This window comes from Brucella pseudogrignonensis (assembly GCF_002252525.1).
GTDB lineage: Bacteria > Pseudomonadota > Alphaproteobacteria > Rhizobiales > Rhizobiaceae > Brucella > Brucella pseudogrignonensis.
Genome location: NZ_NNRM01000046.1, coordinates 173,015 through 221,830, shown reverse-complemented (window position 1 = coordinate 221,830; position 48,816 = coordinate 173,015). Strand labels below are relative to the sequence as shown.

Here is a 48,816-nt window from a genome sequence, read left to right as displayed (position 1 = left end):
TCCAAGTTTTTATCCGCACCCCCACCGGGTCACTTCTCAGCGACAATCAACAGTCTCTGTTTGTATTGGAGCGCCGTCTTTGCCCGTAAGCTCGACTTTGGTCTTAACCGGCGCTTCCAGACCGTACAGCTTCACCTTGCCATTGATGGCCGATACCGCAGCACTTGGATTACCTGCCTGAATGGCCAGAGAGCGCGCCTTCTCGTACTCGTCTAATGCCTGCTGGCGAGTGTAGATCGAATGCCTTTCGGCATGTTCACGGAGTTCTTTGAGCCTTATGGCGACCTTAGGGTTATCGAGAAGCTGGCAAGCCTCAACATATATCCACTGATCCTTGGCATTCTCGCTCACATCATATGACCGGCGATAAGCTTCTGCTGCATTTCCTGTTTCAAAGAATGCGAGAGCAAATGCCTCTTGTTTTGGTGTGAGACTCACGGTTGTATTCCTGATGGGTAAAATGGGGGATTTTTTGTATGATTGGTCAGACACTTGTCAGTCTATTGCCTGTAATTACCGGCGGCATAATTGCTCTACTTGGTGGAGCTGTAGGGCCAGTCGTTACGCACTTCCTGACTTCCAAAAAAGAAAAGACGCGTGAGAGAATTGAGAAATTCGAAGAACTGTTTGAGCTTCTGAGCGATTACGAACAGTGGATCGAGGCTGAGAGGATGAGAATTGTGTGGGGCGAGAGTACTGTTAGGCGTCCTTCACCACTTCTGCGAGCTCAGGCGATCTGTGCGATTTACTTCCATGAGCTAAAACCTCATCTCGCTGACCTAGACAAAGTAGTGGGGCCTTACTTCGTTTGGATGGGCGCCGCTGGCATTCGCCGTATTGAAAAGAAACCGAATATAAATGATGGGTTCAACGACGCCTACATGCCTTATCGTCAGAAGTGGACTGAATGTGTCAAAGCTGTATCTGAGTACGCAACTCGAAAGGGTGACAAGCTTTAGGACGGTATACATCCATCAAAATGAAAATCTCTCCGCATTACCGACGTTGCGTGTGACGCCTGAACTTGTCTGGCAAATGTGTATCCCCGCATAGTTCCATGCTTACTCACCCAAGGTGACGCTGCCCTCAACCGTCTCTTAATTGTCGTCCGGCCTTGGCATCGCCATTGCAGGAAGGGCAGCAGCGGCAGGTGCAAGACTAAGCATTCGCAGGAATGTGCGTCGTCTCATATCTGACCGTCTGATTGATCTACCGGTCTTGGCCACTTGATCCGCATTATGAGGGGAAATCGAACCCCGGAGCGGACGGACGGCTTCTACAGCCTCGAATGTGGCCTTGGTCCAAGCGACCGGCTGTCTCGGATGAAGATACCCGCTCCGCGAATGAAAGCCCAATCAGGCCAGTCTGCCTTAATTGCTTTCGTTCTAATTAAAGCGCATGATGATTATCTCGACAGCAATTGAAACGGGCGCTGTCGTTTAGGGATAAAATCCAAGCCCCAACTGGAGGAGGACTATTATGTCTTCCTATTTTTACCGATCTTACTATGAGCCTGTTTATTCTCGCGTTCTGCGAGAAGCGCTCCGGCGTTCAGGCTACATAATTGATGTCAGTCCCCAAAGAAGAACGGCTGACTTGGCAGCCGCAAAACTTTTGCTTGATGACTTCCTGATCGCCAGACGCGATGAGAAACCGAGCATTTAATATCAATGAGTAGACATAATAGGCTTCTCATTCAGGTCGTCCTCTTTATCGCGTTTATGACCTTATTTTATCTAATTTTGAACGGAAACGTCTTGTCCGCAACGGAGGCGAGTGATGTCTTCCACCTGGTTGAATGCTGTTAACATAACCATGGTTTCGCGATTACTCAGAGAAGCCATGCTGCCGGGCGACTCTAAGAATTTGCGCAACAAAGCCGCACGCTATCTCACACATCGTTTTCAAGACGGTATGTTTGATGAAGGCCGATTGCGTATGGCGTTAAAACAGTTCCTCAAAAAGCAAAAATCCATGGACGTTGCAGTCGATCGATGGGATGATGAAGGCGGCGCATCGTAAACTAATCCGTCTTCTCAGATTGTTGACATGAAAAACCCCGCACTAGGCGGGGCTGTAACCCGGTGACTTAAAAACCTGCGGAAAGAACTGACGGTCCTACAGCTTTTCAAAAGGCAAAGATCAGCTTGCTAATTTACCGGCCACCTGTAGTGTCAACCTATGAAAATCTCGGCTCTGAACGCTTATCAATTCGTTCTAACTGCCGTGCACGTCAATGGAACCCTTTTAGAGCCATTTACGGCTCGCGATTTGCATCGAATTATACCAGGTTGGAGTTATACCGATTATTTCGGCTTTCTGGCCTACAACAGTGACTATAACTTACCCATAGAAGCGGCACTTTTTATCCGAGTAGATCGAGGATCTTATTCCCTCAACAGCTATTCAGCGCCGTCAGCAGATGACGTAACTTCAGAACAGCTCCTGTGATTTCATCTTGGTGTGTGCGGACAATGAAAAAGCTCCGCACGAGCACGGATGAAGAGACCAGAAGGAACAGGATCAGCCTTAATGCGGCCTTAGTTGCTTTAATGGAACATTAGGCGCATGGTGAAGATCGCAACAGCATTTGAAACGGGCGCTGTTACTCAGATACTTAGAGCGTCTGGCCCCGAACAAAGGAGGGCATCATGTCTTCCGACACCAATATTCTAATTTTTCAGCCGGATCGTACGCGCATTCTCAACAGAATTCTTGCGAACGCTAAATACGCCACTGAAAACATGAGACCACTATCAGGTCCTCTCCGTGAACGCTCAAAGATAGTCCTGAAGCATTTCAGAGCTGGGGTGATACTTGATACAGCCCCCGCATTTACTCCATCGACCGAACCATATGCAGCTTTCGCAATCCGAGGGCAGCAAAACAATCGTAATTGAACCAATAACTTTAATTGATCTCACTACGAAACTTAAAAATAGTTATAGAAAGCGATATCATGTCAAGAGGAACTATGCGCAGTAACCGAGAGATTCGGAAACCGAAGAAAGAAAAGTTAGAGACTACTCCTAACTTATCTAAGCCTTCATCCATCCCGCATCGTATCAAAGACACCGAAATCGTCAAAAAATAGAGCGTCTAGATTAAATAAGAACCGCCTATCAGTATCCCTGCTGGGCGGTATTTTGTTATTTTTATGCGCCCCTTGCTTTCAGCTCCGCCGTTCTGATTGGTATGCGAGTCGGCAGTGCTGCTATTCTGGCGCAGCGTTTAACCGATTGCGTCTTAGTTCCTCGGCACCTACTCGCTTCCGTTGAGCGTTCTCTCAAATTAAATATGATGCTTTTCAACAGTATGGAGCGCGTAGTTGGCCCAAACGCTGCGCTTAGCGTCTTCCTCGGTCGCCATTTCAGCTTCGAAATCCTGAGCGAGGGTTAAATATCCGGTCTTGTCTTCGATGTCCGCAGGCGTGTCGAAACCTTGTTCACACTCACCGCAATGGGCATAAACAGTGTTATCAGCCAGGTTTCTGACTAAGTAGAGTAAACCTTGTCTGCACAAAGGGCACTGACCTGCGTGAAAGTAACAATCCATTCCGTATCTGAACACAGGATCATGTCAGGCGAAAGAGCATTTACCAATAATCCAGTTGGTGCTTTAAGAGCGTTTGCACTGCCAGGCAGCAAAATGGGCGCTTGATCGCTTGCTATTTTCACCTGCTTATTCCCAAGTGAGGCCCAATAAGGAGATGACGATGTATCTGAAAACCGCTGTAGTTGCTGCAATAGGTCTAGTCGGGTTATCAACCGTTTCTCATGCCGCGCTTGGTCCAAATTACCAAAGGGCCAAAGAGTTGACGGCGATCATTGAAGCAGTTGCGGAGCGAGTTCCCGCTCATCCTATTACGAAAATCATTTATCAGAAGCGCGATCATTATCAGGTCATCGCTGGACCATGCTCTATTCGAGCAATGATTGTGACGACACCTCAAAAGAAGCAGATTGTCGGGGCTCGGCAGTTTGATGTGAAGCTCTTCCCGCAGCGTTGCGACAAGTAAGTTTCATTTGTTCTTGCAAAAATGGAGATCAGTTCTCATATCATACCGCCTATGAAGTAATTTCTAGCGGTTATTGGAAATGGCTCCAGAGACAGTCACAAAAATTTTAGTCGGAATATTCCTGTTCACCCTAGCATGGAGCCTATACCTGGCTTTCGTCGCGGGGGTGTGATGATCAAATAGCCGATCTTTCGCATACGACGACAACCCCACAGAAAAATTACGCTGCAGAGTGGAGTGCCGAACGGAAACATTGTAGTCGTTTAAATTAGCATATGCTGAATTACCGGGGGATTTGTCGTGTTTGAAGATCAAAAAATCGGGGTTGCTTGTCCGGTATGTGCACATAGGACCGAGAAGACAACAGCTTGGCTTAAAACAAATGATTTACTCACCTGCGGATCGTGTGGAACCGATTTTGTGATCTATAGCGAAAAGCTGTTTTCAGTAATGAAGAGAGCCAAACAGTCTTTTTCGAAATTCACAAAGACCATGCTGTGCCTCGGCAAACGATCAAGAAATATCTGATAAGCAACCTCCATAAAGTGGATCGCCATCGCCATCTCGAAATGAAACATCAGTCCCGCGCCGCAGTCGATGGAATGAACAGCAACTGCTCAATTTGCCCTTCGTCTTTCGTCGCCGAGATCGGTTAAAGAGAAATTTCCATTTGGTTCTTTCTTAACTAGGCCCAGCCTCATGAGCGAGTTGAGCGCCTCGCTTTCTGGATGAAAGCCTGGGAAGAATTTTAAATGATTGAGCAGGGAAACCTGTTCAGTGCTTAAAGATCCACAAGTCACGCGAGAATCCTTGCCTTTGTGTGGGAATAGACAGCGAATTTCACGCGGTCAGTGCTCATCATCAAGGGCTGGTTTCTGAGGCTACTGACAGATTTGTCAGTACCATTTCAGCTTGCAATCCTCCGACCTTGGAAAAGACAAGCCCGTTTTGGCGAGCCTAAACTAAAGTCAACTTGCGCATTCAACTGCTTCGTGTTTTTCCCACACCAAAAAAGGGGTGAGGAAATGCCATTCAGAGACGATGCTTATAAGGGTGTATTTAAACCCGAAGAACTTGCAACGGTTCAACAAGCATACAACCTTTGCTGCGAAATCCTTAAGCGTGATCCCAATACTCATCCCAACAGGGATATTCTAGCGCATTACGTTCTGCGTGCTTTTGAAGACAGTGATGGCGATCCTGAGCTGGCTGCCAAAAGAGCTGCAGAGATAGCAAGGATGCTTGAATAGGGCAGAACTGAGAAACGCTAATCCTAATCTGTTTCACGGCACTGTCTCACATATTATTGATGCGAGCTGTTAACCAAAGAACGCCGATGAAATTGCAAATTCCCCGGTATAGGCGTTCAATACCTTAAAGAACCGGGGGTAATCGCTATGCCATTCAGAACAGCAGGCAGCCGTGGTGCATTCTCACCATCTGACGTTGAATTGCTTCAGAGCGCATATAATGGCGCTAGAGAGCTACTTGGCCATTCTTCCGCCACAGACGAAGAGCTTGACCAGATCGCCCGCCTCATAATTCGCCTTTTTGAAAATGGTGAACGAGATCCCCATATAATTGCAAAGCGCTGCGTCGAAATCAGCAAGCTGATGCCACGAAGATGAGAATACTCTATGCCTTTTCGTTCCGATCCCTTCATAGGAACATACAATCCCGACCAACTGCGTAAACTGCAGAGAGCTTATGACGAGACTTGCAAATTGCTTGGCAGGTCTTCTTTAAGCGAAGCTGAAGCACGAAAACTGGCAAAACGAATATACGGCATCTACGACAGTGGGGTCGAAGACCCGAGTGCTATAGCCCGGGTAATCAAGCATGCCGAAAGCATATAGGTTCAGATTGGCTGACGGCTCAGCAAGATAGTCAACCCAGCGACCAGCACGATTACCCCGAGATACAGCATCTTGTAAGGTGTGGGCATCGGCAACTTAACCGCAAGGTAAGCGAACGGGCTGCAGATAGCTAATGTGAATAGTGCAACGAATGCAGTCAGCATCCAGAGGCCAAAAAAGAAAAGCGGCCATCCAGCCGCTTAAAAGTTTGCTCTTCGCCGTGTACGCAAATCACCTTGTTACAAAATATAGTATATTTCGCTTAAGCGGGCAACTACTTATCGTGTTTTGTAACCCCAATGCACAGCCAATTCCTGGAGACCATCTTTGATATAATCGCTGAAGGTTGTCTTCTGGCGCTGTGTTTTAGCGATGTCCGCTATTTCCATACCCTGACCGACGACTTTTATCATGATGTCGAAGGTTCGCTTGCCCAGAACTGGCAGGCAGTTATTCAAATGGTGCGTAGCCTCCACGACTAAATCAGGCAACGGATCGATTGCTTTACCGCCGTCGACTTGAACGCGGCTATAATCAATCGCTATAGCTCCCTTTGCTCCTGAGCGCTCCCAAAGCATCCGGAATCGTCCTGCCGCCGCCCATTGAGCATCGTTGATGTGTCCACGAGCATACAATGTTCCAACCGCGCTTTCTTTGATGTTCACAAGCGCGCTGACCTTCAACGGGTTTGATCGTGACACCCTGTGAGCGGGATTGTGATACGGATTCGGAACTTGGCTTACTTCGACCTGCGATTTCAGGCTTCCCGGTTCTTCATGCTTGCGTCTTGCCACCTTCAGGGCATCGCGCAGCCTCTTGTCATTTGATTTTCGCTGTTCTGTTATAGCAGCCATGCCTGTTTCCTCATCGCCTGGGGTTATGCTGCTGCCGAAACTGGCAGTATTGGTTCATCTGCTTCTGCGAACTTACGGCTTCGCAGCGCGTCGCAAACTTCATGGACAACCTGCCTACCAGTTAGACGGTTGTACAAATCTCCCGCCATACCCCACCTTGTGAATCCTGATCGGGGGAATTGGGTGAAGTGGCGCCCATAAATTTCTTTGAGTTCGTCGGCCCATAAATAATCGAGCAGGCCAAATGTGCCGGGGTGCCGGTACATGTCTTTGTAGCGTTCAAACTTCCAAGTGCTGGTGTCGGGATAATTCCAGAAATGCTCTCGATCAGAGTATTTGATCCACTCTTGATCTTTTACGCTGCCATCGTCGTTGAACCACTTTTCATGACAGACGATGTGCCACTGGTGGCAACGGCTCGACATGGCAAAGAACTGCTTTTTCAATCGCGTAAGTTTATCGCGCTCGCTCCCGATTTCTTGAAGCACGATTGCGTCAGGAAACACAATTGCCAGATCGCATCGACCCAACGCGCTAAACCCATCCAGCGGCGGTTCATGGAGGCCTTTCTCAGGATGCCTTTGCCTTTGAATTCTGTTTTAGCGTTCACCAAATTCGCGATTAGGAACAGAACCGCTCCCTTTCCCCTCGATAGCAATCTTGCATACTTATTGATGACTGAGCGGCACCCAGATGTAATGTATCAGTTGATCGAAGATTTGCGCAAAGATAGGGCGGAAGCTTCGCCACCTGACGAAAAAATGGCAGCTTGCCTCTAGCCTTAAGCCCCGGCCTTATCGCCTGGGGGTTTGTTTACAGTTTCGACATGACTGTATCCCTTAGAATAAAGCTATACCCAACTTTCATTTCGGCTGAAAACGCCCTTCTGTACGGTGCCGTACATTGATCAGGCGTGGATTTATGAGAAGATGCTAATGCGTAAGGACGTCTCCGCAGACAGGTCGTATGAAAAGCCTCAGCTCGGTAGTGATACCCACGAGCTGGGGCTTTTATTTCAACTCTTGACGTTGCGAGAATGAGCACTAATTTTTCATCTTTTCACAGCATCACATTCCCGGCTTGAGTGCAAAGTGACTAACCCAGCTGGTTCCCTCGGGTTGGGATTTAGCTTCTTTAGCTCTTGACGCTGAATATTTGGGCTTTAAATCGACGTTATTCACCGGATCGAAGCATTGCTCGAGTTGCACCAGTGAGTAACCCCGGTTCATGGCTGCCCGCCTGCCGGGGTTTTCTTTGCAATGATTTTTAGATTGCTCTTCGAACCTGGAAGGCAGTAGTCTGAATTCTGTTCGCTTTTTGACTAGTTCTGAGGAGCGCCAATATGTCCTTTATAATTAAGTTTAATGCAACCGTTCTCGCAGTTCAGTTTATAGTCTATCCCGCTGTTGCAGCAGTTGATTGCGCAGGGGTAGATCAGGAACTAACGAAAGAGCGAAAGACTGAGTACGCGAAAATCATTTCGGACAGCCTCAAAGAAAAGGTCAAACCCGCTAAAGTTGAAGTCGATAGTTTTATGCAGTCAGGCAAATGGACCGTGGTTTATGCCTCCACTCCTGTGGCAGATCCCGGTTATTTTTTCTTTGACAGTAACTCAGGAAAGCAAACATTTAAGGACGTGTGGGGTGGTATGGCTGATGAGGGAGACGGACCTAAACTGGTAAAGTTTGCGAAAGACCTTGGAGCCAACGAGGAAATCGCAGCTTGCTTTTCGAAGGTCGTCATGAGCGATTAGACACCTGAGCATCAAGGTGGTTCCGACGTATCGCCGGTTAGCGCCCGCCTGCGGAGGTTTCTTTAGCTTCACAAAAGTCATCAATATGAATAATAGAAGCCGCGCACCGTCACAAAGCCCCGTGCAAAACTCGGTGCGCAACCCCGGCTCTTGCTTCCGGGGTTTTCTTTTGACCGAAGCCGGATTAAAATTGAATAGCGCAGGTCATCTTCGAGACGCGACTGGCGATCTGCGCAGCCCCGGCTCGTGCTTCCTTCATTCAACACGCCGGGGCTTTTCTTTTGGCATTATTATGAGATGATTAAGCCGCACCAAAGGCCGCCCGTCATAGTTGCCGGAGGTGTGGCCCCGGATTTGACCTGCCGTCGTTCGGGGTTTTCTTTTTCACCTATAATAACTAAAAGATGCAATGTTGTGTAATGTGCGGCACGACGGCCACTCTCTATTTCAAACAGTCAACCGGCAATCGAGAGTGGCCTTTTAACCCGCCAGTAATTTGGCCGTCCGGACATCACAGAAAAACTTAGTTACCAATTCTTCAAGCAGCTGTCAGAGCTCCTGATCTGAGCGTAAAGTATTGGCGGTAATGAATATGCGCTGTGTGCGAACTGGCTGTCTTGCCAACGCTTAATTGACCGGATCGGCTACTGCTTGGGTCAGGCGTCCCATAGAGCGGCAGCTGGCACAACCATCATCTCAGGTTCATCGGGCTGGATAACTCCATCCATGAACGTAGCAGCGCGAGCCCCTTTGAGGGTAATAATTTCCTCACCTTCCGGCGCACCAGATAAAAAATAGCGGTCATCCTGTTACTCCCATCAATACAACACGGGACCGGCGAGGTTTCCGTTCGAGCAGACAAGGCGCATAGCGTAAAAGGCGTCCACGGCGTGACGATATCGTTGCGAGTAACTAGCTCCATAGCGCCGCCGCCGACACCGGATACTGTTGCGCCAAAACCGATACCGGGCGAAGATGGAGCAACGGCAGTTACGTTTGTTCCGGAGGCGACCAGAGCTTGCTCCGAATATTCCGTTGTAGCAGTGAGCCACGACGCGCCATTGTCACTTGATAGCTGAGTATTCAATGACCCACCGGCGTTAACAGGAGCCGCATCAACGAACCTGAAGATTTCGCTATAGGTCGTTCCCGGCCTGGTCTTAGCCGCTTCACGTCAGGACCGTTACCGAAGGATAAAATCCTCGGCAAAGTACGTATGATTTATCTCAGCGAAACACCGGGCGACAAAAATGAACGCTTCAAAGGTTTCCCGCGACTGAAGCAGGCTCAACTTTAGTCAGGATCGCCATTCTTTTTGTTATCGGCTTATATGGCAGACTAACAAAAGGGAGGCTTGATATGAAGGAATATCCGAAAAATACGCCACACGAACTGCGAGTTCGGCTCTCAATCGGCTCGGAGTATTACACCACCTCTATGATAATCGCCCTGCTAATTGAGAAGGGTATTTTTGGCTCTGACGATGTGCAGAAGATAATAGACAAAGCTCCTGCAGAAGTTTCAGAGTTAGTAACTCTTCGGCTGAAGCCATTTCAGAAGTGAAACAACATTCTGGCTGACCTGGTCAAAATCACCATAAACTGGCGGATTGATGTCCGCCTTTTCTTTCTTTTCCATTGTTTTCTCCATCCTTGGAAGTTTTAATCCTCTTGCAGTAGTTCCCCAGGAGGAAGCATGAGCGACAAGATAAAAGCTGAGCATCTCTATCTGAGGTTTGCTCTGTCAGAGGCTCTGAGGGTGATCGCCAAAGACCGTGGACCTGAATACGTCGATGAGATGATCGAGGCGATCTTCCAAGCCAACAATGTTCAGAAGATTATGTTGAGCGCTTTCGACAAGATGCCGCCAAACGATATCGACTTCAATGGCCGCGCTGCGGTGCTCAAAGCACTGGGAGCGGCAAAAGAACATCCTGAGCCGCTTATCTAACGGCTTCACCACAGTCGGGCGATAACTTAACCAGCGCGTATTTTCTGAACTTCGGTTTGACGCTGAGCGTTTCCAACATGCTAATCGTTAGCATGCGAGCACGCGATGTGGGTCTTGTCGCTTTCAAGGAGTGTTACTCCTTCCTTCATCCACGTGCGAGCTACTTTTTGCAAAGGCTCTGACCCTGCAAGTTTGTTGTGGATGCAGTCGCATCGGCAGCTAATCGGACGATCAGGTTATAGTTGCCATTCGTCAGCCCGATGAGATCACCCGCTTTCAGCTATAATCAGAAAACCACTGTTCCAAGGTTAATTGTATTGCCGTTAATAGCAGCGTGTGTCGAATTGTTAGGATCACCATAATAAGCCTGCAATGCAAACGTGCTTTGGCGTGTAATGAACCGTGATAAGTCCATCTCGACAGCGATCATAAATGCCTTGAGCCGAAGCCTTCTCGCCATACTTCGACATCGAAACTGATCGGTTTAGAAAAGGAAATGCAGGTTCGTACCTCAGACCGCTCGGTGATACCTGAGCCATTACTTTGCCATCCCTCACGAGCGAACCTGACGAAAGTCACGAGCTCTCCGTACTGCTCCGCCTGTATCGTAAGCCGCTATTGCAGCGCGCCTGCAGGTTGCCATCGGTATCTAAGCTAACTCCAATCGTGACATGAGCGTTCGATGTACCAGTCGTTCCCGTTATCGCTGAAGTCACAGGCGATGTCGGTGCTCATAGGGAAGGAACTCTTGGCAAGATGGTACCATTCTGATCAGGAACAAATACTTCGGGGCGCTTTTCTTCCACTATGTGAGGTTGCCCTTTTTAACAGGACCGCCATTTTCCCGGAACAGACCTCCCAAGAGTGACCCAAAAACACCATCACTCCCCCACCTGACCCGAAAATTCCTGCTAGAGGTACTTTGCCAGCAGTGCAGCCTGCAGAAGAGTGTCGATTAGCGTATTCAGAAAGCAATTAAGTGCTTTGGTACCGGTTTCTATTGCAGGCACAGGGGTACTAAACAGAGCCGACAAAAAGCCGCTAACAGACGACAGCATTGCTGCCGCCGTGACACTTAAGCGAAAGCATCGTTCTCCGATGTCTGATAAAGAAAAGCCCCGCACTAGGCGGGGCTGAGACGCAAATTGTCGAGAACTTAGCTAACTGGTCGCACACGCCAAGATTGACGTGATGCGCGATACATCAAACCTACAAGAGGTGTCTGCAGAGCCAACCACAACAAGATTGAGAAATACCCTGACCTGTTCGCTAGGAACCCGGCAGAAATAATCAAACTCAAAAGAACGGTTGATAACAGAAGAAACCGCTTACGACGATATTCAGCGCCGCAGCTTGAACATTTCATACCCTCGTTGCAGCTTTCGTTCCCACATCGTCCGCATGCCATCTCAAGTCTCCCAGAATATAACAGGGGGACATTTATCAAAAACAGAAGGGCGTGTCACGATAGCTCAGCGTCGCCGTTCTGATTATGTGCGAGGTTTGGCTATTTGCTATTGCCGCATGGTCTTCAAGATAAGTTAGTCTCATCTTGATCGACGCCTGTGAGCCTCGCATTCCGTTGAGACATTGCCTAGAAACTGTGCTGAAGTGTTTGGCGCTGCGGGAGGATTTACACCTCCTGGCAATCAGGTGGACATTTGCTCGCCTGCTTATTATTGCCCATCCGCTTTTTGAATAATTTAATTGGTTTCAGTTATGTTGTTTTTGCCTTCCCAAGTGAGACCAAACGAGGAGATGACGATGTATTTGAAAACCGCGGCAATTGGTGCAATGGGTCTATTCTGTTTATCGACCGCTTCTCATGCCGCGCTTGCTCCAAACTACCAAAGGGCAAAAGAGTTAACGGCGATCATTGCAGCAGTTGCGGAGCAAGTTCCCGCTCATCCTATTACCAAAGTAATTTATCAGAAGCGGGATCAATACCAAGTCATCGCTGGACCGTGCTCTATTCGGGCTTTGATAGTAACGGAACCTCAACAGAAGCAGATGGTTGGAGGGCGGCAGTTTGATGTGAAGCTGTTCCCGCAGCGTTGCGGCAAGTAAGTTTCATTTTTTCTTGCAAAAATGGAGACCATTTCTCATATCATACCACCTACGAAGTAGGTTCTAGCGGTTATTGGAAATGGCTCCAGAGACAGTAACAAAAATTTTGGTCGGAATCTTCCTGCTCACGCTTGCATGGAGCCTGTATTTGGCTTTCGGTTTGGGCTTGTGACCGTTACATCACTGATCTCTTAAACAGCATGAGAAACCCCACAGAAAAATACCCTGTACAGTGGTGTGCCTGTCAGAAACACTGTAGTCAGTTAGATTAGCATATGCTGAATCACCGAGGGGGTTATCGTGTATGAAGATCAAATAATCGGGGTTACTTGTCCCGTATGTTCAAATAAGACCGAGAAGACTACGACTTGGCTTAAAACAAATGATCTGCTCACCTGCGGATCGTGCGGAATCGATTTTGTGATCTATGGCGAAAGGCTGTTTTCCTGGATCAAACGTGCGCAGCAGGTGTTCTGTCGAGTAACGTTTAGTTTGATTGCGCACAAATAAAATCGGTTGTTTTCTTTTTATACTAGCAGAGCCGACGTGCCGTTCACAAGCGCAGCCTATGAAGGGATATTTACCCCTCAGGAATTTGACTCGCTCCAAAAAGAATATAACCTTTGCTGCGAGATGTTAGGTCGCCTCCCGACCTCGCAGGAAGATAAGGGAGATCTGACTCGTTACGCCAAGAGCGCATTCGACTACGGTGATGCCGACATAAAACTATCGGCAGAGCGCGCACCGAATATGGCAAGAATGCTTGGATGAAGCAGCATATTTAACGCGGCCAGAGCTCGCCAAACTAACCTCCCTGTGCCTTCAATTTATGCAGAAACACGCGCCTATAGGTCAGAAGGTTTCTGACCTTTGGAACCGTTACGTCACTGACAAAGCAGGGCACGCAATTATCGCCACGATGAAACATATTTGAAAGGCATGAAGAAAGGCTTGGGGATCGTGATGGCGAAAGTATTACGAGGGAAGACTGCAAAGCGCACATTGCGGAGCGTCACAAAAATGAATCGCGAAAGATGTTTGCAGAGGCAAGAGCGCCTGACCTGCGCCTATCGTTTCACCTTTTGCCCGCGACTACTGCGCGCGTCCAGCGATTCTCGAATTGGCGTGGCATCGTGTGGATTTGGATAGCAAACTGATCTATCTGCGCGATCCAGGTGATGCAGCCCGCTGAACAGGCAGAGCGATCGTGCCAATCAATGCAACGTCGATGGCCGTTGTGAAAGAAGCCAGAACCGGCGCGATCACTGATTACGTGGTCGAATGGGCCGGTCAGCCGGTCCATAACCTGGAGACAGGAATTGCCACATCTGCGGACAAGGCCTGCTTAGATGGAATATCGGCGCATTTTTTCCGATACACTGCCGCTGTTTGGATGATCGAAGCAGGCATACCGATGGAGAAAATGTCTCAGTTTCTGGGTCACAAAAACTCTGCCACAAGCGGTCGTATGTATACTCGATACCCGCCTTCCCATTTGCGTAAAGCTGCTGAGGCTTTGTAAGCAGGTTTATACGTAGTTCTCTCCGGTTCAAGTAAAACCTGCCAAGAAGAACACAAAATTAAGATAGGTGCGGAGAGGGCTGATATTTAGGTCTCCCTCACCCGTATTTCGAGTTTTTCCGATAGGGGATATATGATGACATTGTAAGGGTCACAGGCTCAATCCCTTTACGCCCACCATTCGAACTCCAGGTCTTAAATTTATCATTATCTTTAAGCACTTAGATGCTTTTCAGCTTTTGGCTTTTTCTCAAGCACATCATCCGGTTCAAGCTTTTCCTGGCTTGCGCGACATTTACTTATGTGCGGACACCACCCAATGTTGCGGAACAAAATTGCATCTGTTGCGTTAACGCGCCCGGAGACGTGCGTCTGAATTTATAGATTTCGGACACTCCAGATTTAGGCGGAGTGAATTTCTTTAATGTTCCATAAAGTGACGTCGGGGCGGTACTGGCGATTAAAATCGGCCACCGATCCTCATCATAACCGAGTCGATGCTCTGTGCAGCGATCTGTCCATGTTTGGTTCAGAAGCTTCCTACAGAAATTACTTGCTGGCAACCCTTGCAAGCCGCCTATTGCTGGAATCCATGCTTGAAACAAGCCACATCGAGGCTCTTCTGCCGCAATGGAACGAACGTAGGATCGAGCCTGATCTGGCCAACGATATAAATGACTTTCCCGATTGCCTGCCGCCTGAGACATTGAAGTTCAAGCGCGCGACGGAGCCGGTCGATCTGCCAACCATTATCGGGACACTCTATGCGCTGGAGGCATCCGCCATCCGGGTTCAGGATCGCGCAGAACAAGTTGCCAAACTCGGCTTCACCAAAGAGTTCGGTGCCCGGCATCTCGACCGACAGATGGCAAACTTGCGTTCATGGCAGCAAACACTTAATTTGATCGATATAACGCCCTTTGATGACGATGACGAAGAGCGCTGCAAATTTGCAGCCATCGCAGCATTCGGTGCCTTTGAGTATAATTATCAAAAGGTCTTCAACTATGTCGCCAGACAGCCCGCTTGATCAGACTGCCTGCGACCGCGAGCCAATTCATATACCCGGGTCTATTCAACCGCATGGAATGCTGCTCATAGCAGAGTTGCAGAGCGGTCTCGTCGTCGGTGGCGCCGGGCAACTGGAAGCCTATTTCGGCGTGGCATGGCCCGGCCAGAACCTCAATGAATTATTGCAATTCGATGTATTGGCGCTCGCCGCAGAAGCGCCGCGAGCCGATGAAATCATTCTGGGTAAGCTCATCATTGGAGAGGAAACCTTCGATCTTCTTGGTCATATCCTCAACGAATATCTGCTGGTCGAAATAGAACCCGCACTGCATTCATTTGTTACGCCTGAGCAGTCCCTGTCTGGTCTTGAGGCGGTGGCTTATCAGTTTGAGGCTGCACCCGACGTCAGGACGCTTTTTCAGAAAGCTGTCGTGGCATTCCGCAAACTGACCGGTTTTGACCGCGTAATGATCTATCAGTTTCTCGAAGATGCGTCCGGCGTTGTGGTAGCTGAAGATGGCAACGACAATTACCCTTCTTTTCTCAACCACCATTTTCCTGCCAGCGACATCCCCAAACAGGCGAGGGCTCTTTATCTCCGCAATCGCGTGCGCGTCATTCCAGAATCGTCTTATGTCCCGGCTCCCCTGAGATGGTACAGTGAAGAACCACAGCAGCCGCTGGATTTGAGCGATTTAGCCCTACGTAGCGTGTCACCCATTCACCTGCAATATCTGCAGAATATGGGCGTTGGCGCGAGCGCATCAGTCTCCATCATCAAGGATGGCGTGCTCTGGGGCCTCATTGCCTGCCACAATGTTGCACCGCTTTCTATGCCATTCGCAACGCGTGCATCAGCCCGTGCGCTGGCCGCCAGCCTCGCCCGACAGATGAAATCGAAGGATGAAGCAGAAAATGTCCGCGAGCGGTTGCGTCTGCGTGCGCATGAAGACCGGCTGGTCGAAGCACTCCTGATTAACGCACCACTCGAAGAACGCCTTGCCGAAACAGCCGATAATCTGCGGCAGATGATGATTGCGGATGGCTTTGCCGTGGTTTCCAATGGAAAGCTTGCGGCGCGGTCCGGTGCATCGCCCGATATTTCCGATCTGCGCATTATCCTTGATCTGGTCCACAACAGGTTCAAGGACGGGCTGTTTCATTCGCATGAAATGGGTCGTCATAAAGATCTGCCGCAACATATCATTCCGATTGCCAGCGGCATCGCCGTGTTGAAACTGCATTTGGATGAAGATGTATTTCTTATCTGGTCGCGCGCCGAAAAAGTGCAGATCGTCGAATGGGCCGGCAATCCTCATAAGGATACGTCCGGTTCTGCCTCAACACCTCTCACGCCACGCGCCTCGTTTAAAGCCTGGTCGGAAGAAGTGCATGGTCGCTCACGCTATTGGAATTTTAATAAGATCGATGCGATGCATCGCATTAGCCGCGTCATTCATGAGGCCTATCAACGCCGTCGGATCGACAAGCTGAACCGCGAATTGCAGCGTACTCTGGAACAGCAGGATAAGCTTCTGGAACAGAAAGATTTTCTGATGAAGGAAATCAATCACCGCGTTCAGAACAGTCTTCAGCTCGTTTCGACCTTCCTTGGTATGCAAATGCGGGAAACCGACGATCCGTTGATTACGCAATATTTGACGGATGCCCGCAGCCGTATTGCCGCGGTGGCACTCGTCCACCGCCGTCTTTATTCCGACAGCTATGTCGGCTCAGTTGATCTTGCCCGCTATCTAGACGAACTGTCGAACGAACTGTTTCAATCGATGGGCGAGGAATGGCGCAGCCGCCATACAAGCAGGCTCTCGCATGTGCTGATCAATGCCGACCGTGCAATCAATATCGGTCTGGTCTATTCCGAGCTTGTGACCAACGCGAATAAATATGCCTATGATGGTTCGCCGGGACCAACCTGGGTTACGCTTGATCAGCATTTCAATCAGGCGCGTCTGATCGTGGCTGATAATGGAACGGGCAAGACACGAAGCCGTGTCGGCTTTGGCAGCAAAATGCTCAATGCCATTGTGTTGGGACTTGGTGGCGAGATGGAAGAGCTCAACAACGATCCGGGTCTGAAAGTCGTGGTCACAGTCCCTATCGAGCTCTAAGTTCAGACGGCTGACATTACGCCAGCCGTCTGATTTTCATTTTTGCAGGTCAGAACTGGGTTGTGAGTCCCACCATAAAGGTGCGTCCGCGCCCTGTTTTGTCAGCCATTTCACCCGATACAGCTGGGCTATACGCCACATCCGTCAGGTTCTCGACGTTCATGAAAGCGGTTGCGTGTTTGTTGAACTTGTACGAGGCATAGAGATTGTAAAGCGTATAGGCTTCCTTCTTCTCGGTATCGCCAAATCCAACTGCGTAGCGACTGCCGCCAACATAATTCATCGTGGCACCAACCGTCAGAGCTTCATCAAATGCACGAACGCCGACATCGGCGGTAACATAGTCTTCCGGCAGAAATTTCGAGTCGCCATTGCCGATGCCTGCACCCCAGCCAACTGGCTGATCGTTGGTTGCATGGGTATAAGACAAGTTCACATAGGCAAACCGCGCATCATAACCGCCTTCGATTTCGAAGCCGCGTGAGTGGGTGGTTCCGGGCACATTGACCCAGATTGCCCGTTCATACGGATCGCCCGGCAGGCTGATGATATTGTTGACGATATAGTTTTCGATATCGTAGCGGAAGTAGTTCACCTTCAAGCGCAATGCATCGCCTGCCAGCAATACGTCATCTTTAATGACATTCGTGCCGAACTCCCATCCGCGAGACTTTTCCGGATCGAGGTAGAAGTTGGAGAACTGGCCACCACCAATGCCAGCGCCGATTGGAACCAGTGCCCAAAGCGCTTCGCGCGCCGATGGAGGCCGGAACGTGTGAGCATAGGTGACGTAGGGTTGCAACCAATCCAGCGGCTTGGCGGAGAGAGTAATCTTCGGATTTAACGCATTTTCACTTCGTGACACATCGACATTACCGCCCGTTGGTGGGCAGAAACCGACATTGGCGGTGCAAGGACTTTGGTGCCCACTCAGGGTCCAGTAGTCGTAATTTACCCCTGTGCTCAGCTCAAAGATGCCGCTCGACAAAGTAAGGTCTGTGAATGCACGCGCTTTTTGCATTCTGCCGGGAGGGTTTGCCCCACGATAATTATTGACCTTGTAATCGTCCGAAGAATAGGCCGCGCCATATTCCCATCGCGCACTGATTGCGTCGGTGATGTCAAAGCGGCTGGTGTTCGTGACATCGAAACCATAGCCATTATCACGCGTCTGGCGCTGCCGATAAGAACCGCCGGTCGTCGGATCGTAAGACATATCCGTGCGGTTATAATAAGCGTTGACCTTCAAATCGATCCAGTCACTATCCGGATTATAGGTATAGTTGGCCGTGTAAGTGGAGTTCGTTACGCCCCACTCATAGCCCGAAACCAGAAAGTGGTTCTTGTACCATCGTGCGCCGAGTTTCAGATCATGCACATCGTCTGGCTGGAAATGAAACTTCAACAAACCCGAACCCGGCTTGTTGCTCGCATCCGGCGTATTGTAAACACCGTCTCCTCGGCGGTAGTTTTCGCGATCGCTATAGCTGAAAGCACCAACAATCGACGCCGTTCCCGACCCAGGGATATTGGTCCTTGCGCCACCGGCAATCATGCCTGAAAGCCCGAAGCCGTTATTTCCGGCCTTCATGATTGTCTTGACGCCCTGATCCTGTCCTTCAAGGACCACATCTTCAAAATCAATCGTCCTGAAATTGACCGCCCCGGCAAGCGATCCCATACCATGGGCACCGTTTACAGCACCGCGCTCTGCACCCACGCCCGCTAGAAGGTTGGTATCGATATAGAGCAGTTCTCCACCGGTCGAAGCATGACCTGCGGTGTTTCTGAACATCTGCGGCACACCATCAATCATGGTATTGATGCGACCATCCGATTCAAAGCCACGAATATTAACCGCAACACCCGGCTGGCTCGATGAGATACGCGTGAAAGTGCCGGGCATGGAGCGAACGATCGCGTTTGCATCGCCACCGTATTTTTCCTGCACGATATTGCCATCGATGACGCTGACACCGCCCGGCGTCAGATAAGGCGCGTCCATGTCCACGCCTGCACTGATGATAATCGGCTGAAGCTCTACAGAGCCTGGAACCTTCTTGTCTTGTGACTTGTCGCCCGCTTCTGCACTCTGCTGTGTACCGCCCGCCGATTGCGCATAGGCAGCAGGAATGCCCGCGATGAATGCGCTATAGGCAACACCGAGTAAAAGAATGCCGTAGTGTTTTGAGTGTATTTTTTTCACTGTTTCCTCGCGAAAGTGGAAATCAGTGGCTGGCTACCTGAGAACTATCGCTTGCTGCTGATATGCGTGGTCGGCCTGCAGACGTTGCAGTTTATAGGCTGACAATTTTCAAAGGTAAAGATTTGCAATGATAACGATCACTGCAAATAAACCAGCATACGCTACCCAGAATCCATCTCCCTCGACAAATCGATGAAGCGCCGTCTTCCGACTATTTTTGTTATACATGATCTTACCCGCCGACAGGGATGCCCCCGCCGCAACCTCTAGTTAACATGATAATTAGAGTCAAGTTAAATTACTTAAATATGCTCTGCAAATTTCAGATACAAAGACTTGGCGGCATTCAGTGTAGCTTGAAAAGAAATAACATCCTGCATTGCAAAATGCATTGCGGCCCGCACCTCAATTATGAAAAGAGTGAGAAGCGCGTCCTGAAAATGAGAAACCGTTTTCAGGTAAGATGCGCGTTGAAAGAGCGCAGGAAATGATGCTTTTCAGCGCGCACGCTCAAGGATATCCTGCCGCACGTAGCGACTGTTAAGGGCCAGTGAATGAACGAGAATTTCGTGTCAGTCGATGAAGAGCAGGAACGCGCACGCGTGGCCTGGCTCTATTTCATTGGCGGCCAGACCCAGCAGGAAATCGCGCAGCGGCTCAACATTACCCGGCTAAAGGTCAACAAGATCATTGGTCAGGTTCGTGAGTCGGGTCAGATACAGGTCAAAGTCAGCCTGCCGCTTGTGGATTGTATCGAACTGGCGGAGAAGGTCGCGGCTCGCTACGGCTTAGCCGATGCCGTTGTGGTGCCGGATCTTGATGACTATCTGGAGCAGAAACGTGTGATCGGTGAAGCCGCCGGAACCATGGCAAGCGAGCTGATTGCTGGGCGGGACATGGGAGTGGGCATTGCCTCGGGACGCACTTTAAGTTTTGCGGTCAGAAATTTGCGTTCGCGTCCCAAACCTGAAAGCTGGGTCGTCAGCCTGACGGGGGGCGTGACCAGCGGCTCCTCTACCAACACATTTGAAGTTGCAACCGACTTTGCGCGGGCGCTCGGCGTGGAGTGCCATTATCTCACCGCCCCGATCTATTGCGCCAACCGCGAAAGCCGCGATGCAATTCTTTTGAGCGACGAGCTGACAGACGTTCTGGCCCGCACCGAAATTGCAGATATCGGCCTTGTCTCTTGCGGCGCACTAACATCAGAAACCTCACTCACCCACATCCGCGTGGTGAAAGATAACCTCGATGCCGTGCTGAAGCTTGGGGCGGTCGGTGAATTTCTGGGGTATTTTCTTGATGCTCAGGGGCGTCCGATTGACCATTTCCTCAATGATTCAATCATTGCCCTGCCACCGGACAAGCTCAAACTCAAACCCGCATCGGTTCTGGTCTCGGGTGGGGTGAACAAAATTCCGATTATTCGGGCCATTCTGCGCGGCGGTTATGTCAATCGTCTCGTCACCAATGAAGGCGTCGCCCGCGCATTGTTACAGGGGCCGCGCTAAACACGGCCCCCTGTGCTACTTGATTAAGCCTTAGCTTGAAGCGCTTCTGCCATGGCGCGCAGAGTTACGAATGTAGACGCTGCACCCGGATCAATATGACCGATGGAGCGCTCGCCAAGCTTGGCTGAACGGCCACGGCGCGATTCCATTGCAGCCGTCGCCTTCATACCCGCTTCCGCACCATCGCGTGCCGCAATCAGTACGTCGAGCGTGGACTTGCCAGCCTTCGCAGCTTCATTCGCAGCCTCAACCGCCGGAACCCATGCATCGATCATCGTCTTGTCACCCGGTGCCGCGCGGCCCCGATCCTGGATGCCTTGCGATGCGGCGGCTAGCCATTCAGCAATGCCCGTACCGTCAAGGTTCAGACGATTGCTGACAGCCGTACCCGCACGCAGGAATGCCGTTGCATAGAGCGGACCCGACGAGGCACCAACCGCATCCAGAAACGCCTTGGCCATGCGCTTGCAGATGGCTTCAATGGTTTCATCGCCCTGCTCGTCTTCAAGCGCATGTTGCACGGCCTTCCAGCCGATTTCCATGGTAATGCCGTGATCGCCATCGCCAATCACGCCATCGAGTTCCGAGAGCCAGTTCTTCTCGGCAATGATCTGATTGCCGACATTCATCATCATCGCCTTGAAAAGCGCAGGTGTCACATCACCCTCGGTGATGAGCTTGCGCGGCGTGTCCGTGACAGCTTCTTTGTGTTCAGCGCTGCGCTGCGCCTTGCGATGTGAAGCCGGTTCACGATCGCTTGCCTGCACGGCGCCCACCGTTAGAGCTGGCGTATGGCATGGATGATCGAGTAGCGTCTGCAACGTCGCATCAAGCTTCATCAGCGTCACCGATGCACCCGCCATTTCGAGCGACGTCGCATATTCGCCAACCCATGAGGCGTGAATCTGAACGTCCCTGCCATCCAGAATCTGCTTCACGCGGCGGAAAATCAGGTAAAGCTCGACATGCGTGGTCGCGCCAAGTCCGTTGACCAGAACAGCAACGCGATCACCAGCCTTGAGCGCCAGTTCTTCAACGACCGAGGCCATCAGTTCATCAGTCACTTCATCGGCAGGCGCAAGCTTCTGGCGGCGGATGCCCGGCTCGCCATGCAGGCCCATGCCGATTTCCATCTCATCGTCACCGATGGAGAAATTCGGCTTGCCGGTCTGGGGCAGCGAGCAAGGGCTCAATGCCACGCCCATCGAACGGGTCGCTTCATTGGCAGCCTGCGCAAGCGCTTCAACACGCGGAAGGGATTCACCCAGATCAGCTGCAGCACCAGCAACCTTGAACACGAAGAAGTCGCCAGCAATACCGCGGCGCTCCGACTTGCGATCAAGCGGTGCCGAGGCCACATCATCCGCAACCGCGACATGACGCACATCCATGCCATCCTGCGCGAGTTCTTCCGCAGCCATCGTGAAGTTGAGAACGTCGCCGGTATAATTGCCATAGAGCATCAGCACGCCCGCGCCGCCATCCGCAGCCCGTGCCGCTTCTGCAATATGAGCAGGCGATGGGGAGGCAAACACGTTACCAACAGCTGCCGCATCGGCAAGGCCGCGCCCGACATAGCCTGCAAAAGCTGGCTCGTGACCTGAACCGCCGCCGACCACAATGCCGACCTTGCCTTCGCGAGGACCATCGACGGCCACAACTGCACGACCCGTTTCGCCTTCAACACGCAGCATGTCCGGATGCGCGCCGACCATACCTTCGATCATTTCTGCAATGATGTTTTCCGGCGCGTTGATCAGCTTCTTCGTTTTGACTTGTTCATTCATATTTCTGGCTTTCTAAAACGTGTCAGGTCGTCAGATCAGTGGGCATCCCGGCGCAGATAACGACGCGATATGGCATCGAACGAGATGGCCAGCACGACGATTGCACCTGAAACAATGCCCTGCCAATAGGGGGAGACACCGAACAGAACGATAATGTTTTCAATAATAGCGATGATACCTGCACCGAGGATCGCACCAATCGGGCTGCCGATACCACCCGTTGTGGCAACGCCACCGATGACGGATGCAGCGATCGGAGCCAGAACCCAGCTGTCGCCAATCGACGGCTGTGCCGTTCCAAGACGCGCAACCATCAGCACGCCTGCAAGGCCTGCAATGGCACCGGCCACACCGAACACCATAAGACGCACACGGTCCACGCGAATGCCCAGCATACGGGCGCCGTCACGATTGTTGCCGATGGCATACATATAACGACCAAACGGGGTTTTCAGCATCACGAAAGTCGCGACCAGCAGTGCAACAAACATGATGATGAATGGCACTGGCACGCCGAACAAATCACCACGTCCGAGATATTGCACATCACGCGGAATGCCGGTGATAGCAACACCGCGGGTCAGCACCAGATTGGCACCGCCGAAGATGCCCGCCGTACCAATGGTGAGCACCAGTGAATGCAGGCGGAGGAAGGTGACGAGGAAGCCGTTGAACAGACCAAGGCAAAGGCCAAGCAATATTGCCAGCAGCATTGCCGAATAAGGCTCAAAACCCATCCGTACCATCAGAATGCCCGAAACAACGCCGGAAAGACCACCGATCACGCCGAGCGACAGATCGAGCTCGCCCAGCACCATCAGCATCGACTGTGCAATGGTGATGAGGCCGACAAAGGCGAGACCGCGCGCAACAACCGACAGATTGTAAGGTGTGAGAAAGTAGGGTGAAAGGATCGCCGACAGGGCAAAGATCACCAGAAGCGCCACAAACACACCGGCCAGCGGCGTGCGGATGAGATTGGAAAAGGGATTAGTTTGCATCGGCTTTTACCTCTGTTCCAAAGATCGCGCCCACGAGTGTTTCATTGTTGGTATCGGTGGTGGAGAACTCACCGGTGATATGGCCGTTATGCATGGTGATGATACGGCTTGCGCATTTCTGCAGTTCGTTGAGTTCCGAGGAGACGAGGATGACACCGACGCCTTCTTCGGCAAGATTTTTCATGATGCGATAAATCTCGGACTTGGTCCGGATATCGATACCCTTCGTCGGCTCATCAAAGATGAGGACGCGCGGACGCGTGGCCATGGCGCGACCGATAATGGCCTTCTGCTGATTACCGCCCGAAAGCTGCGAGATGCGCTTGCCCATTCCAGACGTGCGGATACCGTAATCATCGATGATCTTCTGCACGATATTGCGTTCACGGCGGTCGGAGATACCCAATTTGCCGCTGGTCAGCGACAGCACCGAAATGCCGATATTCTCACGCAGTGACAGAAGCGGCAGAATGCCGTGATGTTTGCGCTCTTCCGAAAGATAGAGCATACCGCCGGAAACCGAGCGCGAGGTATCATTCAGTGCCCAGCTCTCGCCTTCCACCTTCACCTGGCCCGCTTTGGCTTTCAAAAAGCCAAAGATCGTCTGCATCACTTCGGAGCGTCCAGCGCCCACCAGTCCGGCGAAGCCGAGAATCTCGCCTTTGCGCAGATCAAAACTGATGTCTTCAAAACGCGATCCCGAAAGACCGCGCACTTCCATGATGGTTTCAGTGGTAGGCTTTGACGGACGGAAATGCTCATCAAAGGAAAGATCGCGGCCAGACATGGCGCGGATCAGATCAGCTTCGGTAATATCTTTGATATGACCGCTTTCGATTTTCGTACCATTGCGCAGAACGGTATAATCATCGCCAATCTGGAAGACTTCTTCCATCTTGTGGCTGATGAAAACAATCGCATGATCGCGATCGAGAAGACCACGAATAACCTTGAAGACACGTTCGACTTCAACGCGCGTCAGCGAAGATGTCGGCTCATCAAGGATCAGCACCTTCATCTGCTCATTGGTGCAGGCACGCGCAATCTGCAAAAGCTGCTGATCGGACACAGAAATATTGGCAACCAGATCATCCGGCTGCGCTTCGATGCCGAAACGGTCGAGATAGGATTTTGCCTCTTCCATCAACGCCTTGCGGTTGACGAGAAAGCCGCCATGGCCGGTTCGGCTGAATGGCATGAACAGGTTTTCAGCGACGCTCATCTGTGGGAACAGCGTCAGCTCCTGCGGAACATAGGCGACGTTTTTATAGAGCGCAGGATCAGCGACAGGATCGCGACCATCAATCAGCACCTGACCGCGCGAAGCGCTATCGGTTCCGGTCAGAATTTTTACGAGTGTTGATTTGCCGGCGCCGTTTTCGCCAGCAAGAATATGCGTGCGACCGAGCTCGATTTTCAGGTCAACACCATCCAGCGCGGTTACGCCCGGAAAGTCCCGGCCTAATCCGCTTGTTTCAAGATAAGCCATGATGGACACCTTGGAAAACTATCGACGCGTGTCCGGCAAGCCGCCAGTCAAAGCCGATAGTACAGGAAAGAATGGAGCACGGGAGAACCCGTGCCCCTGCAACAAGACCAGAACGGATCAGTTGCCTACGTTTTCCTTGGTAAGGAACGCATTGCCGGTGTCGATATAGCCAGGAACCGGAGCACCGGTTGCCTGTGCCCAGAGCGTCATCACCGACCAGTAACCCTGAAGTTCAGGCTGCGATGCGGATGAGCTGTCAGCCACGCCATTGCGGATCATGTCGAGCATTTCCGGCAGGTTGTCGAGGCCGACCAGCGTGACCTTGCCCTGCTTGCCAGCTTCAACGATAGCCTGACCGATGCCGATCGGACCAGCCGCATCCGAAGCAACCCAGCCCTTCAGGTTTGGATTGGCCTGCATGATGGCTGCTGCCTGCTGCTGTGCGATTTCGATGCTGTCATTGTCGATGCCTTCAGCAACAACCTTGATGCCCGGATGTTCTTTGAACACTTCGCGATGGCAATCGGCGCGGATCGAATGGTTCGGTGCGGTAGGCACGCCCATCATGATTGCGACTTCGCCTTCACCACCCAGCACTTCGACCAGACGACGGGCAGCAATTTTAGCCTGCTCGCAGAAATCTGAACCGATATGCGTGATGGTCATGCCTTCAGGTGGCACGGAGTCAAACAGCACGAGAGGAATCTTCTGTCCCTGTGCTTCTTCGAGCGACGCACGGTTGCCCGACGGATCGAGCAGATCGAGTGCAAGACCATCCGGACGGGTGGCAAGTGCGCTGTCGATAATCTGGTTCTGCTGAACAACGTCTGCACTCTGTGGTGCCGAGTAGACGATTTCAACATTGGCGCCAGTCTGCGCCTTGAGCGCAGCAGCGGCCTGCTGTGCGCCTTCATTCACCTTGTCAAACCAAGGATGAACAACCTTTGGCACGATGACGAAACGATAGCTGTCTTTTTTAACAGTACCCGGAGCGTCCTGCGCCATGGCCGTAACAGGCAACGAAAAGGCAGCAACAGCCGCCAGCATAGCAAGCTTATTCATTAATTCCTCCCTTGGAAATCAGACGAAACTTCCTCCCGCCTGACTGCTTGAAAGATCACCCGGGAAGGCTCCTCTGCCTCCAGCCCATAGCGAACTCTCATTCTGAATACAGATGTATAATTAAAATTACAAGAGTAATTGTCTACCTATTTGGGAGGTGTGGATAGCCATCCGCACAACTTACCCGACAGAGCCGTTGAAAAGCAGATCGCTCAGAAAGAAGACTGAGAGAGGCGAAGACATGCAAAATAGGCGGCAAGCTTGCGCCTGCCGCCTATCAAAATTCATGCTCTATCGTATGGGATTAGCTGGTAAAGGCGCCGGTCTTTGGTGCAGCAGATTTAGCCGTAACGCCAGCATCGCTTGATCTGATGACGAGGCTTGCACCGACCAGAATTTTCACTGGTGGCTGCGATTCAGCGGTATTGATGAGATCATCGAGAATGGTCACGGCGAGATTGCCGATCTTGCGCTTGGATACTTCGACAGTCGTCAGCCCAGGCTCCATGGTCGCACTTTGCGGCAGATTATCAAAACCAATCACCGAAACATCATCAGGAATACGAAGCCCCTTGCCTTTCAATGCCCGGATGAAGCCATAAGCTATGATATCATTGGTGCAGAAATAGCACTCGGCCAGATCAAGACCCGAATGCAGCATTGCGCACGTATCGCGATGCGCACCCTCATAGGTTGATTCAACCGAAAGAATGTCGCGTTCCTGAACGTTTAGGTCCAGACGCTGCATATTCTTGAAAAACGCATCGCGCCGAAGGCGGAAATTCGTCGTTTCCGTATGACTTGCGACAAAGCCAATGCGCGAAAAACCAAGCTGTTTGAAGCGCGACAGAACCTTGAAAACAGCATCTTCATTGTTCATGTCTACGAAGTTGGCTTCGACGACCTCATAAAACGTATCGATAAACACAGTCGGCAGGCCAAGCCCCTGTATCATGTGGATATCTGCTGCCGAAAGCTCGGTTCCCAGAGCAATCACACCGCGCACCGGCGCACCGGCCAGCGATTCTGCCACCGCACTGATCGGCTGCCCTTCAAAGCTTACCACTTCAAGCGTGTAATTGCGGCGTGTGGCCTCAGACGACATGCCATCGATATAGTCGGAGACAAATACGCTGTGGTCCCGATTTACTGTCTCGCCATGCTTGGCGATCTTCAGAAAGCGGATTGTCTCACCACCACCAGATCCAGTTTTAGCTGCGCGCGGCACATAATTGAGCCGGGAAACCGACTCAAGCACGCGGGCTCTTGTCTCGCCCGAAATTTCGCCTTTGCCGTTCAGAACAAGCGACACTGTAGCGGGAGAAACACCCGCATTTTCGGCAATATCTCTGATCGTAAAAGACTTTTTCTTTTTCATATTTTCCAAGCGGAACTTCGACTTTGATGGGGGAACTGCGTTGTAGTTTAGTAAACAGAACCACTACTGTTTAAAACGATTAGGGTAATTCCACCTGTTAGGCAACCATAATTCCCCGATATTGCGCTTGACAAGCCCTAACCTCTTGGTCATTTATTTAGTGAATAACAGTTTTGTTTACTAAACATGGTAGGAGGAGACCATGCAGAAGACAAGCAATCAGCTTGCTATGCTAGTTGTCATCAATCTCGGATTGCTCGCGCTTGGCGCGTATATTTCGGGTGGATCTTTCCTATCCCTGTTCAATCTGCAGTCGATGGCAGGCCAGGTGCCTGAAATCGGGCTGTTGGCAATCGGCGTGATGCTGGCAATGTGCGCCGGCAATGGCGGGATTGATCTTTCAGGTATCGCTCTGGCCAATCTGGCGGGCGTACTTTCCGCAGTTATCGTTTCGATGTTCATTTCCAGCGCCGAAAACCAGCTAGGCTTTAGCCTCGCGTTCATCGGACTGGCACTGGTGATCGGCCTTGCGGGCGGTATCGTCAACGGTGTGCTGATTGCGCGCTTCAATATCACGCCAATCCTATGCACGCTCGGCACGCAGATGGCGTTTACGGGGCTTGCGGTTGTTGTTTCTGGTGGCCGTGCCGTCATGGTTGGCAGCCCGGATCTGCTGTCGCGCATCGGCAACGACATGTTTCTGGCGGTTCCTATCAGCTTCCTGATCTTTATCGCAGTCGCGTTGCTGATTGCTGCTGTGGTGCGCTTTACGCCCTACGGTTATTGGCTGATGCTGATGGGAACCAACCCGAAAGCCGCTGTTTTTGCCGGTTTTCCGCGCAACGGCGTACTGGTCGCCACCTATGCAACCAGCGGTCTGCTGGCCGGGATTGCGGGCATCATCATCGCGGCACGCAACGTCAACGTGAAGTTCGATTATGGCAGTTCTTACCTTCTGGTCGCCATTCTGATTGCCGTCATGGCCGGTGTTAAGCCGGAAGGTGGCTATGGCCGCGTGATCTGCGTGGTCCTGAGCGCAGTTGCCCTGCAGCTGATGTCCAGCCTGCTCAACTTCGGTGGTCTTTCCAATTTTGTCCGCGACTTCGCTTGGGGCCTGCTGCTGCTCGCCTTCCTCGCAGTCGGAAAATACGACATCGCGGGATTCTTTACCCTCGGCAATCGCCAAAAGGGAAATATCGGTGCTCAACCCTCAGGCACCCGACCATAGACATTGGGGGAATGTTAGCGTGGAGGAAATCATGAAATCAGTAACGAAAAAACTGCTCGCCGGCACTGTCATTGGCGCAGCAATCGTCGCGGGCAGCGCGGGTACGCTCGTCGCACAGGAAAAGCCAGTTATCGCAACTGTCGTCAAGATCAGCGGTATTCCTTGGTTCGACCGCATGAACACCGGCGTTGAAGCCTATCAGAAGGCAAATCCTGATGTGGTTGCAACACAGAGCGGCCCTGCAACATCTGACGCAGCACAGCAGCTCCAGATCGTTCAGGACCTCGTTGCCAAGGGCGTCAATGCGCTTGCAGTCGTTCCTATGGACCCAGCAGTTCTGGAAGGCACCTTCAAGCGCGCCATGGAACGCGGCATCGTTGTTGTGACCCATGAAGCCGACAACCAGGTCAACACCATGGCCGATGTCGAAGCCTTCGATAATGCCGATTATGGCACAGCGCTCAATGAGCGTCTGGCAGAATGCATGGGCAAGAGCGGCAAGTGGACCACTTTTGTTGGCTCGCTGGGCAGCCGCACGCACATGCAGTGGGTTGGCGCAGCGGAAGAAAACGCCAAGAAGTACGCTGACATGCAGCTCGTCGATCCGAACAACGAATCCTTCGACGACGCCAACGGCACCTATGAAAAGGCCAAGGAAATCCTGCGCAAGCATCCTGATCTGAAGGGCTTCCAGACCTCTGCCGGTAACGACGTTCTCGGCGTTGGCCGCGCTATCGATGAAGCTGGCCTGAGCGGCAAGGTATGCCTGGTCGGCACCGGTCTGCCAAACCCTTCAGCTGATCTACTTGAATCCGGTGCGATTACAGCAATCGGCTTCTGGGACCCGCAGAAGGCTGGCATGGCGATGAATGCGCTCGCCCGTCTGTTCCTTGAAAAGAAGGAAGTCAAGGACGGCACCGATCTTGGCGTTGAAGGCTATAACAGCGTTCGCGTGAAGAAGGGTGCAGGCGAAGGCCTTCTCGTGATCGGCAACGGCATGGTGATTGCTGACAAGGCGACCTACAAGGAACACCTGTTCTAGGCGTTACGCACAGGTAGCCTGACCATCGTGCGTGGACATCGTTCAGCCTCGCGCGATGGTTTCAAAAACCCGGATGCAGCCCCCGCTGCATCCGGGTGCCTGAACCAACAAAACAGCCATAAAGCAAGACATTAGCGCCCGATAATTACCGTCGGTCGGTCCTACAGCCAGCCCAATCGCTTTGGCGAGCGGTGCGGCGATAAAGGAATTTTACGTGTCAACTACAACGACGAATGGGACGAGCAACGACCGGTCGCCGGATCGTTTTCTCGAACTGCGCAACATTCATAAGCGGTTTGGCGGCGTTCATGCGCTGCGCGGCATCGACCTGACAATCGATCTTGGTCAGGCCTATCACCTGCTGGGTGAGAATGGCTGCGGCAAGAGCACGGTCATCAAGATCATGTCCGGCGCACACGCTCCCAGCGAAGGCGAGATCATTCTCGATGGCAAAACATATGCCTCGCTGAACCCGATCCAGTCACTGGCAGCCGGTATCGAGACCGTCTATCAGGATCTGTCGCTTATTCCCAATTTGACCGTCGCTGAAAACGTAGCGCTGAATGAACAGCTCGTTGAAGGCAATGGCCGACTGTTCCGCAGCGTAAAGCTTTCTCAACTTCGCGAGACCGCAGAACGGGCATTGAGCACGGTTGGTCTGCCGACCGACAAAGCCTTTCTGAACACAATCGTTTCCGAGCTGCCGCTCGCCATGCGCCAGCTGGTTGCCATTTCCCGCGCCATTGCAACGCGCGCCAAGCTTGTCATCATGGATGAGCCAACCACATCGCTGACCCGTCGGGAAGTGGACAATCTGATTGAAGTCGTTGAACGCTTGCGCGCTGAGCGCGTCGCAGTGCTTTTCGTGACCCACAAGCTCGATGAATGCTATCGCATCGGCGGCAATGCGGTTGTCTTCCGCGATGGCCAGTGCGTGGCGCAAGGACCAATCGAAAACTACACCAAGAAGCAGCTTTCCGAGCTGATGATCGGCCGGGAAATTGATGCCGAACGCTATCGCACGGCACAGCCAGGCGATGCCGAACTACTTAAACTCGACGGCCTTACCGCATCGGGCTTCAAGGACATCGGTTTTCGCTTACGCAAAGGCGAAATCCTTGGCATCACCGGCCTTGCAGATTCCGGCCGCAACGAGCTTGCAATGGCGATCAGCGGCGTCGTGCCTGCACATTCCGGTTCAATCCGCCTCGAAGGAAATGTAACCGAGGTCAAAAGCCCTGCGGAAGCCATTGAGCGCGGCATAGGCTATGTGCCGGAAGACCGGCTTGCAGAAGGCCTTTTCCTCGACAAGTCGATCTTCCAAAACGAGATCGCGCTGATCTTCCGGAAGCTCTGCAACAGCCTTGGCATCGTCGACCAGAAACAGGGCCGCAACATCGCCGCCTCGCTGATGAAAGAGATGCGGCTTAACACAACCAATCTGGACCTGCCTGTTGGCGCGCTTTCGGGCGGCAATCAGCAGCGCGTTTTGATCGGTCGCTGGCTGAGCATTGCCCCCAAGCTTCTGGTGTTGCACGGCCCGACCGTCGGCGTCGATGTGGGATCAAAAGACACTATTTACCGCGCAATTCAGGCGCTGGCCGAAGCTGGCATGGGTCTCATCATCGTCAGCGATGATCTGCCTGAGCTTCTGCAGAATGCCGACCGCATTCTTGTTATGAACTCAGGGAGCATCGTCGCAGAACTGGATGCTGCACAGGCCACCGAAGATCAGCTCTATCAAGCCATGATGTCGTCGCAGAAGGAAGTTGCCTAATGAGTGCGTCGCAGTATCAACAGGATCTGGGTCGAGCCCAATCCTTCAAGCTGGGTGACTTCATTCGCAGGCGCCCCGAATCGATCACTTTCTTCCTGCTCGTGGCAATCTGCACGATTGTCTCGGTCATCAACCCTGCATTCCTGCAAGCTTCGACACTGATCGATATTGGCCGTGCCAGTGTGGTGATGGGCCTGTTTGCGCTTGGTGTCTTCATCATTCTCGCCGCTGGTGGCATTGATGTTTCCTTTACGGCAATTGCCGCCACGACAGTCTATTCGCTGACGCTTCTGGTGCAGTCCTATATGCCGGAACTGCCGATCATCTTCATCATTCTGATGGCGATTGCTGGGGGCATTTTCCTTGGTGTTCTCAACGGTCTGCTGGTGCATTACCTCAATGTGCCGTCATTGATCGTCACCATCGGCACGCAGTATCTCTTCCGCGGCTTCCTGCTGGCTTTTGTCGGCACGGTCTGGATTATGTCGCTGCCGCCGACAATGGGTGCTTTCGGTCGCCTTCCGCTGTTCCAGTTTGAATCGGCAACCGGCGCAACCATCACCATGCCATTCTATTTTCTGGTGCTGCCTGCGGCTGCAATCCTGACCTGGTGGATATTGAACCGCACTTTGATGGGCCGCGCGATTTTTGCGATGGGTGGTAACAGCCAGATCGCGAGCCGCCTCGGCTATAATCTGCGCACCATCCATATCTTCCTGTTCGGCTATGCAGGCGGTCTGGCCGGACTTGCAGGCATCATCCATGTCTGCGCCAATCGCCAGTCGAGCCCTTTCGACTTTGTTGGAACAGAAATTGCGGTCATCGCCGCCGTGGTTCTCGGTGGTGCACGCATCACCGGCGGCACCGGCACCGTCTTTGGCACCCTTCTCGGTGTGCTGCTCATCACCGTCATCAACAGTGTTCTGGTGCTCGTCGGCATCCCCAGCACATGGCAGCGTCTCGTCGTAGGCTGCTTCATCCTGCTGGCTGCCGCCTTCTTCGTCACCCGCCAACGCAAGAAATAACCCGATACTCTCAAGAGGAAATCATGAAGAAATTCCTGAACGATCCCGTCAATTTCGTGGATGAGATGCTCGAAGGCATCTATCGGGCACATCCCGAGCTTACCTTTGTCGATAATGACAAGCGTTGCATGGTCACAGCCAATACCAAATCCGGCAAGGTCGGCATTGCAACAGGCGGCGGCTCCGGCCACCTGCCGCTGTTCCTCGGCTATATCGGCGAAGGCATGATCGATGGCGCAGCTGTCGGCGGCGTCTTCCAATCGCCAAGCTCAGAGCAGATGTATCAGGTCACCAAAGCCATCGATCAGGGCGCTGGCGTGCTCTACATCTATGGCAACTATAGCGGCGACATCATCAATTTCGATATGGCTGCAGAACTCGCCGATCTCGATGGCATCGCCGTCAAACAGGTTGTCGGCAATGATGATGTGGCGTCCTCGGTTGTCGGTGAAGAACACAAGCGTCGTGGTGTCGCCGGTATCTTCTTTGTTTACAAGGCAGCCGGCGCAGCTGCAGCCAACGGTCTGTCGCTTGATGAAGTGACGCGTCTTGCCGACAAGGCACGTCTGCGCACCCGCACCATGGGCGTTGCTCTCTCCAGCTGCGTTGTACCGGAAATCGGTCACGCAACCTTCTCCATCGGCGAAGATGAAATGGAAATCGGCATGGGCATCCATGGCGAACCCGGCATCAGCCGTAAGAAGCTCGCCAGCGCAGATGCAGTCATCGACGAGCTGATGGAACGTATTTTCGCCGAGCAGGCCTATGCCAAGGGCGATGAAGTTGCCGTTCTGGTCAATGGTCTTGGCGGCACGCCGCTTGAAGAGCTTTACATCATGTTCCGCCGGGTTTCCCAGCTGTTTGATGAGCGTGGCGTCAAGGTCAAGCATGTCTGGATCGGCGAGTTTGCCACGTCCATGGAAATGGCTGGCGCGTCGGTTTCCGTGCTGCATCTTGATGAAGAACTGGAGCCATTGGTTGCCGCCTCCGCAAACACCCCATTCTTCAAGCATTTTGCGGTTTGAGGTCAGATTATGAACGTCATTACAGCATCTGATCTGATCAACCTTTTCGACAGCTGGAAGCAGCTTTTTGCAGAACAGCGCGAATTCCTTATCGCGCTGGACGGCAAAGTTGGCGATAGCGATCTCGGCATCACCATGAGCAAGGCCTTTGCAGCAGCTTCGGAAGCTGCCCACGCGGAAGGTGAAGCTGCAGGCATCGCCAAGCTTCTGCGCACCGCTGGTGCCACCATGGCCCGCGTCGCGCCATCAACCATGGGTACGCTGACCGCAACCGGCTTCCTGCGTGCAAGCAAGGCCTGTGACGGTATTGACGAGCTGGGAACCGCAGAGATTGCCGCATTCTGGCGTGCCTATCGTGATGGTATTGCCGAGCGCGGCAAGGCAAAGGTTGGCGACAAGACGCTTCTCGATGTGCTTGATCCAATCGCTCTAACGCTTGAAGCACAAGCATCAGCGGGTGCTTCACTGGCAGATGCGCTTGCAGCCGCCGCCAAAGCTGCAGAAGATGCGCTTGAAGCGACTAAAACGATGGTTGCCCAGCACGGCAAGGCCGCAGCTTTTCAGGAAAAGACCATCGGTCTTCAGGACGCAGGCGCAACTGTCGGAATGCTGCTGATCACCAGCATGTCGGCTTTTGTTTCTGCAAACTAAAAGCGAATAGTTCTCAAGACAGAAGAAGCCCCGCGTTTATGCGTTCGGGGCTTCTGCCATGCCGTTGCGGATGCGCTTGACGACGGTGAGGATCAAAAGCGCACAAATCACAGGCTGCAACCAGAACATCCATTGTGGCAGAATGCCATCAATGGCGATCCACGCACCCAGCACACCAAAGACCACAGCGCGGTCGCTCTTGCCCATTGGGCCGTCGTAACGGCGGCTTGACCCGAGCGAGGCTGCCGTCACGCCGACAAACTCCGTCAGCGTGGCGATGAAGATAATCGCGAATGTCCACAGCGCCGAAAACGGCGCGATGATCGCAAAAGGCGCATAGAGCGCCGCGTCGGAAATCACATCGCCGATCTCGTTTAGATAGGCACCCAGCATGGATTTCTGACCATGTTCGCGTGCCAGCATACCATCAACTGCATTGAGCGCCATGCGCAGAAAAAGCCAGACCGGCACCAGCGCAAACCAGACTGCATTCCCGTTCAGCGCAAGAAAAGCACCAAGAACAATTGAGACCAGTGCAGCTGCAATCGTGACCTGATTGGCCGTCACACCTTTTGCCGCAAGCTGCACAACAAGAGGTCTCAACAAGTTCTGGAAACGGGACTTAAGTTGATAAACAGACATAAGAAACTTTCGGGAAACTTTTGGAAATGACGATTATGTAAAAATCAGCTATTTGCGACCGGCCTTAGCTCGTTTATTCAAACATTCTATTCTACTCAATAGTAATGGGTCGAATAACTTGGAGTTCATCCCGAAAAATGGGAGAAGGCCTGTTGAGAGGAGAAATGATGAGCCAGCGCAGAGAATTGCCGGGGCATGAAACGGCGTCACATCGTGAACCGCTAGAATCCCATTTCGTCACCCATGACGGCACTTCGCTGTTCTATCGTTTCTGGCCTGCCCGCTCCGAAAAGCCGAAGGGCGTTATCGTTCTGCTGCATCGCGGCCATGAGCATAGCGGGCGTGTGAAACATCTCGTGGATGAGCTCGGCCTTGATGATTATGCATTCTATGCCTGGGATGCGCGCGGCCATGGCAACTCTCCGGGCGTGCGCGGCTTTTCGCCGTCTTTCGGTGCTTCGATCCGAGATCTCGATAGTTTCGTTGCCCATATCCGCAATGAAACCGGCGTAAGAAACGAAGACGTGGCGCTTATTGCGCAGAGCGTCGGCGCCGTTCTGGCGAGCGCATGGGTGCATGACTATGCGCCCAATATCCGCGCGCTGGTCATGGCGTCGCCAGCCTTCGACATCAAGCTTTATGTGCCTTTCGCCAAAGAGGGCATCGCGCTCTGGCAGAAACTCAAAGGCACGTTCTTCGTCAATTCCTACGTCAAACCGCAGTTTCTGACCCATGATCGGGAGCGCATTGAATCCTATCGCACCGATCCGCTGATTACACGGCCCATCGCCTCGCATATTCTGCTTCAGCTTTATGAGGCGGCAAAGCGCGTGGTGGATGATGCGCGGGCGATTACCGTTCCGACACAGCTTCTCATTTCCGGCAGCGATTTTGTCGTGCGGCCAACGCCACAGCATCGCTTTTTTGAGAACCTCGGCAGCCGCATTAAAGAGCGCCATGTGCTCAAAGGTTTTTACCATGACACGCTGGGCGAAAGGGATCGCAAACCGGCACTCGCGCTAATCCATGATTTCATCGAGGCGCGTTTTGCGGAGGCACCACAACGCGCCGATCTGACGGAAGCGCATATTGCAGGCCATACGCGCGATGAGGCTGACAGACTATCAAGTCCGCTACCGCTGCTTTCACCGCGCGGCCTTTACTGGGCATCGACGCGCGCCTCTATCGGATTTGGCTCGCTTTTGTCGGAAGGTCTGAAAGTTGGTCGTCGTACCGGTTTCGATTCAGGTTCCACGCTCGATTATGTCTATGAAAATGAAGCACGAGGCTTGGGTCCCGGCGGCAAGCTCATCGACAAGCAGTTTCTGGAAGCCATTGGCTGGCGCGGCATTCGCCAGCGCAAAGTGCATCTTGAGGAACTTATCAGACACGCCGTCAGGCGGCTGGAAAGCGAAGGTCGATCGACCAATATCCTCGACATTGCCTGCGGGCATGGTCGCTATGTGATTGATGCGGTGGTGCGTGCTGGTGAATTGCCGGACAGCATTCATCTTCGCGATTACTCGCCGATCAATGTGCTGGCTGGACGCAAGCTCATCAAGGGTCGCGGTCTTGAAGCAATCGCCCATATGGAAGAAGGCGATGCGTTCAACGAAGACAGTCTGGCAACGGTCACACCACAGCCAGACCTCGCGATTGTTTCGGGGCTTTATGAGCTTTTCCCGGACAATGCGCTCATTAACCGGTCGCTTTCGGGTCTCGCCCGTGTGCAGAAGCCGGGCTCACTGCTCATTTACACCAACCAGCCATGGCATCCGCAGCTTGAAATGATCGCTCGCGCGCTCACGTCACATCGCGGCGGACAGGCATGGGTGATGCGCCGCCGCACACAGGGCGAAATGGATCAGCTTGTCGAAAAGGCGGGCTATCGCAAGATCGAACAACGCACCGATCAATGGGGCATCTTTACCGTATCGATTGCCGAACGCATCGGAGACGCTGAAGCGTGACCACGCAATTGACGGAGCTTGATGGTTTCTCGCGGCGGCCTGTGATCCGCCGCGCAATCGCTTGGCTTCTGTTTCTTGGACCGTTTTTCTATCTGACCTATGGCACCGCCAACTGGCTTGCATCGCTCCATGATGACGTGCCGAACCTCGCTTTCAACTGGGAAGGCCATGTTCCCTTTATCGCGTGGAGCATCATTCCCTATTGGTCGGTCAATCTGTTTTACGCGATAGCACTTTTCGCCAATGACAGCCCGGAACAGGTGGACCGGCTGGCAAAGCGTTATCTCACCGCGCAGATTATCGCCGTTCTTTGCTTTGTCGCCTTTCCGCTGACAGCCACATTTGTCAAACCTGAGACCTCCGGTCTGCCGGGTTTCATGTTCGATGTGCTGGGCGGGTTCGACAAACCGTTTAATCAGGCGCCGTCGCTGCATATCGCGCTTTTGATCATTATATGGGATCAGATGCGTCACGTGATGGGCCATGTAATGCGTGTGGTCTGGCATGTCTGGTGTCTGCTGATCGGATTATCGGTGCTAACCACCTATCAGCATCATGCGGTTGATATTCCGGCAGGCGCTTTGCTCGGGCTGTTTGCGCTGTGGCTTTTCCCACGCAACACACCCTCACCTTTGGCAGATTTTCAGTTCACATCAGACCCGAAATCCCGGAGGATCGGCTTGTACTATCTGGCGGGGGCAACAGTTTTTCTTGCGCTGGGCGTCCATGGTCTGAGCATCACCGGCTATGCGATCTTCTGGTTCTGGCCCGCAACCGCACTGGCGCTTGTGGCACTTGGTTATTTCGGTGCGGGTGCTGGTATTTTCGAAAAACAGACAGATGGTAAGGTCAGTCTCGCCAGCCGCCTGTTGCTTTGGCCTTACCGCTTCTTTGCCCGACTGAATATCCGCTTCTGGACGCGCAAGCTCCCAGCCCATGTCGAACTTGGCGACAATGTTTTCCTCGGGCGCTTCCCCAAGGCTAGAGAACTGCAATTTTTCTCGACCGTTATTGATCTTGCATCCGAAATGGTGCCACCGGCGCACTCTATCGACTGGAAAAGCTACGGCACGATTGATCTCATCAAGCCTCCCGCAGAAAAGCTACGGCTCGCATCGGATGCGGTCGAAGTCGCACGCCATCACGGTCCGGTGCTCATCTGCTGCGCGTTGGGCTTTCAACGCAGCGCCACGGTTGCAGCCCATTGGCTCATCAACACAGGCCGCGTGAACAATCAACGCGAAGCCGAAGAGCTGATCCGCGCAAAAGGCTGGCCGGTGCATCTGCACACAAGTGAGGTGCATGAATGAGCGCGCAGGCATCAAGCATCGCGGCAAGTTTGCAGCGTAACGCCTATCTCGGCATTGCACTGGCCGTATTGATACTGACTGTCGCACCGTTTTTGCGCGTCGTGCATGACCTCACCTTCTGGCTGATCTGGCCGGTCCTCCTTGCGAGTAGTTTGGTCACTCTCGGAATTGCCGCTCACCTGCTGTTTGATGCAGCACTTTTTCGGCTGGTTGCCGCAAATCCCATTGAAGAGGCAGGACTGATCGAACTCGACAGGACGCTCGAAAAAATGGGCCTGCGTGAAGCAATCGGCCCCACCCGACCGCTCTTCGAAAGGATCGCCGGTTCCCGGCGCATCATCGGTCGTTTGCGGTTTTTTCTGGCACTTGCCATCGTGCTGTTCATTCTTCTGGCCTTCGTGCCACATGGTCAGGGGCTTTGATATGCGGGAGCTGATCCGCCATCAGGTGCAATCGATTTTCGGCTCGTTTCTGGCGATCCTGTCGCGCGGGATTACCGGTGTGCGGCCCATCTGGAGCGGCACCGGACCCTCGCGCAATCAGCGCATCTATTTTGCCAACCACACCAGCCATGGTGATTTCATTCTGCTCTCGTCCTGTCTTAATCAGGAAGAACGTGCGCGCACCCGCGCCGTCGCCGGTGCTGATTACTGGCGGGGCAATGCCGTGCGTCAGTTCATGGCTGAAGTGCTGCTGCGCACTGTGCTTGTGGAACGCAACTGGGTGGAACGCACACAAGATCCGATGGAAGTGATGCTGAAAGCACTGGCCGATGGTCATTCGCTCATCATCTTTCCCGAAGGCACACGCAACATGACCGATGAAGCGCTGCTGCGTTTTCGGTCCGGCATCTACAATCTTGCGCTGGCGCGACCGGATGTTGAACTGGTGCCCTGCTGGATTGAAAATATGTCGCGCGTGCTGCCAAAGGGCGCGATGCTGCCCGTGCCACTTCTTTGTCGTGTGATTTTCGGTGCGCCGGTTCAGCTCCTAGAGGGCGAGGACCGCAAGGAATTTCTCACACGCGCGCGCCAGAGCCTTCTCGATATTCAGCCTCAGAATGGTAATCACCCATGAGCGAAACAACCCAACTCTTCCTTGGCCTCATGGGCGTTCTGGTCACAGCCAGTGCCGTTGCCGGTGTCTTGTCATGGCGTGCGCCAAAACCGCTTTCATCCACGCTGGTCAACCTCAATGCCCGCATCAAGGCATGGTGGATCATGGTCGGCGCCATGTGCATCGCCTTCCTGTTCGGCAAAGGCGGCGTGATCGTGCTGTTTGGGCTCATTTCGTTTGCGTCATTGCGCGAATATGCGACGCTTACACAAACCCGTCGCGCCGATCATCGCGTGCTGCTTGGCATGTTCCTGCTGGTCATTCCGGTGCAATATTACCTGATCTGGATTGACTGGTACGGCCTCTATTCCATCTTCATTCCGGTCTATTGCTTCCTCGCCATGCCGGTGCTGACTGCCCTTTCCGGCGATACGTCGCGCTTTCTTGAACGCATCAGCGAACAGCAATGGGGCATCATGCTCTCGGTCTATTGCATCAGCCATGTTCCTGCGCTGATGACGCTGGATATTCCGGGCTTCGAAGGCAAGAAGCTGCTGCTGATCGCATTTCTGGTGGCAACCGTTCAGGGCAGCGACGTGCTGCAATATGTTTTCGGAAAATTGTTCGGCAAGCATCGCATTGCGCCCAATATTTCTCCATCCAAAACCTGGGAAGGCTTTGTCGGAGGGGTCGCGAGCGCATCTCTTCTGGGGGCTGGACTTGCCTGGCTCACACCGTTTTCGCCATTGCAAGCTGGTGCGCTGGCCGCGACCGCTTGCGTCATGGGCTTTTTCGGCGGGCTTGTGGCATCTGCCATCAAACGTGATCGGGGGGTCAAAGACTGGGGACACATGATTGAAGGACATGGCGGCATGCTCGACCGCGCCGACAGTCTTGTCTTCTCGGCCCCGGTGTTCTTCCACATTGTGCGGTATTTCTGGGCGTAACCCCCGGTTCCGAATGTGACGAAACAAAGCCTTGGAAACCCCGGATACAGTAAAAACTTGTTACCCGGTTTTGCAGGTCTTTATTTCGCGATGCCTTTTATGACCTTTAAGCCTTTCAGGGCGGGTTCCGTTTTACCGGACCCGCTCTATCTGTTTGCTCGGGTGGGAAATGCAAAAGAACTGAAAGGTTGAAACGATGAAAACTGCAGGTATCTGCGCTTTTATTCTGGCATCGGTCACCGCAGGCGGCGCTATGGCGCAAGGCCAGGCCACACAGCAGATGACACCGGAAGCGCTCTATAAAGCAGCACAGAACCAGCTCGGTATCGTCGAGTATTGTAAGGACAAAGGCTTCGCGACACAGGAAGACATCGACAGCCAGCAGTCCATCATGAAGATCATGCAGGCACCAGCCGACAAATCCGGTCTTGAAGAAGCACAGGCAGCCGGCAAAAAGGGCGTAGTCCAGTCAATGGGACAGGAAACCGACGTTGAAGACTATGCCAAGACATCTGGTAAAAGCGTCGAGCCGTTCTGTCAGCAGATCACAACGGCCATCAAGCAGGCCGCGGCCCAGTTGCCGAAATAAGGTTTTGCTTCCTTTGTCGCTGCGGTGGAGTGCTCTCCATCGTTGCGGCTGTCGGTCATTTTTGCCGAAATGCAACAGCATTCACATAAGATGAGTATATTGCTCATATATTATTGCGTTTGCACAAGCGCATAACTATGGTGCCGCCACGAAAATGTGGTGCCTGCCTTGAACCAATCTGACAAATCCAATCTGCCTTCGGCTTTTCCTCTGCAAGAAATTGCAGATATTGATGCCGCTATTACAGATTATTACGACGAACTGTGCCGCGCAGTCCGTCGGCGTGGGCACGTCTCCTCCAATGCCAATGAAGTCGTCCACGATCTTTATGTCAGGCTGAAAGACCGCAGGACCGATCTTCAAGGCAAATCGTCGTTACGCGCCTTTCTTACGCGCGCTGCGATTAATCTCGGTCTTGATCGGTTTCGCCGCGAACGCTTTGAAGCAAAGCTGTTTTGTGGCACTGAAGACGAAGCCGCAAACATTGCAAGCAAGGATGCAAATCCTGATCTGGCGCTGGATATGCCGCGCCGCCTCGCCTGCCTGCGTGATGCGATCATGGAACTGCCATTGCGTCAGCGCCGCGTGTTCATTGCCCACCGGATCGGCAATCTATCCCCAGATGAAATAGCCATACGCTTCGGAATTACGCGTAACATGGTAGACAGGCATCTGCGGAAAGCGCTTATGCACTGCCTCTTGCGGCTCGACGAACTGGATCAGGCATAATGCGCGCGACGGCAAAGAAGAATGATAAGGCTGAGCGCCAAATCCAGGAACAGGCTGTCGACTGGCTGATGCAGTTGCAGGCATCGCCCAGAGATCTGGAGGTTGTCGAAGCCTGTGCGCTTTGGCGCGCCAGCGATTCCCGGCACGAGCTTGCATTTGCCAAGGCTTCGCGCGTTTTCAGCGATACGCGATTTCTGTTGCTGCAAGACACCGACTTTGCAAAAACCGCAGCCAGAAAGCCGCGCTATCCTGTGCGCGCGGCCGTCACCTCCATGCTGTTATTCGCGGCCCTCGCGGGCGGTTTCCTTGCCTTTGACGGGCCGATGCGCTTGCGTGCTGATGCTATATCGGCGAGCAGCGAGATGCCGGTCATTGAGTTAAGCGATGGTTCGACCGTTCAGCTGAATGCCGGTTCAGCAATCGCTTTCGATATTACGAATGATGGACGCCAAGTGCAGCTGTTGCGCGGCGAAGCCTATTTCATTGTGGCGCCAGATCCACAGCGCCCCTTCACGGTTAAGGCCGCAAATGGCGAAGTGACGGCCCTTGGCACCCAATTCGATGTGAAACTGAAAGATGGCGGCGCAGATGTCATTGTCACCGAACACGCAGTTCAGGTGCAGACCAGCGCGTCATCATCTGCCTTCAGCCCGCTCGATACGCTGCGGCTGGATGAGGGACACAGCGTTTCATACGACAGCCGGAATGGTATAGGTCCGGTTTCGATGGTTGATCCGGAACTTGCGGCATCCTGGCGAAGCGGTCGTCTTGTTTTCGAGGACCAGCCGCTTGAACATGTGGTCAGAGATATTGCGCGCCACCTTCCCGGTAAGGTGATGATCGCAAGCAGCGACCTCGCCGAACGCCGGATCACCGGCACCTTCGATCTCTCCGCGCCCTCGACAGCACTTGATGATTTTATCAAGGCTTTTGAGCTGAAAGCAGTCCGTGTCGGGTCACTGCTCACGGTGCTGCATAATTAATTTTCGACCAAATGTCCCAAACAGTTCAATTCATTCGTCCAGTTGGTGAAAGGCAGTTTGCGCAGCCCGCGCGAATGCCTCAGCCACCCAATGCCCGACACCAACGCCTTGAACGTTGAGACTGGAAACGACATGAAAAGCCCCACCTCGCGCATTCTCACTGCCTGCACCCGCCCGCTGTTTGCTTCGCTGCTTTTGAGCGGCACGGTTCTAAGCCCGATTATGACTGCACCAGCAATGGCACAGACAGCATCGCAAGCAGTCAGCATCAATATCCCGGCAGGTGCGCTTTCAACGGCACTTAATCGCCTTGCAGTTCAGACGGGTCTGCAAATCGCATTCGACGCGTCCGTGACCAGCGGCCTCAAGACATCCGGCGTCAGCGGAACCATGGCACCAGCCGACGCGCTTTCTGCATTGCTGCGCAACACGGATATCCAGTATCGCTTTACCGGCAATCGCACTGTACGCCTTGAGCGCGAAACGGCTGCAAACAATGCAGCCGTGCCTGCTGTTGACGGAGCAGTGCAGCTCGATACGATCAGCTTCTCCCAGATTACCGGCGTGAACTTCGCTGATCTCGACCCGCGCGTCTCTCAGATTACACCTGAACAGATGCAACAGGCACAGGCCTCGACAATTCCCGAACTCATCAAAAAGACGCCCGGCGTAGCAATGCTGGGGGGTGTCCGCACTGAAGGCCAGTCGATTTCGATCCGTGGTTTCTCGCGACAGACTGATGTTCGGGTTCTGCTCGACGGCGCGCCGAAAAACTTTGAAAAATACGATCAGGGCACCATTTTCGTCGAGCCTGAACTTCTCAAGCGCGTCGAGATTGAAAAGGGTGCAACCACGGTTCGATATGGCAATGGTGGCTTCGGTGGCACCGTGAAGCTTGAGAGCAAGGATGCCGCCGATATGCTGCGTGCTGGCGAAAGCTGGGGTGCGTGGGGTAAAACCGCATATCAGACAGCTAATAAGCAGTTTCTGGAAACGGGCGCGGTTTATGGCCGTTCCAATCTCGGCACCGGTATGACGTTTGACGGTATTGCCAGCCTGACTTGGCGCAAGAGCGACAACATGCGTGTCGGCGGCGGCGAGACCTATAATTACTCAAGTTCTGAACTCACTTCATTCTCCGGCAAGCTTTCCGGCGAATATGGCGGGCACAAAGTGAAGGCCTCGGTTCTTTATGGTGAGAGCGCCAATTGGGGACCACTTGCAGCCATTCGCGGACAGCTTCAGCCAACCAGCAACAGCCTCGTTCCCGGCACACCTGCCTATAAGGAAGCAATGCGCAGGCTGCTTGCATGGCGTGAGCTGAAAGACTTCACTTCGGTATTCGAGCACACCTATGACGGCGACAGCGACCTCGTAAACACCCGCATCATGGCGAGCTATTCCTCAACCGACATGCATGCTGAACGTGCAACCGGCGTGAATGGCACGGCATCGCTTGGTGGTACCGAAAACGATGCGAAATATTCGGATTTTCATATCGAAGCTGAAAACACCTCCAACTTCGAGCTTGGCGGTATCGAACACAGCCTGAACTACGGTGTGCAGTATAACCACCACATTCGCGATGTGACGATGTTCGACATCACGAAGAAGAACGACAAAAGCTATAATTATGGCTATTACGCCCCATGGATCATGCCCGGCGGCAAACAGGATGTAACATCCTTCTTCATGCGTGATCGCATGGCCATTACCGACAAGCTGACCATCACGCCCGGCATCCGCTATGACTATGTTCGCTCTGAAGGTGAGCCAAATGCGGCTGCGATCTATAACGATCCAAAAGCCGGACATGACTATTCGTCAGCATCCCACCATGGTTTCACACCAGCGATCAGCGCATCCTATCAGGTAACACCCACGACGCGCCTGTTTGCTGACTGGGCTTATGCCATGCGCGCGCCCAATATTGACGAAATCTACTCGGTGCAAAGCGGACGCACACAAACCTCCGGCACAAGCAGAGATCTGGCAGTCGAGCGCAACAACACGATCAATATCGGAGCGGATACGTCGTTCAGCGGTATCTTTACCGATTCCGATGTGTTCATGGTGCGCGGCTCGTTCTTTAACAACCACGTCACCAACCCGGTGGCGCGTCGCGTCGGCAGCGCAAACAAGGTTGGCCTGAAAGACGGCGAAGTCCCATTCTACTGGAACATGCCTTCCTATTATTCGCGTGGCGTGGAACTGGAAGCGCATTACGAAAATGACTTCATGTTCGCCGATGCAAGCGTCACCTACATGATTGGTCGGCGCCATGGCACGGTCAATAATATCTATGGGCCAGATAGCTATATCAACGATATCATGCCGACAACGGTTGTAACGACCCTCGGATACAAGCTGCCGGATCAGGATATCAATTTTGGCTGGACGGGGACCTTTGTCGACAAGCAGGACCGAACCTCCTATGTCAAAGGCGATCTCAGCTACAATCGACCAGAAACGCCGGGCTATGCCGTGCATGACCTGTTCTTCAACTGGACGCCGACCAAAGGCTTCATGAAGGATTCGGAATTGCGTCTCGCACTGGAGAACGTGTTCGACAAGGAATACGAACCTTATCTGACTGACGGCATCACAGCCATGCCAGGCCGCAATCTGAAAGTCTCTTTCAGCCGTAAGTTCTAAATTATTGGAGCGCATCCCGAAAAGTGTGAAACGGTTTTCGGATAAAGATGCGCGTTAAACAAGGATAGAGAGCGCCGATCTGATCCAATCAGATCGAAACGCGCTCTAAAGGGCTGGAAATTCGTTTCCAGCCCTTCTTTTATCGTCTGTTGAATTTGACTGGCGCGGTGATCGTCTTGTTGACGTCTGGTGGGGGAGCCGGAACCGGTGAAGCTCGCTGAACCAGCGATAGCACCTCATTATCAAGCTCCGGCCAGCCAGAAGATCGCGCAAGCGTCGCAGAAAGCACCTTGCCGCTATCATCGATGCGAAACCGAACATAGACGGTGCCCTCTTCCCGACGCGACTTGGCGCCCGATGGATATTTTTTGCGGCGCTCCAGATGCGCCATCAAACGCGATTGCCAGCGCGCCGGTGTCATGGAAGATGCAAACAAACCGGAAGCCGACTGTCTCGCTGCGTTGCGGCTGGACTGCGTGACCTGTGCCTGTGCCTTCACTGCCTGCTTGGCCGATGCCTGTTCGCGCTGTTTCACCGGCTTCTTCTTCGGCTCATCCTTCTTGACGATTTCCTTTTTGGGCTCCGGCGGCTTAGGTTTTGCGACAGGTAGCGGAACCTCAACCTTATCGAGCTGCGCTATTTCTTCCCGAGGCTCTTCTTCAACAGGCTCCGGCTCGTCCTGAACCACTTCCTGCTCGAGTACAGGTTCATCGACAGGTTCTTCAACCTTCTCGGCTGCAGCGGTTGCATCCGACATCACTTCATCCGGTGATATCTCGTTTTCTTCGGTTTCAGTTGCTTCAGGCGTTTCAGCCAGCTCGATCATGATAGCGGCCGGCGGCGTATCATCGGCCGCTATCATGTCCGGCTCACGTAGAAGCCACATTGCGGCTCCCACATGCAAGGATAGTACGAGAAGGCTTGCCCCCGCCCAGAGCGCAAGCTCGCTAAAGCTTTCGCGCACCCCGATACTATCCGTTGCTCCATTCATGATGCGCCCGCCCAGGCAGGCTCATCCGTATATTCGCTTCTGCGGCGCAGCTCAGAAAGCATTTGACCGTGGTTGATCAGATTGCGCAGATCGCAATCAAGACAAGCCAGGCGACCATCACTGGTCTCAATCGCAAGATCTGCAATGGTGAAATCATCAAAAGCCGCCACGAAGGACCGCAAGGCTGCCTGCAGCAACATGCCGAATGCTGAATCTGATGCCGACTGCTTTGTCGCCTGCTCATCGAAGCCCGGCTGCATCAGTCGCAGAACTGTTCCGACATTGATTGTCTTTGCCGGGCGCGCAAGACGAATGCCACCACCGCGCCCGCGTGAGCCAACCAGAAAACCGTGATGTATGAGATCCGAAACGATCTGCGCGGCATGATCTTTTGTCGTGCCTGTGGCTTCTGCCGCAGCACGGGTGGTCAGTGCAGTCCCATCTGGTGCTCGCTCGCAAAGAACAAGAAACTCAATTGAAAGCTCTGCCTGTCGGGTAAATCGCATTGCAAACTATCTTTATTCTGGAACGAATTTCACTTCTCGATATTGCGGGCCTACAAAGAGCATGAGGCCTGCAAACAGCATTGCATTGATTGCCAGTTGCACCCCGAAGAGATGAGGGTTCAAAACAACGGCTCCCAAGCCGATTGCCGTAACCAGACTGAGCAGGCACAGCCTGAACAGAAAGGGCAGAGCACCGAGTGCACGCCATGCATCGATGACAAGGCGTGTACTTCTGTTGGTTTCCAGCCAGCCTAGAATGCTGGATGAAAGCTGCACAAAGCAAAGTGCTGCACCAAAGACAAACAGGGCTGAAGGCATCATGGGTATCTTCAAACCAATCAAAGCCGCCACGACCAGTAACAGCCCCAGCGCGAGATAACCTGCGCGCTGCCGCTCATCGGGATAGGCGAAATGGGCGGCCCCGTTATTTGCAGTCGTCAGGTTAGAGACGGTCATGAAAGATTTTCCGCACCAGTGCATGGACACGGCGGAAAGCAGCTTCCGCACCAGCGACCACGCGTTCTTCCTCAGCGTCAGAAAGCTCAATTTCATCAAGCGCTGCAGTGAAGGTCCGCCAATGCAGTCCGCGACCTTCAGGAGCACCGGCCAGATGGCGCGCACCAAGTTCTTCAGACAAGCCCAGCTTCAGCGCTTCTTTGAGCAGAAAGGCCGCACCGAGGTTGGAGCCTTCAGCCACATAAAGCCAGCCAAGTGCGGTCGGCAGATCAATGTCGCTTCCGGCAGGGAAGGCAGGCGCGCCATCTGCTGCAGGCAGATCGAAACCGAGATCGATCATGTCCTGACCAACCTGCTCAAAGCGACGGCGCTCCTTTAGATCGGGCAGCAACGCATCCAGCGCGGCATCATCGTAAAGCGCATTAATGTCACGGTGGAACTGATACTGCACCTCAACGAACAATGCATAGCTTTCGCGGCTGGCAAATGGTTTGCCCGCCATGATGGTCTGATCAAGACGTTCGTGAGTGCCCGTCGTTCGCGCTTTCAAGCGCTTAGAACGGGGAAGAGCAACGGGTTGCTCAAGTGTAGCAGCATCAGTCATTTCGAATATCCCTATTGATAGACGGTGTTCTCAGCGCGTAAAGCCGATAACACCGCTCTACTTATTAAGACGATTGAGGACGCTATTTTTTGCAATGCCAAGGCAAAAAAACTTCACCTTGGCCAAAATGTCGCACCTAACCCCAATTAAAAGTGGAAATTGAGGCCAAGTTTCACGGTGTGTGTATCCAGTGAATTGGAAGCTTTGCGGCCGTTGACGATATTCGAGCTGCCTGTGTGGTCGGTATATTTATAGACCGGCTTTTCGGATGGATCGCAGTAGGGATCTCCCAGAATTTCACAAAGAAACGGTTCGGGCGGTGTAATTTCCACACCTGTCTGCTCTCTGGTCGTGTAGTTGCCCCCTGTTCCGGCACGCGCATTTTCAAAGCTGAAGCTGCGGTTGCCAAAGCGGCTATAGGTATAATCGGCCATGACCGACCAGCGATCATTGATTGCATATTCAACACCGCCGCCAACCGTGACGCCCGTACGCATTCCCGACAATTGATCGACGAAGAACAGGCTTGAGCTTGCCTTGCCCATGATATCTTCAGAATAGCGGTACTGGTCGCGGGTCTGCTTCTCATGCGCGAAGGCAACACCCGCCGTTCCATAGACAAGCCAGCGATAATCCAGCGCATAACCAAGGCGACCGCGAATGGACCCTGTCCAATCAATGTCGTAATGCGTGTTTGCCTGAATACCGGCAATGTCCTTTTCAGCAGCAATCCAGTCTTCCTGCATGAAGGCTGCCTGCGCGCCCTTCAAATGCGTTTTGCTGACATCAGCCTCGATACCAAGTACGACGCGGTTGCTAAACTGGTGGTTATAGCCCGCCTGCACGCCGAACAGGGCCGAATTGCCAAATCCACGATCCGCAGATTCACTCGCCGATATCGGATCAACCGTGCCATCAAGCGCAGTCGTATTGCCCCAAGTGCGCCCGGAAGTCATACCGGCATGAACACCACCGTAGAAGCCAGTCCAGTCGATTCCCGGTGCCCCACCCTGTGACCGGGAGAATGGCGAGAGTTG

At 52.9% G+C, this 48,816-nt stretch carries 42 protein-coding genes (1 of these 42 running past the window's edge); 27 read left to right on the top strand and 15 right to left on the bottom strand.

What is annotated here, in order from left to right:
* Positions 1-36 precede the first annotated feature (36 nt).
* Entirely contained in the window at positions 37-438 is a 402-nt protein-coding gene (locus CEV34_RS22585; RefSeq protein ID WP_094544601.1) for a terminase small subunit, read from the bottom strand.
* Between the two features lie 38 nt (positions 439-476).
* Here CEV34_RS22585 and CEV34_RS22580 point away from each other — a divergent pair, with 38 nt between their 5' ends.
* The 5 genes from CEV34_RS22580 to CEV34_RS26860 all read left to right on the top strand — a co-directional run bounded on the left by CEV34_RS22580 (position 477) and on the right by CEV34_RS26860 (position 5,268).
* Positions 477-959, top strand: a complete 483-nt coding sequence (locus CEV34_RS22580; RefSeq protein ID WP_094544600.1) for a YtxH domain-containing protein — start codon at positions 477-479, stop codon at positions 957-959.
* Positions 960-1,779: 820 nt separating this feature from the next.
* Positions 1,780-2,022: a hypothetical protein gene (locus CEV34_RS22570; RefSeq protein ID WP_094544598.1), complete on the top strand. Its 243-nt coding sequence runs from the start codon at positions 1,780-1,782 to the stop codon at positions 2,020-2,022.
* Between the two features lie 629 nt (positions 2,023-2,651).
* The gene (locus tag CEV34_RS26865) at positions 2,652-2,900 is read left to right on the top strand and encodes a hypothetical protein (RefSeq protein ID WP_143853490.1); all 249 of its coding nucleotides are present in this window, start codon (positions 2,652-2,654) and stop codon (positions 2,898-2,900) included.
* Between the two features lie 815 nt (positions 2,901-3,715).
* Positions 3,716-4,018 carry a hypothetical protein gene (locus CEV34_RS22555; RefSeq protein WP_094544595.1) on the top strand — a complete coding sequence of 101 codons (303 nt, stop codon included), beginning with the start codon at positions 3,716-3,718 and terminating at the stop codon, positions 4,016-4,018.
* Positions 4,019-5,043: 1,025 nt separating this feature from the next.
* The gene (locus CEV34_RS26860) at positions 5,044-5,268 is read left to right on the top strand and encodes a hypothetical protein (protein WP_143853488.1); all 225 of its coding nucleotides are present in this window, start codon (positions 5,044-5,046) and stop codon (positions 5,266-5,268) included.
* 884 nt (positions 5,269-6,152) lie between these two features.
* Here CEV34_RS26860 and CEV34_RS27150 read toward each other — a convergent pair.
* A complete protein-coding gene (locus CEV34_RS27150) occupies positions 6,153-6,728 on the bottom strand; it encodes a hypothetical protein (RefSeq protein WP_094544591.1) in 576 nt (191 codons plus the stop codon).
* Positions 6,729-6,751: 23 nt separating this feature from the next.
* Positions 6,752-7,216: a hypothetical protein gene (locus CEV34_RS26845; protein WP_143853482.1), complete on the bottom strand. Its 465-nt coding sequence runs from the start codon at positions 7,214-7,216 to the stop codon at positions 6,752-6,754.
* Between the two features lie 854 nt (positions 7,217-8,070).
* Here CEV34_RS26845 and CEV34_RS22525 point away from each other — a divergent pair.
* From CEV34_RS22525 to CEV34_RS22485, 6 genes are all read left to right on the top strand, one after another.
* Positions 8,071-8,481, top strand: a complete 411-nt coding sequence (locus CEV34_RS22525; protein ID WP_094544589.1) for a hypothetical protein — start codon at positions 8,071-8,073, stop codon at positions 8,479-8,481.
* Positions 8,482-10,176: 1,695 nt separating this feature from the next.
* A complete protein-coding gene (locus CEV34_RS22520; protein WP_094544588.1) occupies positions 10,177-10,431 on the top strand; it encodes a hypothetical protein in 255 nt (84 codons plus the stop codon).
* 1,764 nt (positions 10,432-12,195) lie between these two features.
* On the top strand, positions 12,196-12,498 hold the full coding sequence (locus tag CEV34_RS22510) for a hypothetical protein (protein ID WP_179253626.1): 303 nt from the start codon (positions 12,196-12,198) through the stop codon (positions 12,496-12,498).
* A gap of 1,207 nt (positions 12,499-13,705) precedes the next feature.
* Complete coding sequence (locus CEV34_RS22495) at positions 13,706-14,020, top strand: tyrosine-type recombinase/integrase (RefSeq protein WP_143853480.1); 315 nt, start codon at positions 13,706-13,708, stop codon at positions 14,018-14,020.
* 519 nt (positions 14,021-14,539) lie between these two features.
* Entirely contained in the window at positions 14,540-15,049 is a 510-nt protein-coding gene (locus CEV34_RS22490) for a heme oxygenase-like domain-containing protein (RefSeq protein ID WP_094544582.1), read from the top strand.
* Positions 15,027-17,159 carry a histidine kinase dimerization/phosphoacceptor domain -containing protein gene (locus tag CEV34_RS22485; RefSeq protein ID WP_210199590.1) on the top strand — a complete coding sequence of 711 codons (2,133 nt, stop codon included), beginning with the start codon at positions 15,027-15,029 and terminating at the stop codon, positions 17,157-17,159. The genes CEV34_RS22490 and CEV34_RS22485 overlap by 23 nt, the downstream gene beginning before the upstream one ends.
* A gap of 49 nt (positions 17,160-17,208) precedes the next feature.
* Here the strand turns inward: CEV34_RS22485 and CEV34_RS22480 are convergent, their stop codons facing one another.
* Positions 17,209-19,365, bottom strand: coding sequence for a TonB-dependent receptor domain-containing protein (locus tag CEV34_RS22480; RefSeq protein ID WP_094544580.1), 2,157 nt, complete (start codon positions 19,363-19,365; stop codon positions 17,209-17,211).
* A 554-nt stretch (positions 19,366-19,919) separates the two neighbouring features.
* Between CEV34_RS22480 and CEV34_RS22475 the strand changes: the two genes are divergently transcribed.
* A complete protein-coding gene (locus tag CEV34_RS22475) occupies positions 19,920-20,876 on the top strand; it encodes a sugar-binding transcriptional regulator (RefSeq protein WP_007877209.1) in 957 nt (318 codons plus the stop codon).
* Positions 20,877-20,899: 23 nt separating this feature from the next.
* On the opposite strand, the gene dhaL is transcribed toward CEV34_RS22475, so the two are convergent.
* From dhaL to CEV34_RS22450, 5 genes are all read right to left on the bottom strand, one after another.
* Entirely contained in the window at positions 20,900-22,663 is a 1,764-nt protein-coding gene (gene dhaL / locus CEV34_RS22470) for a dihydroxyacetone kinase subunit DhaL (protein WP_094544579.1), read from the bottom strand.
* Positions 22,664-22,698: 35 nt separating this feature from the next.
* On the bottom strand, positions 22,699-23,664 hold the full coding sequence (locus CEV34_RS22465) for an ABC transporter permease (protein ID WP_094544578.1): 966 nt from the start codon (positions 23,662-23,664) through the stop codon (positions 22,699-22,701).
* Positions 23,654-25,153, bottom strand: a complete 1,500-nt coding sequence (locus CEV34_RS22460) for a sugar ABC transporter ATP-binding protein (RefSeq protein WP_094544577.1) — start codon at positions 25,151-25,153, stop codon at positions 23,654-23,656. The genes CEV34_RS22465 and CEV34_RS22460 overlap by 11 nt, the downstream gene beginning before the upstream one ends.
* A 117-nt stretch (positions 25,154-25,270) precedes the next feature.
* A complete protein-coding gene (locus CEV34_RS22455) occupies positions 25,271-26,215 on the bottom strand; it encodes a substrate-binding domain-containing protein (RefSeq protein ID WP_007877220.1) in 945 nt (314 codons plus the stop codon).
* Positions 26,216-26,519: 304 nt separating this feature from the next.
* Positions 26,520-27,593: a LacI family DNA-binding transcriptional regulator gene (locus CEV34_RS22450; protein ID WP_007877222.1), complete on the bottom strand. Its 1,074-nt coding sequence runs from the start codon at positions 27,591-27,593 to the stop codon at positions 26,520-26,522.
* Between the two features lie 202 nt (positions 27,594-27,795).
* Between CEV34_RS22450 and CEV34_RS22445 the strand changes: the two genes are divergently transcribed.
* From CEV34_RS22445 to CEV34_RS22420, 6 genes are all read left to right on the top strand, one after another.
* Complete coding sequence (locus CEV34_RS22445) at positions 27,796-28,821, top strand: ABC transporter permease (RefSeq protein WP_094544576.1); 1,026 nt, start codon at positions 27,796-27,798, stop codon at positions 28,819-28,821.
* A gap of 31 nt (positions 28,822-28,852) precedes the next feature.
* Positions 28,853-29,863 (top strand): substrate-binding domain-containing protein, encoded by a 1,011-nt coding sequence (locus tag CEV34_RS22440; protein ID WP_007877226.1) that lies wholly within the window; start codon positions 28,853-28,855, stop codon positions 29,861-29,863.
* Positions 29,864-30,077: 214 nt separating this feature from the next.
* Positions 30,078-31,640 carry a sugar ABC transporter ATP-binding protein gene (locus CEV34_RS22435; protein WP_094544575.1) on the top strand — a complete coding sequence of 521 codons (1,563 nt, stop codon included), beginning with the start codon at positions 30,078-30,080 and terminating at the stop codon, positions 31,638-31,640.
* Complete coding sequence (locus CEV34_RS22430; protein ID WP_094544574.1) at positions 31,640-32,665, top strand: ABC transporter permease; 1,026 nt, start codon at positions 31,640-31,642, stop codon at positions 32,663-32,665. The genes CEV34_RS22435 and CEV34_RS22430 overlap by 1 nt, the downstream gene beginning before the upstream one ends.
* A gap of 23 nt (positions 32,666-32,688) precedes the next feature.
* Positions 32,689-33,690, top strand: coding sequence for a dihydroxyacetone kinase subunit DhaK (locus CEV34_RS22425; RefSeq protein WP_094544573.1), 1,002 nt, complete (start codon positions 32,689-32,691; stop codon positions 33,688-33,690).
* 9 nt (positions 33,691-33,699) lie between these two features.
* Positions 33,700-34,341 carry a dihydroxyacetone kinase family protein gene (locus tag CEV34_RS22420; protein WP_094544572.1) on the top strand — a complete coding sequence of 214 codons (642 nt, stop codon included), beginning with the start codon at positions 33,700-33,702 and terminating at the stop codon, positions 34,339-34,341.
* A gap of 36 nt (positions 34,342-34,377) precedes the next feature.
* Here the strand turns inward: CEV34_RS22420 and CEV34_RS22415 are convergent, their stop codons facing one another.
* Positions 34,378-34,983 carry a CDP-alcohol phosphatidyltransferase family protein gene (locus CEV34_RS22415; RefSeq protein ID WP_094544571.1) on the bottom strand — a complete coding sequence of 202 codons (606 nt, stop codon included), beginning with the start codon at positions 34,981-34,983 and terminating at the stop codon, positions 34,378-34,380.
* 167 nt (positions 34,984-35,150) lie between these two features.
* Here CEV34_RS22415 and CEV34_RS22410 point away from each other — a divergent pair, with 167 nt between their 5' ends.
* From CEV34_RS22410 to CEV34_RS22370, 9 genes are all read left to right on the top strand, one after another.
* The gene (locus tag CEV34_RS22410; protein WP_094544570.1) at positions 35,151-36,953 is read left to right on the top strand and encodes a bifunctional alpha/beta hydrolase/class I SAM-dependent methyltransferase; all 1,803 of its coding nucleotides are present in this window, start codon (positions 35,151-35,153) and stop codon (positions 36,951-36,953) included.
* Positions 36,950-38,263: a phosphatase PAP2/dual specificity phosphatase family protein gene (locus CEV34_RS22405; protein ID WP_094544569.1), complete on the top strand. Its 1,314-nt coding sequence runs from the start codon at positions 36,950-36,952 to the stop codon at positions 38,261-38,263. The genes CEV34_RS22410 and CEV34_RS22405 overlap by 4 nt, the downstream gene beginning before the upstream one ends.
* Positions 38,260-38,685: a hypothetical protein gene (locus CEV34_RS22400; RefSeq protein WP_094544568.1), complete on the top strand. Its 426-nt coding sequence runs from the start codon at positions 38,260-38,262 to the stop codon at positions 38,683-38,685. The genes CEV34_RS22405 and CEV34_RS22400 overlap by 4 nt, the downstream gene beginning before the upstream one ends.
* Before the next feature lies 1 nt (position 38,686).
* The gene (locus CEV34_RS22395; protein ID WP_079213233.1) at positions 38,687-39,340 is read left to right on the top strand and encodes a lysophospholipid acyltransferase family protein; all 654 of its coding nucleotides are present in this window, start codon (positions 38,687-38,689) and stop codon (positions 39,338-39,340) included.
* A complete protein-coding gene (locus CEV34_RS22390; protein ID WP_007877240.1) occupies positions 39,337-40,266 on the top strand; it encodes a phosphatidate cytidylyltransferase in 930 nt (309 codons plus the stop codon). The genes CEV34_RS22395 and CEV34_RS22390 overlap by 4 nt, the downstream gene beginning before the upstream one ends.
* Before the next feature lie 196 nt (positions 40,267-40,462).
* Entirely contained in the window at positions 40,463-40,855 is a 393-nt protein-coding gene (locus CEV34_RS22385; RefSeq protein ID WP_079213235.1) for a hypothetical protein, read from the top strand.
* Between the two features lie 159 nt (positions 40,856-41,014).
* Entirely contained in the window at positions 41,015-41,584 is a 570-nt protein-coding gene (locus CEV34_RS22380) for an RNA polymerase sigma factor (RefSeq protein WP_094544567.1), read from the top strand.
* The gene (locus CEV34_RS22375; RefSeq protein WP_094544566.1) at positions 41,584-42,567 is read left to right on the top strand and encodes a FecR family protein; all 984 of its coding nucleotides are present in this window, start codon (positions 41,584-41,586) and stop codon (positions 42,565-42,567) included. The genes CEV34_RS22380 and CEV34_RS22375 overlap by 1 nt, the downstream gene beginning before the upstream one ends.
* Before the next feature lie 132 nt (positions 42,568-42,699).
* On the top strand, positions 42,700-45,222 hold the full coding sequence (locus tag CEV34_RS22370; RefSeq protein ID WP_094544565.1) for a TonB-dependent receptor: 2,523 nt from the start codon (positions 42,700-42,702) through the stop codon (positions 45,220-45,222).
* Positions 45,223-45,361: 139 nt separating this feature from the next.
* Here CEV34_RS22370 and tolA read toward each other — a convergent pair whose 3' ends face one another.
* The 5 genes from tolA to CEV34_RS22345 all read right to left on the bottom strand — a co-directional run.
* Positions 45,362-46,213, bottom strand: coding sequence for a cell envelope integrity protein TolA (gene tolA / locus CEV34_RS22365; protein ID WP_094544564.1), 852 nt, complete (start codon positions 46,211-46,213; stop codon positions 45,362-45,364).
* Positions 46,210-46,719: an Rrf2 family transcriptional regulator gene (locus tag CEV34_RS22360; protein WP_094544563.1), complete on the bottom strand. Its 510-nt coding sequence runs from the start codon at positions 46,717-46,719 to the stop codon at positions 46,210-46,212. The genes tolA and CEV34_RS22360 overlap by 4 nt, the downstream gene beginning before the upstream one ends.
* A 12-nt stretch (positions 46,720-46,731) precedes the next feature.
* Positions 46,732-47,175, bottom strand: a complete 444-nt coding sequence (locus CEV34_RS22355) for a DUF454 family protein (RefSeq protein WP_094544562.1) — start codon at positions 47,173-47,175, stop codon at positions 46,732-46,734.
* Positions 47,162-47,779: a biliverdin-producing heme oxygenase gene (locus tag CEV34_RS22350; RefSeq protein WP_094544561.1), complete on the bottom strand. Its 618-nt coding sequence runs from the start codon at positions 47,777-47,779 to the stop codon at positions 47,162-47,164. The genes CEV34_RS22355 and CEV34_RS22350 overlap by 14 nt, the downstream gene beginning before the upstream one ends.
* Positions 47,780-47,925: 146 nt before the next feature.
* Positions 47,926-48,816, bottom strand: the 3' portion of a protein-coding gene (locus CEV34_RS22345) for a TonB-dependent receptor domain-containing protein (protein WP_094544560.1). 2,733 nt of this gene lie beyond the right edge of the window; only the last 891 of its 3,624 coding nucleotides appear in the window; its start codon lies off the right edge, out of view; it ends in the stop codon at positions 47,926-47,928.

What these genes read in the sequence shown, in the direction of transcription:
- CEV34_RS22580 (WP_094544600.1), top strand. Translation starts at nt 477, where the DNA reads ATGATTGGTCAGACACTTGTCAGTCTATTGCCTGTAATTACCGGCGGC.
- CEV34_RS22570 (WP_094544598.1), top strand. Translation starts at nt 1,780, where the DNA reads ATGTCTTCCACCTGGTTGAATGCTGTTAACATAACCATGGTTTCGCGA.
- CEV34_RS26865 (WP_143853490.1), top strand. Translation starts at nt 2,652, where the DNA reads ATGTCTTCCGACACCAATATTCTAATTTTTCAGCCGGATCGTACGCGC.
- CEV34_RS22555 (WP_094544595.1), top strand. Translation starts at nt 3,716, where the DNA reads ATGTATCTGAAAACCGCTGTAGTTGCTGCAATAGGTCTAGTCGGGTTA.
- CEV34_RS26860 (WP_143853488.1), top strand. Translation starts at nt 5,044, where the DNA reads ATGCCATTCAGAGACGATGCTTATAAGGGTGTATTTAAACCCGAAGAA.
- CEV34_RS27150 (WP_094544591.1), bottom strand. Translation starts at nt 6,728, where the DNA reads ATGGCTGCTATAACAGAACAGCGAAAATCAAATGACAAGAGGCTGCGC.
- CEV34_RS22525 (WP_094544589.1), top strand. Translation starts at nt 8,071, where the DNA reads ATGTCCTTTATAATTAAGTTTAATGCAACCGTTCTCGCAGTTCAGTTT.
- CEV34_RS22520 (WP_094544588.1), top strand. Translation starts at nt 10,177, where the DNA reads ATGAGCGACAAGATAAAAGCTGAGCATCTCTATCTGAGGTTTGCTCTG.
- CEV34_RS22510 (WP_179253626.1), top strand. Translation starts at nt 12,196, where the DNA reads ATGTATTTGAAAACCGCGGCAATTGGTGCAATGGGTCTATTCTGTTTA.
- CEV34_RS22490 (WP_094544582.1), top strand. Translation starts at nt 14,540, where the DNA reads ATGTTTGGTTCAGAAGCTTCCTACAGAAATTACTTGCTGGCAACCCTT.
- CEV34_RS22485 (WP_210199590.1), top strand. Translation starts at nt 15,027, where the DNA reads ATGTCGCCAGACAGCCCGCTTGATCAGACTGCCTGCGACCGCGAGCCA.
- CEV34_RS22475 (WP_007877209.1), top strand. Translation starts at nt 19,920, where the DNA reads ATGAACGAGAATTTCGTGTCAGTCGATGAAGAGCAGGAACGCGCACGC.
- dhaL (WP_094544579.1), bottom strand. Translation starts at nt 22,663, where the DNA reads ATGAATGAACAAGTCAAAACGAAGAAGCTGATCAACGCGCCGGAAAAC.
- CEV34_RS22465 (WP_094544578.1), bottom strand. Translation starts at nt 23,664, where the DNA reads ATGCAAACTAATCCCTTTTCCAATCTCATCCGCACGCCGCTGGCCGGT.
- CEV34_RS22460 (WP_094544577.1), bottom strand. Translation starts at nt 25,153, where the DNA reads ATGGCTTATCTTGAAACAAGCGGATTAGGCCGGGACTTTCCGGGCGTA.
- CEV34_RS22455 (WP_007877220.1), bottom strand. Translation starts at nt 26,215, where the DNA reads ATGAATAAGCTTGCTATGCTGGCGGCTGTTGCTGCCTTTTCGTTGCCT.
- CEV34_RS22450 (WP_007877222.1), bottom strand. Translation starts at nt 27,593, where the DNA reads ATGAAAAAGAAAAAGTCTTTTACGATCAGAGATATTGCCGAAAATGCG.
- CEV34_RS22445 (WP_094544576.1), top strand. Translation starts at nt 27,796, where the DNA reads ATGCAGAAGACAAGCAATCAGCTTGCTATGCTAGTTGTCATCAATCTC.
- CEV34_RS22440 (WP_007877226.1), top strand. Translation starts at nt 28,853, where the DNA reads ATGAAATCAGTAACGAAAAAACTGCTCGCCGGCACTGTCATTGGCGCA.
- CEV34_RS22430 (WP_094544574.1), top strand. Translation starts at nt 31,640, where the DNA reads ATGAGTGCGTCGCAGTATCAACAGGATCTGGGTCGAGCCCAATCCTTC.
- CEV34_RS22425 (WP_094544573.1), top strand. Translation starts at nt 32,689, where the DNA reads ATGAAGAAATTCCTGAACGATCCCGTCAATTTCGTGGATGAGATGCTC.
- CEV34_RS22420 (WP_094544572.1), top strand. Translation starts at nt 33,700, where the DNA reads ATGAACGTCATTACAGCATCTGATCTGATCAACCTTTTCGACAGCTGG.
- CEV34_RS22415 (WP_094544571.1), bottom strand. Translation starts at nt 34,983, where the DNA reads ATGTCTGTTTATCAACTTAAGTCCCGTTTCCAGAACTTGTTGAGACCT.
- CEV34_RS22410 (WP_094544570.1), top strand. Translation starts at nt 35,151, where the DNA reads ATGAGCCAGCGCAGAGAATTGCCGGGGCATGAAACGGCGTCACATCGT.
- CEV34_RS22400 (WP_094544568.1), top strand. Translation starts at nt 38,260, where the DNA reads ATGAGCGCGCAGGCATCAAGCATCGCGGCAAGTTTGCAGCGTAACGCC.
- CEV34_RS22395 (WP_079213233.1), top strand. Translation starts at nt 38,687, where the DNA reads ATGCGGGAGCTGATCCGCCATCAGGTGCAATCGATTTTCGGCTCGTTT.
- CEV34_RS22390 (WP_007877240.1), top strand. Translation starts at nt 39,337, where the DNA reads ATGAGCGAAACAACCCAACTCTTCCTTGGCCTCATGGGCGTTCTGGTC.
- CEV34_RS22385 (WP_079213235.1), top strand. Translation starts at nt 40,463, where the DNA reads ATGAAAACTGCAGGTATCTGCGCTTTTATTCTGGCATCGGTCACCGCA.
- CEV34_RS22375 (WP_094544566.1), top strand. Translation starts at nt 41,584, where the DNA reads ATGCGCGCGACGGCAAAGAAGAATGATAAGGCTGAGCGCCAAATCCAG.
- CEV34_RS22370 (WP_094544565.1), top strand. Translation starts at nt 42,700, where the DNA reads ATGAAAAGCCCCACCTCGCGCATTCTCACTGCCTGCACCCGCCCGCTG.
- tolA (WP_094544564.1), bottom strand. Translation starts at nt 46,213, where the DNA reads ATGAATGGAGCAACGGATAGTATCGGGGTGCGCGAAAGCTTTAGCGAG.
- CEV34_RS22360 (WP_094544563.1), bottom strand. Translation starts at nt 46,719, where the DNA reads ATGCGATTTACCCGACAGGCAGAGCTTTCAATTGAGTTTCTTGTTCTT.
- CEV34_RS22355 (WP_094544562.1), bottom strand. Translation starts at nt 47,175, where the DNA reads ATGACCGTCTCTAACCTGACGACTGCAAATAACGGGGCCGCCCATTTC.
- CEV34_RS22350 (WP_094544561.1), bottom strand. Translation starts at nt 47,779, where the DNA reads ATGACTGATGCTGCTACACTTGAGCAACCCGTTGCTCTTCCCCGTTCT.